Here is a 57,252-nt window from a genome sequence, read left to right on the forward strand (position 1 = left end):
ACCGCCTACCCCCGCCAGCTCTGGCCCCAGATCTGGTCGAACAACCCACAGGAACGCCTCAACAAAGAGATCCGCCGTCGCACCGACGTCGTCGGCATCTTCCCCGACCGCACCGCCGCCACCCGCCTCATCGGCGCCGTCCTGGCCGAACAGAACGACGAATGGACCGAAGCCCGCCGCTACATGAGCCGCGACCTCCTCACCAAGGCCCGCCTCAACCCGAACGACGGACAACACCACGAAACCGACCCGCCCACCAAACTCACCGCATAACCTCCACGAAGATCACGCCAGTGGCCATCGATACACCACCACAGCGGACGTGACCAAGGGCTCCGCCCCCAACCCCCGCGGGGGCTACACCCCCGGACCCCTGCCAGGCTCCGGCCCGAACTCATGAGGGCCCCGCCCCGACCCCCACAGGCGCTGCGACCCCGGACCCCCGCCGGGCTCCGGCCCGAACTCATGAGGGCCCCGCCCCGGCCCCCGCCGGGCTCCGCCCCGAGACCCGGGGGTGCTGTGCCCCCGGCCTCCGCCAGGCTCCGCCCAGGACCGGTCCGAGGGCCGCATCCCGCCGCCCTGCCGGGGCTCCGCCCCGGGCCCCGCGGGGGCTCCCTCCCCGAACCTCGCCCGGTCGGGGCCGAAGGCTGCGCCCCCGGGGCCTCGGCCCGCGGCCCCGCCCGAGACCTCGTCCGGTCGGGCTTGCGGGGCCGGCCGCCGCAGGCGCTTCCGTACAGGTCTCGGCCACACCGTCCCGGTTGCGTTTCGCCGGGGCCCGCTGTGGCTAGGCTCGGCGCATGGTCGAGTCCGGTGCATCCCTGCTCGTCGCGTCGAACCGCGGGCCCGTCTCGTACGCCGTCCGGGACGACGGCGAACTCGCCGCCAAGCGCGGCGGGGGCGGGCTCGTGTCCGGGCTCAGTGCCGTGGGGCCCGATGCCGGGGCGTTGTGGGTGTGTGCCGCCCTCGGGGACGGGGACCGGGAGGCCGTGCGGCGGGGGGTGGCCGAGCCCGGGGTGCGGATGCTCGGGATCGACCCGGACGTCTTCCACGAGGCGTACAACGGCGTCGCGAACTCCGTGCTGTGGTTCGTCCACCACATGCTCTACGACATCCCCGTCTCCCCCGTGTTCGATTCCGGTTTCCGCCGCAGGTGGGCCGCGTACGAGGCGTACAACCGCGCCTTCGCCGACTCCCTCGCCGACGGCGCCGCCGACGGCGCGGCGGTGCTCGTGCAGGACTACCACCTGTGCCTGGTGCCCGGCATGCTCCGCGAGCGCCGCCCCGACCTGAGGATCTCGCACTTCACGCACACGCCGTGGGCGCCGCCGGAGTACTACCGGCTTCTCCCCGACGACATCGCCGCCGCTCTGCTGCGCGGGCTGCTCGGCGCCGACCGCGTCGGGTTCCACACCCGCCGGTGGGCCGAGGCGTTCATCGACTGCTGCCGCGATGTGCTGGGCAGCGAGGCGGACGTCGCCTGGGCCGGCGGGGACGTGGGCGGGAAGCGGGCCACCCGGGTCGACGTGCACGCGCTCGGTGCCGACGCCGACTTCCTGCGTGAACGGTCGCGGCGGCCGGACGTGGAGGAGCGGATGGCGGCCCTGCGCGAGCAGATCGGCGGCGCGGACCGCGCGGTCGTCGTGCGGGTGGACCGCACCGAGTTGTCGAAGAACATCGTCCGCGGGCTCCTCGCGTACCGGCGGCTGCTGGAGCGGCGCCCGGAGTGGCGCGAGCGGGTGGTGAAGCTGGCGTTCGCGTACCCCTCGCGGCAGGACCTGGCGGTGTACCGGAACTACACCGACGAGGTGCGGCGCCTTGCCGACGAGATCAACCGGGAGTACGGGACGGACGGCTGGCAGCCGGTCGTGCTGCACGTCAAGGACGACTTCGCCCGCTCGCTCGCCGCGTACCGGATGGCGGACGTGGCGCTGGTCAACCCGCTGCGGGACGGGATGAACCTGGTCGCGAAGGAGATCCCGGTGGTCTCGGACGACGGCTGCGCGCTGGTGCTGTCGCGGGAGGCGGGCGCGTACGCGGACCTCGGCGGGGACTCGCTCGTGGTGCACCCGTACGACGTGGAGGCCACCGCGGAGGCACTGCACGGGGCGCTGTCGATGCCCCGCGACGAGCGCGCCCGGCGGACCAGGCGGCTGGCGGCGGCGGCCACGGCGCTGCCGCCGCAGGCGTGGTTCCTGGCGCAGTTGGACGCGCTGCGGGGGTAGGAGGACATCCGCGGCACGTGCCGCGCGTTCTCCACGCCCTCAGTGGCGGTGGCGCTCCTGGAAGCGGGCCGCCTTGGCGCGGTTGCCGCACCCCTCCATCGAGCACCAGCGGCGGCGGCCGTTCTTGCTGATGTCGTAGAACCACAGCACGCACTCGGGGTTCGCGCAGCGGCGAACCCGCTCGGGCTGCTCCTCGTACAGCCGGACCAGATCGGCCGCGGCGATCCAGGCGGGCAGCCACGCGGGGTCGTCCACGACGACCTCCGAAGTGGCCCGGCCGGCCCGCAGCAGGGGGCGGCGGGCGCCGTGGGCCAGGATCTCGTCGAGAGGTTGCTCGTCCCCGTCGAGGGCGGCGCGCAGGGCGTCGCGGGCGGCGGTCAGCGGCTCGCGCAGGGCGGCGAGGCCGGGGGCCTCGGCGGCGGCGCCGGACAGGGCGTGCTCACCGAGCCAGCGGCCTATGCCATCGGGCTCGTAGAAGAAGTCGACCGGGCTTCCCCGGTCTATCCACCAGGTGTTCACCAGGTCCAGGGCCAGTGGTTCGCCGGTCAGCGGTCGTTCCATACGACTGAGTGTAACCGTTCAAGGTGAGTTGACAGGTTGACGGGGGTGGGTTAGGTTCTCCCCATCGTAACCGTTCAAGTTCGTTTTGATGGTTGGAGATCCCCGTGCCTGTACGCCACCACACGGTCCGCATCGACGGTCTCGACGTCTTCTACCGGGAGGCCGGCCACTCCGGCGCGCCGACGCTCGTGCTGCTGCACGGCTTCCCGACCTCGTCCGTGTACTTCGCGCCGCTGATGGCCGAGCTGGCCGACGAGTTCCGGCTGATCGCCCCCGACTATCCCGGCTTCGGGCTCAGCTCCGCGCCGCCGGCCGGCGAGTGGGCGTACACCTTCGACCACCTCGCCGACGTCGTCGACAAGCTGCTCGACACGCTCGGCGTCTCGCGCTACGCGATCTACATCCACGACTACGGCGCCCCGGTCGGCTTCCGCCTCGCCCTGCGCCACCCCGAGCGCATCACCGGCATCGTGAGCCAGAACGGCAACGCCTACGAGGAGGGCTTCACCTCTTTCTGGGACCCGCTGCGCGCCTACTGGGCCGACCCCACCCCGGCGAACCGCGAGGAGATCCGCTCCGCCCTCACCCGGGACGCCACGCACTGGCAGTACACCCACGGTGTCCCGGACACCTCGCTGGTCGACCCGGCGCTGGAGGTGCACGACCAGGCCCTGCTGGACCGGCCGGGCAACCAGGAGATCCAGCTCGACCTCTTCCTCGACTACGGCACGAACCCCGGCCGCTATCCCGACTGGCAGGAGTACCTGCGTGTGCACCAGCCGCCGGTGCTCGCCGCCTGGGGGCGGCATGACGAGATCTTCGGGCCGGACGGGGCCCGCGCCTTCGCGCGGGACGCGAAGGACGCGCAGGTGCAGTTGCTGGACGCCGGCCACTTCCCGCTGACGACACGGTTCGCGCAGAGCGCCGGGCTGATGCGCGACTTCCTGCGCCGGCTGTCCGACTGAGGGGCGGCGGCAAGGCCGGGAGCGGCCCGCGCCGCCACGCCGGCAGCCCCGGCGAGGCGGCGCGGGGTTACGTGCCGAGTGCCGCGGCCAGGGCCGTCAGGAGGTCCACCACGCCCTGCGGGCCGTCGACCGTCAGGTCCGCGCGGTCCGCCAGCGCGTCCGCACCCTCGCCCGTCGTCGCGGCGCTGCACACCAGCAGGCCCGCGACGCCCTCGGGGCGCAGCGCGTCGACCGCGTCGTAGGCCGCGAGGTCGCCGAGGTCGTCGCCGGCGTAGAGGACGGTGCGGGCGCCCGTCTCGCGGGCCAGGGACGTCAGGGCGCGGCCCTTGTCCATGCCCGGGGGGCGGAGTTCGAGGACGAAGCGGCCCGGTTCGACCACGAGGCCGTGGGCCTCCGCCAGGTCTTCCAGCGGCTTGCGCAGCGCGTCGGCGGCCTCGGCGGGGTCGTCGGCGCGGCGGGTGTGGACGGCCACGGCGCGGCCCTTGTCCTCGATCCACGTACCCCGCCAGGCGCCCGCCGTCTCCAGCACCCCCGGCAGTTCGGCCTGCACCGCCGCCACGCCGGGGTGCGGGTCGGGGGTGCGCAGGGTGCCGGTGGCGGCGTCCCACTGCTCGTCGCCGTAGTGGCCGAGGACGCGCAGGTGCGCCAGGCCCGGTACGCCGGCGAAGCCGCCGAACCGTACGGCCACCGCGGCGGGCCGGCCGGTGATGACGGCCACGGTCCCGACGCGCGGCGCGATCCGGGCCAGTGCCGGTACGGCGCCGGGGTGGGCGCGCGCGGAGTCGGGATCGGGGACGATCGGGGCGAGGGTGCCGTCGAAGTCGAAGGCGACGAGGGACTGTTCCGGGTCGGCGAGGAGCGCCGCGAGGCCGGCGCGGCCCGCCTCGGTACGCGGAACGGGGAGCTGTGCTGCGGAGGTGCTGCCCATGTCCAGGACCTTACCGGGCCGCGGTAGCGTGCAGGGTATGTCTGAGGGTGACCCGGCGCTGACCGAGCGGGACTTGGCCGTCCTCGCGCTGGAGAGGCGCGCCTGGCCGGGTCCCGGCGCGAAGGAACGGGCGATCCGGGAGCGCCTGGGGCTCTCGCCGACGCGCTACTACCAGCTTCTCAACGCACTCCTGGACGACCCGCGCGCGCAGGAGCACGACCCGGTGACCGTCCATCGCCTGCGCCGCGTCCGGCAGGCCCGCCGCGACGCCCGGGAGGGCTGAGGACGACGGCCGGGGCGACGGCTGAGGGCCGGTAGGTGCCGGCCCACGGGCCCCGGTCACTCCGTCGAGGACGCCGACTCCGCGACGCTCTGCAGGTTCGTCAGCACCCGCTCCGGAGGCTCGCCGCCGGACTCGGCCGCCTTGCCGATCCGTTTCTTCAGCTCCGCGTTCACCCGCGCCCAGGACGTCTTGTTGTCCGGGTAGAAGACGGCGGTCTGGAGCTGGTCCAGGAACGGCTGCAGGTCCTTGCGGCCCCGGCTCAGCTCGTCCACCCCGGAGACCGTCGTCGGCAGCAGGTCGTAGCGCTGCGCGAACTTCAGCACGTTGGTGTCCTCGAAGAGGACGTCGAGGAACTTGCCGATCTCGGAGCGGTGGCCGTTGGCCTTGAACGCCATGATCCAGTCGGCGACACCCATCGTCGACTCCGAGGGCCCGTCGCGCCCCGGCAGCTTCAGGGCGATCCCGAAGTCGACCTTCTCCCGCCGCAGGTCCTGCATCAGCGTCGGGTGGCCGAAGATCATGCCGACGTCGCCCTTGACGAAGTCGGCGAAGGCGGCGCGCCTGTTGGTCTTGGACGGTGCGGCGTAGGTGAGGCCGGCGCCGACGAGGTTGTCGCGTATCCAGTTGAAGGTGTGGATGTTCTGCTCGGAGTCGATCGTGTAGCTGCCGACGTCGTCCGTGTACGCGCCGCCGCCGCCGATCATCCACATCAGCGTCTCGGCCTGGGCCTCCTCGGGGCCGAGCGGAAGCGCGTACGGGATCTTCACGCCGGTGTCCTTGAGCGCCTGCGCGGCGTCGAGCAGCTCGTCCCAGTCCTTGGGTGCGTCCTCGGGCCGGGTGCCCAGGCCCGCGGCCTCGAAGAGCGTCTTGTTGTAGAAGAGCAGCCGCGAGCTGGAGACGAACGGCATGCCGTACTGGACGCGGTTGACCTCGCCGGCGGCGGCGAGGCTGGGCACGAAGTTGGCCTGGGTGGGGATGGAGAGCAACTGGTCGGTGCTGTAGAGCAGGTCGCCGGAGCTGTACTCGGCGTACGGGCCCATCTGCGCGATGTCCGGAGGGTTGCCCTCCTCGACCATCTTGTCGACCCTGGCGTCGATGTCCTCCCACGGGATGATCTCGACCTCGACCGAGATGCCCGGGGTGTCGTTGGAGAACTTCGCCGCCAACTGCTCCCAGTAGCGCCGGGAGGTGTCCGACTCGCTCGTGCCGTACTCCGCGGCGACCACCTTCAGCGTGACGTCGCCGCCGCCGCTGCCGTCCCCGCACGCGCTCAGCGGGAGGGCCGCCGTTCCCGCGGCACCGGCTGCCGCCTTCAGAAATCCACGCCGCTGCACAGCTTTAGCCCACCTTCAGCATCATCTGAGAGGGCGAGTCTCACCGGAACGCCCCTCTCAGGTCTACACCAAGTGGATATCACTTCCGTAACCACCTCCCCTTTCTGCCATTGCCGCACGGGGTACCGGGCTGATAGGGAGGCGGCGAGCTGAACCGCACACCAACGGTCGCGGAACAGCACGGAAGGACACAGGATCACGACGACGCGCGTGGCGCACGTACGCACACGAGCACCCAGGGAGCCGCACCTCATGGCAGCCGCCGAACCGTCCCGTACCGCAGCCGAGATCGCCACCCAGCCGAGCTGCTGGCGCCGAGCCCGGCAGGAGGCGGAGACCGTCTCCGGGCTGCCGCGGCCCGGGGAGAGAGTCGCGGTGGTCGGCTGCGGCACGTCGTGGTTCATGGCGCAGGCGTACGCCGGGCTGCGGGAGGCCGCGGGGCAGGGGCACACCGACGCCTACGCCGCCTCGGAGTTCCCGGCCGGGCGGCGGTACGACCGGATGGTGGCGATCACCCGGTCCGGGACCACGACCGAGGTGCTGGATCTGCTGGCGGCGGTACGGAACGGGGACGCCGGAGCCGCGACCACCGCGCTCACCGCGGACGCCGCGACCCCGGTCGGCACGGCCGCGGACGAGCTGATCACGCTGGCGTACGCGGACGAGGAGTCGGTGGTGCAGACCAGGTTCGCGACGACGGCGCTGGCGCTGCTGCGCGCCGGTCTCGAACTGCACGGGGAGCCGGCCGCGGGTGTGAAGTCCGTCACCGACGCGGCGGTCGACGCGGAGCTGGCGGTGACGCAGCCGCTGCCGACGGAGCTGGCGGCGGCGGTGCAGTGGACGTTCCTGGGGCGGGGGTGGACCTGCGGGCTGGCGGCCGAGGCGGCGCTGAAGATGCGCGAGGCGGCCGGGGCGTGGACGGAGAGCTACCCGGCGATGGAGTACCGGCACGGGCCGATGGCGATCACGGGCCCCGGGAGGGCGGTCTGGCACTTCGGTGAGCTGCCGGAAGGGCTGGCGGCGGACGTGGGCCGGGTCGGCGGGCACCTGAGCGCGGAGTCGACGGCGCGGGGGCTCGACCCGATGGCGGACCTGGTACGGGCGCAGCGGCTGGCGGTGGCCGTGGCGGAGGCCAAGGGGTACGACCCGGACCGGCCCCGGAACCTGACGCGCAGCGTCGTCCTGCGCTAGGCCGTGCGGCCGGCGTGCGGGATCGCGCCCGGCGACGTGGGGCAGCCGGCATCGGGCTACGACTCCGCAGGCCGTCACGGCGACCGGTGGGTCGCGCCCGGCCGCGGACGGCGCCCTCCCACGCGGGCGGTGGCTTGCGCGCCGCACTGCGCGCGGTGCCGGCGGCCGGGCACGGGGCGGCCGCAGCGCTGAGGCGCGTCGCCCTGCACCATTGCCGTGGCACCCGGCCGCGTGCGGCGGGTGTCAGGCGGAAGGGCGCGCGTCGGAGCGACCGCGGAAAGCGTGCGGCGGGGCGTCACGCGGCCGGCGCCGGAGGGTTCCACGGGGCACTCGACCGGATACCGGTGGAAACCGGACCCGGCATCGCGACTGGACTAGACCTCTCGCCTCTTTACGGGCGAGACTGTCCCCGTGAGACACGTCATCGCCCTCGATGTGGGCGGCACCGGCATGAAAGCCGCCCTCGTCGGGGCGGACGGCGCGCTGCTCCACGAGACGCGCCGGGCGACCCCGCGCGAGGCGGGGGCGGAAGCGGTCGTCGCCGCCGTGCTGGACTTCGCCGCCGAGCTGCGGGAAACGGGGGCGGAGAAGTTCGGCGAGCCGGCCGTCGCCGCCGGCGTCGCGGTGCCCGGGATCGTGGACGACGCCGCGGGCGTCGCGGTCTTCTCGGCGAACCTCGGCTGGCGCGACGTCCCGTTCCGCCGCCTCCTCGGCGAGCGGCTGACCTGCCCCGTCGCCGTCGGCCATGACCTGCGCACCGGCGGGCTCGCCGAGGGCCGGCTCGGCGCGGCGCGCGACGTGGACCGGTTCCTCTTCCTCGCGCTGGGCACCGGCATCGCCGCCGCCATCGGCATCGACGGCCGCATCGAGCCCGGCGCGCACGGCGGCTCCGGCGAGATCGGGCACATCGTCGTACGCCCCGACGGGCCGCCCTGCGGCTGCGGGCAGCGCGGCTGCCTGGAGCGGCTGGCGTCCGCCTCCGCCGTCGGCGAGGCGTGGGCCACCGCCTGCGGCGACCCCGGCGCGACCGCCGCGGACTGCGCCAAGGCCGTCGAGTCCGGCGACCCGCTCGCCGAGGCCGTCTGGCAGGACGCCGTCGACGCCCTGGCCGGCGGTCTGATCACCGGGATCACCCTGCTCGACCCGCGCCGGATCGTCATCGGCGGCGGCCTCGCCGAGGCCGGCGACACCCTGTTCGTACCGCTGATGCGCGCCGTCCGGGCGCGTATCACGTTCCAGACATCCCCCCAGATCGTCCCGGCGGAGCTGGGAGACGCCGCCGCCTGCCTGGGCGCCGGGCAGCTCGCCTGGGACCTACTCGCCACGGAGGTAACCGCCTGATGCGGGATTCGATGCGGGAAGGCGGCACGGTGCTCACCGGCGCCCGTGTGGTCCAGCCGGCCGGCACCGTAGAGGACGCCAGGCTCACGGTCGCCGACGGCCGGATCGCCTCGGTGACGCCGGGGGCCGGTTCGGCGCCGCAGGCCCCCGGGGAACCGCGCGACGACGGCGGGCCCGCGGCCACCGACCTCACCGGGCACTGGATCGTCCCCGGCTTCGTCGACGTCCACGTGCACGGCGGCGGCGGCGCCTCCTTCTCCGGCGGCACCCACGAGCAGGCCCGCACCGTCATCGACACCCACCGCCGGCGCGGCACCACGACCATGCTCGCCTCCACCGTCACCGGCGACCTGGACGACCTCGCCCGGCAGGCCGGCGTCCTCGCCGAGCTGGCCGAGGACGGCGAGCTGGCCGGTATCCACTTCGAGGGCCCGTTCATCTCCCCGCACCGCTGCGGCGCGCACCAGCCCGCGCTGCTGCGCGACCCCGCCCCCGCCGACGTGCGCAAGCTCGTCGAGGCCGGCCGCGGGCAGACGCGGATGCTCACGCTGGCGCCCGAGCTGCCGGGCGGGCTCGACTCCGTCCGCCTCCTCGCCGACAGCGGCGTCATCGCCGCCGTGGGCCACACCGACTCCTCGTACGACGCCGTGCGGGAAGCCGTCACGGCCGGCGCCACCGTCGCCACCCACCTGTTCAACGCCATGCCCGCGCTCGGCCACCGCTCGCCGGGTCCCGTCGCCGCGCTGCTGGAGGACGAGCGGGTGACCGTCGAGCTGATCAACGACGGCGTGCATCTGCACCCGGCGGTGCTGCAGTTGGCGTTCCGGCGCGCCGGAAGCGGCCGGGTCGCGTTCATCACGGACGCGATGGGCGCCGCCGGCATGGGCGACGGCCGCTACCCGCTCGGCCCGATGGAGGTCGACGTGCTGGACGGCGTGGCCCGGCTGGTCGACGGCGGGTCGATCGCCGGCTCCACGCTGACGCTGGACACCGCGTTCCGCAGGGCGGTCACCGTCGACCGGCTGCCGGTCGCCGACGCCGTGGAGGCGCTGTCGGCGACGCCGGCCAGGCTGCTGGGCGCGTACGACCGGATCGGCTCCCTGGAGCCAGGAAAGGACGCGGACCTCGTCGTGCTCGACGCGCAGTTCGCGCGCGTCGGGGTCATGCGCAAGGGTGCGTGGATCGTCGAACCCGGTAGCTGAGGGCGCGCCGTCGGCGGCGCGCGCCGTCGACGGCACCCGAGCACCATGGCAGGATCTTTCGCGCATATGTTCCTCACCGTCACACTCAACCTCGCACTGGACATCACGTACCGGGTGCCGCGGCTGCGTGCCCACGCGTCGCACAGGATCACCGACGTCACCGAACGGCCCGGCGGCAAGGGCCTGAACGTGGCCCGCGTGCTCGCCGCCCTCGGCCACCCGGTGACCGTCACCGGCTTCGCCGGCGGTCCCACGGGTGCACACGTGCGCGCGCTGCTCGCCGCCGACGCGGGGCCGCCGGCCGGCGGGCCGGTGACCGACGCGCTCGTACGGACCGCAGGAAACACCCGGCGCACGGTCGCGGTCGTCGACGCCGGCACGGGCGACACCACCCAGCTCAACGAGGCCGGGCCCGAGATCACCGCCGGGGAGTGGGCGGCGTTCCTCGTCGTGTACGCGGCACTGCTCACCGGCGGCGAGGGCGCCGGTCCCCCGCGGGCCGTGGCGCTGTGCGGCAGCCTGCCGCCCGGCGTGCCGGTGGACGCGTACGCCGAGCTGGTACGCGCCGCACACGGCGCCGGCGTGCCCGTACTCCTCGATACCAGCGGCGAACCGCTGGGCCGCGGCGTCGCCGCCCGGCCCGACCTCGTCAAGCCCAACGCCGAGGAGCTGACCCGGCTCACCGGCGCGGCCGAGCCGCTGCGCGCCGCCGACGACGCCCGCCGCCGCGGCGCCCGCGCCGTCGTCGCCTCGCTCGGCGCCGCCGGGCTGCTCGCCGTCACCGCCGACGGCACCTGGCGCGCCGCACCGCCGCGGCACGTGCCCGGCAACCCCACCGGCGCCGGCGACTCCGCCGTCGCCGGGCTGCTGTCCGGGTTCGCCGAGGGGCTGGACTGGCCCGCCCGGCTGGCCCGCGCGGTGGCGCTGTCCGCGGCGACCGTCGCCGCGCCCGTGGCGGGTGAGTTCGACACCGCCGTCTACGCGGAGACCCTGCCGCGCATCGAGATCACGTCGGGCCGCGGTGCGGCCCGGGAGGGGGCCTGAACATGCCACTCACCACCACCGGAGAACTCGTCACCGCCGCCCGCGCCGCGGGCCACGGCGTCCCCGCCTTCAACGTCATCACCCTGGAGCACGCCGAGGCCGTCGCCGCCGGCGCGGAGGCCGCGGGCGCACCCGCCGTGCTCCAGATCTCGGAGAACGCCGTACGGTTCCACGGCGGCCGGCTCGCGCCGCTCGCCACCGCGACGGCGGCCGTGGCGCAGGCGTCGTCCGCGCAGTTGTCGCTGCACCTGGACCACGTCGTCTCCCCCGACCTGCTGCGCTCCGCGCACGGGATGGGCTTCAGTTCGGTGATGTTCGACGCCTCGAAGCTGCCGTACGCGGCCAACGTCAAGGCCACCGCGGAGGCGGTGCGCTGGGCACACGAGCACGCGATCTGGATCGAGGCGGAGCTGGGCCGGGTGGGCGGAAAAGAAGGGGACAAGGAGGGCGACGCGCCGCTCGACGCGCACGCGCCCGGGGTCCGCACGGACCCGGACGAGGCGGCGGCGTACGTCACCGACACCGGCGTGGACGCGCTGGCCGTCGCGGTGGGCAGTTCGCACGCGATGACCGAGCGCACGGCGGCGCTCGACCACGAGCTGATCGGCCGGCTGCGGACGGCGGTCCCGGTGCCGCTGGTGCTGCACGGTTCGTCCGGGGTGCCGGACACGGAGCTGCGGCAGGCGGTGGCCTCGGGAATGGTGAAGATCAACGTCGGTACGGCCCTGAACACCGCGTTCACCGGCACCGTCCGCGCGTATCTGGACGGGAACCCAGCCGTGGTGGACCCGCGCAAGTACCTGGCGCCGGGGCGGGAGGAGATGGCCGCGACGGTGCGGCGGTTTCTGGAGGTCGTCGGGGGCTGACGGCCGCCGGGTGGTCCGGACCTCCCGCGGAGACGGGTCACGGGCCCGCGCGGCGCCCCGCGCGTCCGCGGCGGGCCCGCGCCGGGCCGTCGGGCGCCGGGCCACGGCGCCCGGAGTTCTACGACGTGACCTGGCCCTTCTTCAGCTCCACCCTGCTGATCGCGCTCTGGCATTCCTTGTTGGCCGACTCGCAGGACAGCGTGATCTCGTTGGCGCCCTCGTCCAGGGAGATCCACGAGTAGGTGCGGGTCCAGCCCGCCAGCCAGTCGTTCTTCTTCGCCTTCGCGAAGTTCTTCAGGTTCACCGTCCGGCCGTCGGACGCGCCGTTGACGGTGAGGGTGAGTTCGGCGTCCTTGCCGGGCACGCTGTAGTCGACGAAGAGCGTGTAGTCCCCCGCCTCGGCGACCTCGGGCTTCCAGGTGGCGGAGGCGCCCTTGTTCTCCATCCCGTGGACGTACGAGCCGTCCTCGGAGACGTTCGTGTCGCTGCCGACGACCGCGCCGCCGGCCAGCTCCAGCTTCGTACCGTCCTCGGTGGGCGGGTCGATCGGGTCCTTCTCCGGCTTGTCGTCGCCGTTCTTGGGCCCGTCGTCGCCCTTGCCGTCGGGGGTGGGGGCGACCGACTCGGAGTCGCCGCCGCTGACGTCCCCCTTGTCGCCGTCGCCGCTGAAGAGCACCGCGGCGACGATGGCGATCACGACCGTGGCGACCACGGCGACCGCGCCGAGCATCAGCCCGTTCCGCCCGCCGCCGCGCCCGCGGCGCGGACCCTCGCCGGGGCCGCCGGGCGCGAAGGACGGCGGTGGCGGCGGCGGGCCGCCGTAGGTCTCGGGCGCCGCGTAGTGCGGGCTGGGGCTGGACTGCCCGTACGGATACGCCTGCTGGGGCGGCACCTGGTGTGCGGCCTGCTGACCGCCGTACGTCCGCTCGCCGACCGCTCTGACCTGGGTGTACGACGTGCGCGGGACACCCGGGGCGGGGGCCGTGCCCTCGCCCGGGCCGGGAGCCGGCGCGCCGCCGCCCTCGGGGCGGTACAGGTGGGCGAAGGGGTCGTCGTCCTCGGGCGGTGTGCCCGCACCGTGGTGGCCGGCCGTCATCTCCCTCTCACTCCCTGGTGGGCGTTGCGTCCCGGCCGGCGAACCGCCGGCCAGGGGGCGAGCCTACCCCGTCCGGAGCAGTACCCGAGCGTTCCTGCGGACGACTGTGGACGAAGCCACGACACCCGCCCGGGGACGGCCCGCGGCGACGGCACGGCGGCGCCCCCGGCCCGTACCCGCGTCACTAGCCGGCCCGGCGGTGCGAGCGGCCCTGCGAACGGGCCCGCTTCTCGCGGTACATGAGCTGGTCCGCCGAGCTGAGGATCTCCTCGGTGGACATCCCGCACATCGCCCAGCCGGTGCCGATGCTCGCGCCGACGCGCACCGCCCGGCCGTCGACCTGGATCGGCGGGATGATCGCGTTGCGCAGCCGCACGGCCAGGTCCTCGGCGCCGCCGGGCGTCAGGCCGTCGGCCAGCACCACGAACTCGTCGCCGCCGAGCCGCGCGACGGTGTCGCCGTCGCGGACCGCGTGGGTCAGCCGCTGCGCGACGGCGATGAGCACGGCGTCGCCGGTGTTGTGCCCGAACCGGTCGTTGATGGACTTGAAGCCGTCGAGGTCGCAGAAGAGCACCGCGAGCCCCTTGCCGGACTCCCCGCCGCCACCGTCGGGGACCATCGCGTGCACGTGGTGCTCGTACGGACCGGCGCCGGCCCACTGCTGCTCCTCGGCGCCGTCGGTCCCGAAGCCGTGCCCGTTGCTGTCGACCTCGCCGTGGACCGGCCCCGCGCCGATGATGGCGCGCCCGCGCGGCCCCGGCAGCCCGGCGCCGGAGTGGCTGACGGCGCCCGTGTACAGCTCCGGGGGCCGGTCGCAGAGCCGGGCGGTGAGCCGGGCGCGCAGCTCGGCCGCGTTGGGCAGGCCGGTGAGCGAGTCGTGGCTGGCGCGGTGCGCGAGCTGGGCCTCGTGGCGCTTGCGCTCCTCGATGTCCTCGACGTGGGTGAGGAGGTAGCGCGGCCCGTCGGCGGCGTCGGCCACCACCGAGTTGCGCAGGCTCACCCACACGTACGTGCTGTCGCGGCGGGCGAGGCGCAGCTCGGCCTTGCCGCCCTCGGCGAAGGTGCGCAGCAGGGTGCCGACGTCCTCCGGGTGGACGAGGTCGGAGAACGAGAGGCGGCGCAGGCTGGAGGGCTGGCGGCCCAGCAGCCGGCACAGCGCGTCGTTCGTACGGATCAGCCGCCCGTGGTCGTCGCCGCCCATCTCGGCGACGGCCATGCCGCTGGGCGCGTACTCGAACGCCTGGCGGAAGCTCTCCTCGCTGGCGCGCAGCGCCTGCTGCTCGCGCTCCAGCCGCACCAGCGCGCGCTGCATGTTGGCCCGCAGCCGGGCGTTGGTGATCGCTATGGCGGCCTGCGAGGCGTACATCTGCAGGGCCTCGCGCCCCCAGGGGGTCGGCACCCGGCCGTTGGCCGGCTTGTCGACGGACAGGACGCCGAGCAGCTCGCGGCCGGCGTCGTAGATCGGCGCGAAGAGCCGGTCGCCGGTGACCCAGTCACCGGGGGCGGAGGGCGGGGGGACGACGGGGTGGGTCTGCGGGACCTCGTCGTCGTCGAGCACCCAGCCCTCGCTGTGGGGTATGTACCGCAGCTCGCCCCACTGGACTCCCATGCGGAGCCGGCGCTCCCACGCCTCGCGCGGGCCGACCCGGCCGGCCATGATCGCTTCGGCGGTGGGATCGCCGCCGACCGCGGCGACGACGAGGTCGCCGTCGGGCCGTACCAGGTTCACCGCGGACACCTCGTACCCGAGGGCGACGAGTCCGTCCGCAACGCTCTGGAGTGTGTCGGCGAGGCTGCGCGTCTGATTGAGGTCCGCGAGGACCTGATGCAGCCGGCGCAGACTCACCAGCCTTACGTAAGGCTCGGCCTCCGTCTCCATACCTGCCCTCCCGTCTCGCCCCGACCTCGGCGGGAGACCCCCGCGTGGAATTTCACCAACGACACGGCCACTGAATCACAGCCAGCTCTTCGGCGGGTACACAGGGTCAACATTGAATGCCCTCTGTGACTCAAGTCACAGGATGGGGAGGTGTTAACCGGCGTGCGACCAGGAGCCGCGCGCCGGTCGGTGTGGCCTTCGCGCCGGGCGGGGCTGAGGCTCTCCGCGTCGGGTCCCGCGCCAGGTGGGACGGGGCGGGGACCTAGGACTCCGCTCCGCCCTCGGCCCGATGCCCGGGGCCGTCCGCCCGGTTACGGTTCGAGGCGTGCTGCATGAGACGCGAACGGTGGACCATCCTGTCGGTGTGAGCGAGGAGCAGTTCCGGGCGGCGATGAGCCGGCTGGCCGCGGGTGTGGTGCTGGTCACCGCGTACGACCCGGACCCCGGCCTGAACGGCGAGGACGTGGGCATGACCGCGACCGCGTTCCTGTCGGTGTCCCTGGACCCCCCGCTGGTCATGGTCAGCGTCCGCAACGGCTCCCGCATGGACGAGCTGCTGACCGACCGCGAGGAGTGGGCGGCGTCGGTGCTCTCCGAGAGCCAGCGGCACATCGCCGGGCGGTTCGCGATGAAGGGGCGGATCAGCGACCGGCTGCTGTTCGACGACATCCCGTACACGCGCGGCGAGGTCACGGGATGCGCGCTGGTGGGCGGGGCGCTGGCGACGGTGGAGTGCCGGACGGAGCAGCGGGTGGTGGCGGGAGACCACACGCTGGTGGTCGGCCGGGTGCTGAGCGCGACGCAGCCCAGCTCGGACGGGAACCCGCTGACGTACTTCCGGGGGCGCTACCGGACGCTGGACTGAGAGTTCGCCCCTTCGCGTTGGCGACGGGTGTACGGGCCGCAGGTCCGCGGACGGCGGGTGGACGGTGGGCGTAAGGGCAGCGGGTGCGCGGCGACGGGGGGCGGCGGTTACTGGCCCCAGCCGCGGCCGGTGCGCCCCCGCTTGACGTCGGACCGCTGCTTCTTCTCCCGCAGCCGGCGCTCGTTGACGCCCCGCGGGACCTTCCGCTTCCGCCGCGGCGGAGGCGGGGGCGCCGTGGCCTCCGCGAGCAGCGCCGCAAGCCGTACGGCGGCGGTCTCACGGTTGCGCCACTGCGAACGGTGCTCGCTCGCCCGCACCACGACGTGCCCGTCGACGAGCCGGTCCGCGAGCCGCTCCAGGGCCCGCTCCTTCCACACCGGCGGCAGCGACTGCGTGCGCGCGAGGTCGAACCGGACCTCGGCCTGGGTGTCGCTGGTGTTCACGTGCTGACCGCCCGGCCCCGAGGAACGGGAGAAACGCCACACCAGCTCGGCCTCCGGGAGGACGACCGAGCCGCGGATGCGGTAGGGACCGGACATGTCTCCCATGATCCCGCGCGGACGTTCGACCTGTCACGTCGTTTGTCCGCCGGACATCACCCGGAAGCGGGGGGCGTACGGTGCGTGGAACCGGGTAGGGCACACCGGCGTTGTGGTCCGTAGACGAGGCTCCGGCACGTGGAGCCAGAACCAGGAGGGGACTCCCCATGCCCGTAAGCCTGTCCAAGGGCGGCAACGTATCGCTCACCAAGGAAGCCCCCGGGCTGACCGCCGTCACGGTCGGACTCGGCTGGGACGTCCGCACCACGACGGGGGTGGACTTCGACCTCGACGCGAGCGCCATCGCGGTGAACGCGGAGGGCAAGGTCTTCTCCGACCAGCACTTCATCTTCTTCAACAACAGGCAGTCGCCGGATCAGACGATCGTGCACACCGGTGACAACGTCACCGGTGAGGGCGCGGGCGACGACGAGCAGATCAACGTCAACCTCGCCGGCCTGCCGGCGGAGATCGACAAGATCGTCTTCCCGGTCTCGATCTACGACGCCGAGACCCGCGGCCAGAACTTCGGCCAGGTGCGCAACGCGTTCATCCGCGTCGTGAACCAGGCCGGCGGCACGGAGATCGCCCGCTACGACCTCACCGAGGACGCGGCGACGGAGACCGCGATGGTCTTCGGGGAGCTGTACCGCAACGGCGCGGAGTGGAAGTTCCGCGCGGTGGGCCAGGGCTACGCCTCCGGCCTGTCGGGCATCGCCCAGGACTTCGGCGTCAACGTCTGAACCGGACCGGCGCAGCAGCACAGACGACGAGGGCCCGGCCGCGCACCCCCGCGCGCCGGGCCCTCGGGCACGGGGTCAGAACTCGGCGGTGTCCCGCTCGAAGTCGAACGGCTTGGGCAGCGTGATCTTCCTGCCGAGCGCCGCCTGCGCACTCCGGGTGTACTCCCCGCCCTGGGGACCGCATCGGCGACGCCTTCACCCGGCCGGGTGTTCAGGGACGCTTCCGCGGGTCGTCCGGGGGGCGGACCTCCACCCCCACCTGGGCGGCGAAGGCCGGGGCCAGGGCGAGGAGTTGTTCCGGGCTGATGACGGCGCCGGACAGGCGGTCCACGCCGCGTTCGAGGGTGAGGTCCGCCGCGCGGCGGAGGTCGACGTCCGTCAGGCGGGCGCCGGAGAGGTCCGCGCGGTGGATCGTGCAGCCCTCGAACGCCACCCGCTCCAGGCGGGCGTCGCCGAAGTCCGGTTCCACCAGGACGCAGTCCTCGAACAGGACGTCCGTCAGACGCGCCCCGCGCAGGTTCAGGAAGTCCGCCTTGCCGCCCCGCACCACCACCCGCTCCAGCGTCGCACCGTGCACCTGCACGCCGCCCAGCCGGGTGTCCGTCAGCTCCACGTCCCGCAGGGTCGCCCCCGCCAGGTCCGTGCCCGCGCCGCGCACCTCCTCCAGAACCGAGTCGATCAGCCGTGCGTTCGGCAGCCGGGCCGCGTCCAGCACGCAGCGGCGCAGCGCGCAGTCCATGAAGCGGGCCCCCGCGCCGTCCGCGCCGGTCAGGTCGAGCCCGGAGAACTCCAGCGTGTCGTAGTCCCCGTCGGGCTCCAGGTCCGCCACCCGGTACCCGCCCGCCTCGCCCCCGTCCACCGCCCCGTACCGCCTGAGGGCCGCCGGGAGCCGCACCTCCGGCCGTCGCGGCGCCTTGATCGTCTTCCGCCTCGTCATGCGGCCCATCGTGACGTACGGCACTGACAGCGCCTCCCGTCCCGCTTGACCTGAAGTTCTGTTCACGTTGTCTGCTGCTGTCATGCATGCCATACGACTTCACGCCTTCGGCCCCGCCGAGAACCTCGTCCACGAGAAGACCGACGACCCCGTGCCCGGCCCCGGCCAGGTCCGCATCGCCGTCGCCGCCGCCGGGGTGCATCTCCTCGACACCTTCCTCCGCGAGGGCCGGACCGGCGGCCCCATGCCGCCCGCCGACCTGCCCACGATCCCCGGCCGCGAGGTCGCCGGCACCGTCGAGTCGGTGGGCGACGGCGTCGATCCGGACTGGCTGGGCCGGCGCGTCGTCGCCCATATCGGGCTCGTTCCGGGCGGCTACGCCGAGCTGACCGTCACCGAGGCCGAGCGGCTGCACGCGCTGCCGGACTCCCTCGACGCCGCGGAGGCCGTCGCGATGATCGGCACGGGGCGGACGACGATGGCGTTCCTGCACTTCGCCGCGGTGACGCCCGACGACGTCGTGATCGTCACGGCCGCCGCGGGCGGCGTCGGCTCGCTGCTGGTCCAGCACGTCCGCAATCTCGGCGCGTACGTCGTGGGCCTCGCCGGCGGCCCCGAGAAGACCGTGCGTGTACGGGACCTCGGTGCGGACGCCGCCGCCGACTACACCGACCCGGCCTGGCCCGGCCGCGTACGCGCGGTCCTCGGCGACCGCCGGCCCACGGTGCTCCTCGACACCGTCGGCGGCACCGCCGCCCGTGCGGCGGCCGGCCTCCTCGCGCCCGGCGGGCGGCACCTGGTGCTGGGCTGGTCGTCGGGCACGCCGCTGGAGTTCACCGACGCGGAACTCGCGGAACGGGAGATCACGTCGGTCAACGTCCTCGGCCCCGACTGGCTCAGCCGCATCGGCGGCGAGAACCCGCTGCGGCGGATGGAGGAGGCCGCGCTGACGGAGGCGGCGACGGGGCGGTGGACGCCGCTGGTGCAGCGCTACCCGCTGGCGCGTGCGGCGGAGGCGCACCGGGCTCTGGAGACGCGGGGGACGGTGGGGAAGGTCGTCCTGGAGCCGTAGGGCGGGCCGTGGGGCGCGGCCTACGGCCGGGGCGTCAAGCGGTCCGGCGGTCGCGGCGGTCGGGCGGTCCCTCTGTCGGGCGGGCGGCCCCTCGGTCGGGCGGGCGGTCGGGGGGCAGTCGGGCGGGCGGCTGCGGTCACATGCGCGGGGAGGGCGGCGGCGGTGGCCGCGTTTCCGGCCCCGGCGGGCCCCTCCCGGGGCGGTACGGGCCCGTCGCCGCGGCCGGAACGCCACGTACCCGGCGTTACCTCCGCGCGGCAGGACGTACCGTTCAGATCGTGGGCGTAGATCGAGAGGGCGGGATACCGGATCCGGCGGAGCCGCGGCTGCGGCCACCGCAGCACCGGGTGGACCGCCGGGCCGTCGCCTGGTGGCGTACGCGACTGCTGCTGGCGGCCGCCGTGCCGGTCGCGGTGCCGGCGGTGCTGGGCGCGCTGGTCGGGCCGGCCCGGTTCTGGCTGCTGGCGGCGGGTGCCGGGGTGGCCGCGGCGGGACTGGCTGCGGGGTTCGGGCTGCCGGCGTGGTACTACCGCGTGCACCGCTGGGAGGTCACCGACGACGCGGTGTACGTGCGTACCGGCTACTTCTGGGTCGACTCCCGGATCGCGCCGATGTCGCGGATCCAGACGGTGGACACCGAACGCGGGCCGCTCCAGCGGCTGTTCGGACTGGCGGCGGTGACGGTGACGACCGCGTCGGCGAAGGGCGCGCTGCGGATCGAGGCGCTGGACCACGAGGAGGCGGCGGAGCTGGCGGAGCAGTTGGCCCTGGCGACGCAGAAGACGCCGGGGGACGCGACGTGACGGACGCGGGCACCGGCACGGGCGCGGGCGGGCCCGCGGAGCGCACCGCGGCACCCGCCGGAGCACCGGACCCGGCGCCCCCGGCTCCGCGCCCGCGGTCCCCCGGCGCCGCCCCGCCGGACCCCGCGGCCGGCTGGCGCCGCCTCGACCGCCGTTCCCTCCTCGTCACCGCCCAGCTCCTCCTCGGCGCCGCCTTCGGCGCCGGGGTCCCCGTCGGCGCCGGGCTCGCCGCGCACCTCGGCCTCCGTGCCGCGGTGGCCTGGGTGCTGGCCGGGAGCGCGCTGCTCGTCGCCGGCGGGCTCGCCGCGGACGTGCTGCGGCTGCGCCACACCCGCTACCGCGTCGGCGCCGACCGCGTCGAGCTGCGTACCGGGGTGCTGTTCACCACCCGCCGCTCCCTGCCCCGCGACCGGATCCGCACCGTCGACCTCACCGCGCATCCGCTTCTCCGCCTCCTCGGGCTGGTCAAGATCCGTATCGGCACCGGCGACCAGACCGCCGGCGGCGAGTCCGCGCTGCAACTGACGCCGGTGCGGCGCGCGGAGGGCGAGTCGCTGCGCCGCGCGCTTCTGCGCCGGGGCGCGACCCCCGGAGCGGCCGACGACGACCCCCGGCTCGCCGTCCTCTCCCCCGGCTGGATCCGCTACGCCCCTCTGTCCTTCCTCACCCCCCTCCTGGCCTTCACCGGCTGGGGCGCGGTGATGCAGGTCAGTCAGTGGTTCGGCGCCGAGGAGACGGTCGTCGACTGGGTACGGGAGACGGTCAGCCCGCTGCCGGCGCTGTGGACGGTGCTGGCCCTGGGGACCATCGCGCTGGTGGCGGGCGTCGTGGGGTCGCTCGGGCTGTGGGCCGAGATGTGGTGGGGCCACCGGCTGGAGCGCGAGCCGGACGGTACGCTGCGCGTCCGCCGCGGGCTGCTGACGACCCGCTCGATATCGCTGGAGGAGGCACGGCTGCGCGGCGTCGACGTCGTCGAGCCGCTGGGGGTGCGGCTGTCGGGCGCGGCCCGGGTGGAGGCGATCGCGACCGGCCTGTCCCGAAAGGACAGCGAGGAGAGCGACCTCAGCACCCTGCTGCCCGCCGCTCCGCGCGCCGTCGCGGACGGCGTGACGGCCCGGGTGCTGCGCACGCCCGTCGCCCTGACCCGGCCGGAGCTGGCCCCGCACCCGCGGGCCGCGCTGGCGCGCCGGCTGCGGTGGGCGCTGGGCGCGGCGCTGGGGGCGGCGGCGGTGCCGGCGGCGCTGGGGGCGGCGCTGTCGGTGCGGGGGCTGGTGTACGCGGGGGCGGTGACGGCGGCGGTGCTGCTGCCGGCGGCGGCGCTGCTCGCGCGGGACGCGTACCGGAGCCTGGGGCACGGGCTCGCGGGGCCGTATCTGGTCGTGCGCAGCGGCACCCTGCGGCGCTCCACGGTGGCGCTGCGGCGGGACGGCGTGGTCGGCTGGACGGTGCGGCAGTCGCTGTTCCAGCGGCGGGCGGGGCTGATGACGCTGCGGGCGACGACGGCGGCGGGCGCGCAGGCGTACGCGGCGTACGACGTGGGAGAGGCGCAGGGGCTGCGGTTCGCGGAGGAGGCGGTGCCGGACCTGCTCACGCCGTTCCTGGTCGCGGGCGGCGGCGCGCAACGTCCCGTACGGGACGGGGGAGATGCCCGGTGACGCGGCCTGTCCGACCGGTGGCCGCCGGGTCCACGCCCGCCCTTCCGGACGGGCTCGCGGCGCCGGCCCCCTCCCCGGGTCCCGGCCTGGACCGTCATGGCGGGAGTGCCTCCGGACCGAGGGCGGCCTGCCGCGGAGGGCGCCCGGGGGCCCGTACCGGCGGGCCGCCGGGCGGTCCGCCGCGATAACCCGGCGACGCCGGCGGCCGGCCCCCGGATACTGGTCGTCCATGGATGAGGTCGAAGTCGTCGTCGCCCACTCCGAGCGCACGACTCTGCGCGTCGGCGACGTGTTCTTGAAGGTGGACACCGATCAGGCGCGGAACGACGCCGAGGTCGAGGCGATGGCGCTGGCGCCCGTCCCGACTCCGGAAGTCCTGTGGCGCAAGCCGCCGGTGCTCGCCCTCGCCGCGCTCCCGGGGACGGCGCTCGGCCGCCTCGGTGAGCCGTCGACCGCGCCCCCGTCGGCGTGGGCCGCGGCGGGTGCCGCCCTCCGGAAGCTGCACGAGGCGCCGTTGCCGCCCTGGTCCGGCCGGCGCCGCCGGGACCCCGGGGAGTGGGCGGCGGAACTCGACGGCGAATGCCGGCTGCTCGTGACGAACGGGATCCTGCCCGCCGACCTGGTCACCCGCAACCGCGAGATCGCCGAGGCGGCGATCCGGCCGTGGACGCCGGCGTTCACGCACGGCGATCTGCAGATCGAGCACGTCTTCGTCGACGGCGACGAGGTCACCGGCATCCTCGACTGGTCCGAAGCGGGCCGGGGCGACGCCCTGTTCGACCTCGCCACCTTCACGCTCGGCCACGAGGAACACCTCGGGGACGTCCTCGCCGGTTACGGCGCGGACGTCGACGTCGACATGATCCGGGCGTGGTGGTCGCTGCGAAGCCTGCTGGGGGTCCGCTGGCTGGTCGAGCACGGCTTCGACGCGTTCGCGCCGGGCTGCGAGGTCGACGTACTGAAGTCCCGGATGTGAGTCACGCGGCCCGCACCGCCCCCGTGCCCTACGGGGAGTCCAGCGCGTAGACCGTCACTGTGTGCCCCATAAAGGTTTCTTCCCGCCGCGGCTCGAACCCCAGCCGCTCCGCCACCCGCACCGACGGCGTGTTCGCCGGGCGGATCAGCGAGACGAAGTAGTCCTCGTTCAGCGTCGCGAACCCCCAGTCCAGGCAGGCGCGGGCCGCTTCCGTCGCGTAGCCGTGGCCCCAGGACCGCGCCGCGAGGGTCCAGCCGAGCTCCACCTCGTCCAGTTCCGCCCAGTAGTTCAGCCCCACCCGGCCGATGAACTCCCCGCTGGACTTCAGCTCGACGGCGCACAGCCCGTGGCCCCGTTCCGCCCACTGCCGCTCGATCGAGACCAGCCGTTCCCGCGCCTGTTCGGGCGAGTACGCGCCGACGAACCTGTTCACCCGCTCGTCGGCGTGCAGCGCCACGAACGCGTCGACGTCCTCCGTCGTCAGCGGGCGGAGCAGGAGCCGTTCGGTCTCGATCATCCCGCTCGGCCTCCCGTGGCGGCGCCCGCCACGGCGGTCACCGCCAGCGCCGTGTACCCCATCACGAAGCTGCCTCCCAGGTCGTCGGCCGCCGCCGCCATGGCGTCGAGCAAGGCGGTCCGCTGGGCGGGGTTCAGGAGTGCCATGCCGCCGCCCGTGGGGACTTGGTCCAGCCATGCGTCGCGGGTGTACGTGCACTCCCACTCGTAGCGCCACTCCTCCGGTTCGCCGAAGGCGCCCGCGGCCCGGATGCCGTCCGCCGTCTTGTCGACGATCGCCGTGTAGCCGCCGAGGGCGGCGCCGCTCCAGGGGTTGAGGGGCGCGTCCGGGAGGGCGTCGCGGAAGGCGGACTCAAGGACCCGGGCCACCTCGGGGGCGGGCCGGGAGACGTTCCAGAACACGGCGAGCCTGCCTCCGGGGCGCAGCACCCCGGCCGCCTTGGCGGGGCCCGCGACGGGGTCGATCCAGTGCCAGGTCTGGCCCGCGACGACGGTGTCGAACCGGCGGCCCGCCGGGTCCCACTCCTCGAACGGGGCGACTTCGACGTCCAGTCCGGCTCCGCGCGCGTACGCGGCCATGCGCGCGTCGACGTCGAGTCCGAGCACGCGGCAGCCGGCCTCCGTGAGCTGGCGGGCGACGATGCCGGTGCCCGTGCCCACGTCGAGGACCTCACGGCCGCCGTCACCCGCGAGACGGGCGATCAGGCCGGCCGGGTAGCGGGGGCGCGTGCGGTCGTAGCGGGCCGGGTCCGTCCCGAAGGACTCCGCCATGACGCGGGCCCGGTGCGGCTCCTGCTCGAAGGTCCCGGGCGTGCTGCCGGCAGGCCGGCGGCCCGCGCCTTCCCTCGGCTGGGACGGGCCGCTGTCCTCGGCCCCGGACGGTGATATGGGCATACGCCCAGCTTAAGGGGGCGCCCGCCGTCGGCCTCGTCGTTTCCCGCGACGGCCTGCGCGCCCGCCTGCGCCGCGCCCGTCCGACCGGGGTTGCCGCTGCTGACCCCCCGGCGCCCGGGGCGAGTCCGCCGTGTAGGGTGGCGTCCGCCGTGTTCGTACGGGAGAAGACAGGGAGGTGAGGTTGATGACCGCGCTCAGGGCCACCGTGCGCAGCGTCCGGGTCTCCCTCACGTCCCGGGCCGTGGCCTGACCTCTCCCCCGTCTCCGCCCGCGCCGGGAGCGTGAGCCCGCGGGGCACCCACACGAACACGACCACGGAAACGGATACACCTCCCTCATGGGCAACACCTGGATCACGCGCGCCGAGACGCGCGCGGACATCCCCGTCATCCGCGAGATCACCCTCGCCGCCTTCGGCCGGGAGCACGAGGCCGACGTCGTCGACAAGCTGCGCGCCGACGAGTCCGCGTGGATCGAGGGCCTGTCCCTCGTCGTCGCGGACCCCGCGGCCGACGGCACCCCGGTCCTCGGGCACATCCTGCTCACCCGCGGACACATCGGCGACACCCCCGCGCTCTGCCTCGGCCCCGTCTCCGTACGGCCGGAGCGGCAGCGTGACGGGGTGGGTTCCGCGGCCGTCCGGGCGGCGCTCGCCGCCGCGGCGGCGCGGGGCGAGCGGTACGTCGTCCTGGTCGGGCACCCGGAGTACTACCCGCGGTTCGGCTTCACGCGGGCGTCCGCGTACGGCATCCGGCTCAGCGTCGAGGCGCCGGACGAGGCGGTGATGGCCCTTGCGCTCGACGAGGCCCGCCCGCTGCCCGGCGGCCTGATCCGCTGGCCGGCGGCGTTCGGTATCTGATTCCCACCGGTACGGGGCGCGCGGCCCCCGCGCGTCCCGTACCCCCCGGCGCTCAGGCCGGCTTGCGGGCCTCGAAGAGCGTCCGCGAGCTGTGCGCGACGAACGGGCCCCGGGCCGCGATCAGTTCGTGCATCTCCCGCAGCCGCGGCCGGTACGCCTCCACCGTGAAGCCCGGCACGATCCAGATCACCTTGCGCAGGAAGTACGCCACCGCTCCCACGTCGTGGAACTCCATCCGCAGCCGCTCCGTCCGCACCTGAGCGACCTGAAGCCCGGCCGCCTGGGCCGCCGCGCGCTCGCGCACCGGGTCGCGGCTCTGCCGCGCCTCCTCCGGCTGCGGACCCAGGAAGTACTCGACCAGCTCGAAGACGCTGGCGGGACCGACGTGTTGCGCGAAGTACGTCCCGCCGGGCCGCAGGACCCGGGCGATCTCATCGAAGTACGGCCTCACGGGGTGCCGGCTGACCACCAGGTCGAACGCACCGTCCGCGAACGGCAGCGGCGGCTCCTGCGGAGCGGCGACGACGACGGTGCCGAGGGGGTGCAGCAGGGCCGTGGCCTTCGCGACGTTCGGCGGCCACGCCTCGGTGGCCACGGAGAGCGCCGGGCGCACCGGCACCCCGGCGAGGACCTCGCCGCCGCCGGTCTGGATGTCCAGCGACGCTCGCGCGTCGGCCATGCGCGCGCCCATGGCCCGCTGGTATCCCCAGGAGGGTCGTGCCTCGGTGGCACGGCCGTCGAACCAGGAGAAGTCCCAGCCGTCGGTCGGGGTTGCGGCGGCCTCGTCGAGGAGGCGGTCGAAGCCGGAATCGGAGGCGGGGTCGGAGGTCATCGGGCGATCGTCGCAAACCGCGGGGAAGAGGGCGACCGGATAAGAGTGCCGCGGCCCGCGAGGCGTGCACGGCGATCCCGGCCCTCTCCCTCCGCACCGCCGGGGGCGGGGCCCGCGGTGGCACGGGTTCCGCTATTCCGCACCCGATGAATTCACCGAGGGCGCCCGCGAATTCGGAAGATCATGAACTCTGGCATCGCCCGCCACTCGCATTTCATGGTCTGCCTCGGGTATGCATGCCAAAGCGCGCTCCGACGTGACAAATTGTCGTTACGCCGAAGTTCACCCTGCCGTGGCGACGGCGCGGAAACATGGGGCCGACGACCGACGCGCTCGTCGCACAACGCTCAAAGCAGGAGGCTCGCCGTGCACAGCAATGAAATGGGAGTTTTCGGGGTCTCCCCCGCGGAGGAGCACCTCTACCGGCATTTCCTCCGGCACCCCGATTCCCCATCCGAAGACGTCCACGTGAAGCTCGGCATCCCTCTGCACGAAATGGAACAGGCCATGACCCGCCTGGTCCGGCTGCGGCTGCTCAGACCCGGGGATCGGCCGGGATGGTTTGTTCCCGTCGATCCGGAGCAGGTTGTGGCGCGGCTCACCGAGATGCGGCTGCGCGAGATGTACCAGGAGATCCAGCGGCTCACCCAGAGCCGGCACGTGCTGACGACGCTGCGCGCGGAGACCGCGGCGTCGGCCGACGGCAGCCCCGCGGGCGGCGCCTACGGCGGGGAGCACGGGGTGGAGGAGATCGTCGAGCGCGAGGACCTGATCAACCGGGTCGAGGAGCTGGTCTTCTTCGCCCGGGAGGAGATCGCCTCCGTCGAGCCCGACTTCCACCTGATCACCGACGAGATACTGAAGCGCCGCGCGGTGGAGTGGCGGGCGCTGAAGCGCGGGGTGCGGCGGCGGCTGGTGCTGCGCGCGGGATCGTTGCGGCATCCGCGGGTCTCCGGGTACGTGCGCGAGCTGCTGGGCCGGGGCGGCGAGGTACGGGTGGTCGAGGAGATCTCGGACCAGCTCGTCGTCTACGACGGGCAGGTGGCCCTCATGCCGAAGGACCCGAAGAACGTCGACCAGGGCGCGTTGATGGTACGGGGGCGAGGGCTGGTCAGCACGCTGTCCGGACTCTTCGAGAAGGTGTGGGAGCAGGCGGAGGACGTCTCCGTCGAGCTGCGCGAGCCCGCGGACCCCGAGCCCGGCCTGTCGGAGGCGGAGCTGAGGGTGCTGCGGACCATGTGCGAGGTGGGCAAGGACGAGACCGGGGCCCGGGATCTGGGTGTCTCCGTGCGTACGTACCGCAGGCACATCGCCGACGTGCTGCGCGTCCTGGGGGCCTCCACGCGGGCGCAGGCCGCTCTTCTCGCCCGTGAGCGCGGCTGGGTGTGACCGCGGTCAGCGCTCCACCGACCAGCCCGTGCACGCCGGATGCGTCAGGACCTCGCCCGCCACCGTCGTCGCCCCCGCCTCCGGCACCGCCAGCCGCAGCCTGATCCGCTCCGACTCCACCCGCAGCCCGTGCGGCAGGTGGGCCCGCAGCAGCCACAGCAGCCGGACCGCCGTCGTCTCGGCCGGCGGGGCGTCGAAGCCCTCGCGTACGAACGCCACTTCGACCGACCCGCCGCCGCTCATCGGCCCGCCTCGTCCGGTCCGACGGGTGCCGTGTCCGCGCCGTCCGGGCCGCCACGGTCCCCGGCCGCCCGGGCCGCCCGGGCTGTCCCGGCCGTCCGGGCCGCCCCGACCGCCCCCGCCGGCCGCGGCACCGGCGCCCCCGTCGACTCGGGGGGCTCGGGCGGCTCCGGCGCCCCCGGCGTTCCCAGCGCCCGCCGCGCCGCCGCCGTCAGCGCCGCGATTCCCGTCTCCAGCGACGTCCGCAGGTCCGGCGCGAACCGGGGTGAGTGGTTCCCCGGCACCGGCCGCCCCGTGCGCGCCGCTTCGCGGCGGGCCGACGCCGGGACGGTGCCCAGCATCCAGTAGCCGAGCCGGACGCCGGCGGCTCCGTGCACCTCCGCGCCCGCGGGGCCGTACCAGGCGAAGTCCTCCGCCGCGGTGGCCGGTTGCCAGCGCAGCACCCGGCCCGCGGACAGCGCCGCGACGTGGGCCGCCCGCAGCTCCGCCGTCAGCCCCGCGTCGGGCAGCAGGGTCCGCGAGCGGGCCCGTACGGTCACCTCCGGCGCCCGCGGCGCCCCCGCCGCCTCCGCCTCGCCGGCCAGCACCCGGCGTACGCCGGCCAGTAGCCGGTCGAGGGTGCCCTCGTCGAACGCCCGCAGGCTGATGCCGAGTTCGGCGCGGTCGGGGATGACGTTCGCCTCCGTGCCCGCCGCCAGCCGGCCCACGGTCAGCACCGCCTGCTCGGCCGGGGCCCGTTCGCGGGCGACGAGTGCCTGGAGGCGCAGCACGGCCGCCGCCGCCGAGACCACCGGGTCCACCGTCAGGTGCGGCGCCCCGGCGTGGCCGCCGGTGCCGTGCAGCACCGCGTCGACGGCGACCGTGCCGGCCAGCAGCGGGGCGCCGTCGGTGTGCGCGACGACGCCGGCGGGCAGCGGCGCGGTGTGCTGGGCGAGAACCGCGTCGGGCGGCCCGGTGAGGTCGTAGAGCCCGGCGCGCAGCATCGCCAGCGCGCCGTCGAGCGTCTCCTCGGCCGGCTGCCCGACGATCGCCACCGTGCCGCGCCAGCCCTGCGTGTCGCGTGCGAGCAGCCGGGCGGTGCCGGCGAGCGCGGCGAGGTGGACGTCGTGGCCGCAGGCGTGGGCGACGCCGGGGACGGTGCTGGCGTAGGACAGTCCGCTGTCCTCCGTCACGGGCAGCGCGTCGAGTTCCGCGCGCAGCAGCACCGTCGGGCCCTCGCCTCGGCGCAGCAGGCCGACGACGCCGTGGCCGCCGACGCCGCGGGTGACGGCGTAGCCGTCCTCGGCGAGCAGACCGGCGAGCACTCCGGCGGTGCGCTCCTCGGCGCCGGACAACTCGGGGCGGAGATGGACGTCGAGACAGCACTCGACGGCGGACCGCAGGACGTCCGCGGGTACGGCCATGCGCGCCACGCTCCTCATCCGGGCGGCTCCAGCCTGCCCCACGCCGTGATCAACGCGGACTCAGCCCCCTGTCGCCGGGTGTCAGCGAAGTGACAGTGAAACGCACGCGCCGGTGCCAGCGGCCGTCGTTTGAATGACTGTGACAACAACCGGATCCGCCGCTCTCGGGCGGCGGGCCCGGCCTCCGGACACGGAAGAAGGAGTACCCATGGCTGACAAGGCGCTCTCCACCCTCGCCGACGAGATCCTGGAGCTGGAGTCGGAGACCTTCGAGATCTCGGACTACTCGGACCAGGCCGAGGTCGTCCTCGCCGGCTCGACCTCCTGCTCGTCCACCTCGACCTGCTCCAGCACCACCAGCACCACCTCGTGCAGCGCCTGACGTCACGTCGGTAACGCCGCACCCCAGGCAGCCCTCGCGGGACGGAGACGATCCTCCCGCGAGGGCTGCGGTGCGCCGCGGTCCCGGCATCCGCTACGGGAACGGGTGCGGCACCGTCCGCAGCCCGTCCCTCCCGGCCGCCGCCAGCATCCGCGGCATCCGCAGCGCCCGCTGCCGGTGCCAGCCGAAGTCCAGCGGCAGCAGCCCCGGTGCCAGCGTCGCGACGGTCCGCAGGCCCACCGCCCGCTGCTCGGGCGTCGTCTGGTCCACGGCCACGGCATCGTGCCCGTGCGCCGCCAGCGCCTCCACCAGCAACCTCAGGTCGTCCCGGAGATCCAGCGTCGCCGGGCGGGTCCGCGCCCAGTCGGCGTAGACGGCGGCCGGCTCCAGTGCGGGGTCGCCGGTCAGGAAGTCCCCGGCGTGCGCGGCCATCCGCGGCAGCCCGTAGAGCTGGGCGTGGTCCTTCAGTTGCCGCACGCGCCCGAAGTCCTCGGCCATCGCCTCCAGTTCCGCGCGGCGCTCGGCCACCTGGTACGGCAGGTGCGGGATGTACGTCAGCACCTCGCTGAGCGCGCCGGTCAGCGCACCCGCCGGATCCAGGCCGGCGGCGGCGCCGAAGGACAGCAGCCCGGGGCCGCCGTCCTGGCGCACGGCCACCGCGGTGATCACCGGGATGCCCAGATCGCTGCGGGTGTCGAAGGCCCGTACCTCGTAGCCGAGGAGCGCCGCGCGGTCGAGCATGCCGCGCACCCGCGGGTCTCCGGTCGCGCGGGGGTCGACGCGGGTGAAGGGGGCGCGCGCGTACCAGGCGAGGAGGAAGGCGTCGCGCTCGATCAGCTCCAGCAGCCCGTAGAGCGCGGCCTCGGCGAGGGTGCCGCCGGTGGCGCAGCCGTTGGAGCACTCGAAGACGAAGTTGTCGGACGGCAGCCCGGCGCTGTAGTGCACCAGCCGGGCGGGGACGAGCACGGGGCTGTCGTCGCGCAGGCGGTGGCCCCAGATCCAGGGGATGGGACGGGCCGGGTCGAAGGGGTCGACCATGGGATCGTCGCGGTACGTCTCCGGGGCGTACAGGCCGGTGCCGCGGGGGTCGACGACGGTGTCCTCGCCCCACTCGGCGGCGAGTTCGTCCAGGGAGGCGGTGACGGGCCGCAGGCCGCGGCGGGCGTGGGTGCCGGCGTAGCGCTCCAGGCCCTCCAGGTAGGCGAGGGTGCGGCTGGTGGCGTACGCGTCGGCCTGGCCGGAGAAGGTGACGTCGTTGAGTCCCGCGTAGCCGCGGACGAACGCACTGCCGGAGATCGGCGCGGTGGTGGTGGAGGCGGGGTTGAGGTGGGTGGTGGAGCCCAGGGCGCCGCAGACGGGGTTCGCCAGGGCCGCCTCGGGCAGGTCGAGCGCGGCGAGCGGGGTGGAGCGGTAGACGTCGGGGGCCGGCTTCGGGGTGGGTGCGAGGTCCATCCGGCCGTGCTCGGGCGCGTCGTCGGCGGGCGTGACGCAGACGGGGCAGAGCGGCTCGGGGAGCAGCGGGAAGGTGGCCAGCGCGAGGGTGCCGAGGTCGACGCGGGTGACGCGGGCGAGCCCGTCGGGCGAGCGGCGGCCGGCGACCGCGCGGCACACGGCCCACACGGCGTCGGCGACGTGGTCGGTCAGCACCGGCCACGCCGTGCCGCCTTCGGGCACGAACCCGCCCTCCAGCGCCTCCCGTTCGGAGCGCGTGCGCAGCCGCTGCCAGCGCATGGCCAGGCACCGGCCGCAGGCGGGCCGCGGTGCGGGCGGTCCGCCTGCGGCCGGATTCCGGCCGGCGCCCCAGGGGCCGACGAGCACCGCACGCGAACTGAGGTGCACGGTGGCCACGGGACGCTCATCCGGCCACGGGTCGCGGCCGGGGTGCAGGGTGTCGGCTGCGCCGAGGGGCACGACGAGGGGGAGTGCGAGGCGGGGACCGTGGGCGGCGCGGAAGCCGCCCGCGCCCGCGGCACCGTGTGCGCCCTCCAGGGCGCCTGTGCCGTCGCCCGTGCCGTCGCCGTCCGAGCCGCCGGCGCCGCCGTCGCCGTCGCCGGCCGCCCAGCGGCTCCGCAACGCCTCCGCCAGCCAGGTCCTGGCCGCCTCGAACGGGGCCTGCGCCCCGTCCCGTACGGACTGCGGCCGCTCCGCCGCCGGCGCCGTCATGTGCGGTCGCTCCAGCGGAAGACCCGGAACGCCACGGCCCCGAACACCACCGCGAACGCCGCCAGCCCGCCGCACGCCACCGCGATGTCCGCGCCGCCGCCCGCGTCGGTCAGCGCCGCCGACACCCCGTCGTTGAGGTGGCGCAGCGGCAGCACCCAGCTCATCGCCTGCATCCACGACGGCATGGCGTCGAGGGGGTAGAACGAGCCGGACAGGAACGCCATCGGCACCATCAGGAAGTTCGCGACCGCCGCGACGGCCTCCGGGGTACGGGCGTAGGAGCCGACGATCGCGCCCAGCGCCAGGAACGCGGTGATCCCCAGCACCAGCACCGGTATCGCCAGCGGCCAGCCCGCGGCGAGTTCGAGGCCCAGCACCGGCAGCAGCGCCACGGCCACGAACAGCACCGCCTGCACCAGGCCGATGCCCACGGCCAGCACGTAGCGCGACCCGAGCACCGAGGCCAGCGGCGTCGGCGTCATCCGGATCACCCGCAGGATGTCGTCCCGGCGCCACTGCATCAGCACGAACCCGACGCCGAAGACGGCCGCGTTGCCCACGCCCCAGGACAGCACCCCGGGCGCGATGTACGCGATGTAGGGCCGGCCGCTCTCCTCCACCTCCTGGCCGTGGAAGATCAGCCCGAAGACGACGAGGAAGAGCAGCGGGAAGGCGAAGGTGAAGAAGAGCGTGGTCTTGTCCCGGGTGTACGCCCGGTAGCCGGCCTCCGCCAGCGCGGTATAGGCACTCATGGCATCTCTCTCCGATGGCTCCGAGGGCTTCGAAAGCGAAGGGCCGTGGCGGCGGTCACCTGTCAGTCCTGGCCGGTGAGCTGGAGGTAGACGTCCTCCAGACTGGCGGTGCGGGTCCGTACCCCCTGCAGCCCCGCGGCCTTCTCCACGGCGGCGAGCACCGGCCCGGCGTCCTCGGTGCGCAGCACCAGGGCGTCGGACTCGCGGGTGACCTCGGTGACGCCGGGCAGCACCCGCGCGTCCTCCTCGCTCAGCCGCTCGGCGGGCACCAGCAGCCACACCGACGTGCCGCCGCGGGCGACGAGCCGGCCCGGGGTGTCCAAGGCGGTGACTTGGCCGCGGTTGATGATGGCGACGCGGTCGCACAGCGCCTCGGCCTCGTCCAGGTGGTGGGTGGTGTAGACGATGGTGCGGCCGGCCCGCTTGAGGTCGCGCAGCACCTCCCACAGGGCGCGGCGGGCCTGCGGGTCGAGCGCGGCGGTCGGCTCGTCCAGGAAGATCAGCTCGGGTCCGTGCACCAGCGCGGAGGCGATCGCGAGACGCTGGCGCTGCCCGCCGGAGAGGTTCTCCACCCGCACGTCCGCCTGCCCGGTGAGGCCGACGAGGGCCAGGGTCCGGTCGGCGGCGGCGCGTTCCGCCCCGTAGAGCGCGGCCATCGTCTTCAGGTGCTCGTACGCGGTGAGCCGGACGAAGAACGCCGACATCTGCGTCTGCACGCCCAGTTGCGGCAGCAGCGCGGTGTCCCGGGGCCACGGCGCCCGGCCCAGCACCTCGACCACACCGCCGTCGGCCTCCCGCAGGCCCTCCATGATCTCGACGAGCGTGGTCTTGCCGGCGCCGTTGGGCCCGAGGATGCCGAAGAACTCGCCGCGGCGCACCGTGAACGACACCTCGTCCACCGCCCGCAGGTCGCCGTAGCTCTTGCGCACCGCCTCCAGGCGGACGGCCGGGGGCAGGCCGGCGGGGTCGTCGGTGTCGGTCGTCACGGCGTTCTCCTTCGGGGGTTCCGCGGCTGCGGGTACCGCGCGGGGTTCGGGGGTCATCGGTCTACGCCGCCTGCACCACGGCGCGCACCAGCAGCACCAGCACGGTCGCCAGCGCCCCGACCGTCAGCACCGTGCCGGCGGCGTAGCCGAGGTAGACGGCGCGGGCGCGGCGCGGGTAGGCGGCGGCGTCCGGGGAGCGGCGCACCGCCAGGGAGAGGTACGTACGGCTGGACTCGGCGAGCCGCAGGCCGCCGAGGAGGTGGCCGGCGATGGTGTAGCCGTCGAGCGGCGGGAGCGGCACCAGCATCGCCGCCGCCTGGAGCACGCCGAGGAAGAGCAGTCCCGCGAGGCCGTCGCGGGTGGGTCCTTCGGGGGCGAGCAGCCACCAGCAGAAGAAGGGCAGCAGGAAGAGCAGGTTGGCCACGGCTCCGGCGCCCGCGACGACGATGCGGGAGCGGCGGCCGGGCAGGTACAGGAAGTCGTCGACCCGGCAGTACATGATCACCACGGGCAGCCGCCAGCGCAGGCCGATCTCCCCGACCCGGCCGCCGTAGTGCCGCGCGGCGACCCCGTGCGCGAGTTCGTGCAGGGCGGTGGAGAGCCACAGCGCGGTGGCGACGGCCACGAGCAGCACGGGCCGGGTGAACACGGCGGCGGCGCCGTCGACCAGTTCGCGCGGGTGCAGGGCGAGCACCAGCAGCATCGCGCCGAGCGCCGCGAGCAGCACGGTTCCCCAGACGCGGCCCAGGAGGAAGCCGGTGGCGCGGTGGAGGCGGCCGGCGGTGGCGTGGGCGTCGGCGACGAGCCGTACGCTGCCGGCCAGCAGGTGACGGGCGGGCGGCCGGTCGGGCTCGGCCGGACGCTCAGGGCGCGGCGCCCCGTCGAGCAGGCCGCGTCCGCCGAGGAGCTGGAAGAGCCGGCTCCAGTGGGCGTCGCCGAGCCGCTTGCCGAAGGCCGCCGCGTACGCGCCGCCCAGCTCCTCGACCGTACGGGAGCCGTCCATCCGTACCATCAGGAACCGCTCGCGCGGCCCCACCTCGAAGGACTGCCCGGTGGCGGTGTCCTTGACGAGATGCACCGTCCGGGGCCCGTGCAGCAGCTCCTCGCTGACCAGCACCTCGGGGCGCAGCCGGGGCCGGTGGGCGGCGAGCGCCTGCGACGTGCCGGCGCCGCTCACCGCGCGCTCCCGGCGGCCGGCTCGGCGGCCCGTGCGTGCAGCGCCCGCGCCAGGACGTGGGAGAGGTACGCCTCGTCCTGGATGGTCACGTGCAGCCGGTTGTTGGTCATGTGCATGTACGGGGAGAGCAGCCGTTCCAGCGCCTCGTCCGGGTCGTCGACCGGCTCGTCCCGCGTGCCGTCCCAGGACCGGAAGACCAGCTCGCCCCGCCCGGCCAGCTCCGTCACCCGGTCCCGCAGCTCGCGGCAGTGCTCCGCCCAGCGGCCCAGCAGCGCGGGCAGCGTGCCCTCGCCCGCGGCGGCGGCGCGGATGCGGGCGTGCCAGGTGAGCAGCCCGGGGGCGACCTCGTCGGCCTTGCGCTCGTACTCGGCGCTGCCGATGAATCCGGTGTCGGGGAACGCGCGGTGCCAGAAGGTGTAGTAGCGGTCGAGGAAGTCCGCGAGGCGGTCGTCCTCGGGCAGGAACGCGGTGGACATGATCAGCATGAGCTGCGCGGAGGTGCCGAGCAGCACGGTGCGCAGGTGCAGGTTCTTGCCGCGCAGCGCGTCGCACACCAGCTCGCTGGAGCGGGCGAAGTGCCACTCGGCGAGCGCGACGCCGGCCGGGCCGCCGTACTTGCCGTACTCGGGCTCGTACGGCAGCCAGGCGCGGGAGTTGTTGGGGCGCAGGTTCATGCGGCCCTCGGCGTCGGTGTAGCCCGCACGGTCCTCGGGGCGGAACTCGATGTCGAAGAGCTGGTTGTAGAACTCGTTGAGGAAGCCGGAGTCGACCTGGTAGAGCGCGGGGCGCTCGGCGAGGAAGGCGTCGACGGCGCGCTCGGCACGGGCCCGTACCTCCGCCTCGCACCCGGGAGAGGAGGGGCGGAGGCGGAGGCGGACGTGAGGCCCCTCCAGCCAGTAGTTGATGAAGAACCAGCCGTCGAGGAGGCCGTCGTCGTGCAGCTCGCGGACGAGCGGGCGGACGCACTGGAGCAGCAGCGGGACCGGGTTGGCGGCGTAGTAGACGTGCAGGGCCTGCCAGTCGCCGGGGGACGTCGCCGGGCGGGGCGCGGGCTGGTCGGTCACGGGGTCTCCCCTTCTGCGGTGCCGGACGGCGCGGGCGCCGTCTCCACGGCCAGTTCCACCACGTGGCCGCCGTGTTCCGTCGTCAGGTACGGGCCGTCCTCGTCGGGCAGCGCCTCGCGGAACGTCACCCGGGCGGCGTCGCTGCGCAGCAGTCCCTCGAAGGCCAGCAGCGACAGCGGGCTGTCGAAGTCGACGTACTGCGGCTTTGCGCCGGTCGCGCCGCGCGCCGCGTCGTCCTTGACCATGGCGTACACCCGGGCGGGCAGGCCGTGGCGGCGGCGCCAGCGGTGCCACGCCAGCAGCCACCCGGCGTCGCCGGTGCCGGCGGCGCGCGGCGGGAGCGCGGTCGCGGGGGCGCGCCAGGAGCGGCGGGCGAGGACCAGGCGGCCGTGGCGTACGCGCGGCCGGTGGGTGACGCCGTCGTCGGGCTCGCCCTCGGGGACGCCGGCCCAGACGTCGACCGGGGACATCGAGGTCGGCGAGAGCAGGAGCAGGGTGCGCGGGATCTCGGGGAGCGCCAGCGGCACGAGGTAGCCGAGGTAGACCGGGATCACCTCGCGGCCCAGCCGCGCCGAGCGCAGCACCAGCCGGTCGGTCGCGGGGTCGTGCTCCAGGCTGAGGTCGTCCAGCGCGATGCGCTGCGGCTCGGGTACGGAGCTGGTCTCGCCGGGGCAGACGATCTCGTAGTCGGTCAGGCGGCCGTGCAGATTGAGGTTGCTGGTCACGGGGCCGCCGGTGACCTCGGCGAAGACGGCGCCGGACGGCTGGAGTTCGCGGGCCCGCGTGCGCAGTTCGGCGGAGAGGCCGCCGTGCGGGCCGGCGCCGTCCCCGAAGCAGTGGGTGAAGCGGCTGAACGGGAAGTGCAGCCCGCCGTACGAGCGGTTGAGCACGACCAGCGGCTCGGACCCGGCGAGCTGGACGTGGTGGCTGTGCAGGGCCGGCTCCGCGGGGAGCGCGGCCAGCTCCGCGGCGACGGCGTCGAAGAGGTCGGTGCCGAGGACGAGTTCGGCGCCGCCGTCCGTGCCCGCGTGGTCCTCCCAGCGGGCCCGTACCCCGGCGTGGAACGCGCGCCGCGCGGCGTCCAGCGCCCGGAGCTGCGGCAGCCCGAGCCAGTTCTCCTCCGGTACGTACTCCCCCTTCTCATCGAAGGGTGTGCGGCGCGAGGTGAACGACAGGTACTGGTCGAAGAAGTCCTCGTGGAAGTCGTGGATCAGCTTCAGCAGGTCGGTGCAGCGCCCGCCGGCACCGTAGCGGGCGAGGAAGAACCCGCGCAGCGTCAGCCGCTGCGGCAGCGTCAGGTCGAACGCGGGCAGCACCCGCTCCACCGCCGCCAGCGGCCCGGCCAGCGCGTCCACGAGCCCGGGGGCGGCGGCACCGGCGCCCCCGGCCGCGGGCCCCGTGCCGCCGGCCCGTCCGGCGCCGGGGGCCGTCACCTCCGGCGCCGTCGTGTCCTCGTACAGCACCGTGCGCGGCACCCGGGGCTCCGCCACGCCCAGCTCCCGCTGCACCCCGGCCAGCCGCCGCCGCAACTCGCCCAGCAGCTCGCGCCGCTCGGCGGGCGCGGCGGCCGGGTACCGGGCCAGCAGCTCCGCCGGGCCGTCCAGCGCGGCGGCGACGTCGTCGGCCCAGGGCCGGTCGAGCGCGCGCAGGGCGCGCTGGAAGGCGCCCAGCGGGTCGGTGTCGTGGGCGCGGAGGTCGAGGCAGGGCACGCGGACCATGCCGACGTCGAGCAGGGCGGCCAGATACGTGTCGACGGCGTCGCGGTCCGCGTCCAGATCGGCGCCGAGCCAGTCGGCCAGCTCCCCGTAGCGGACGGTCTCCCGCTTCTCCAGCAGCCCGAGCATGCGCTCCAGCACGCCGCTGCGGCGCAGGAAGAAGAGCTGGTCCTTGACGGTGTCGAAGGTGACGGCGGTGTCGTCGTCCCCGGCGGTCACGAAGCGGCGCACGTAGCGCACGCGGTCCTCGTCGCGGCCCCAGCCGGGCGCGGGCGCGACCGGGAGGTCGGCGCGGCGGCGGGGGTCGGCGAGCACGGCGTCGGCGAGCCGGCCGACGGCGAGGACGTTGAGGCGGGGATGGCTTCGGGGGGTGTAGGGGCCGGTGAGGCGGAGGGAGGCGGGGGTGCCGTCCGCCGGAGCGGCGGTGTCCGTGAGGCGGCCCAGGGCGACCGAGGTGAAGGCGGCGAACGGGCTCGTCTTGCACGCCGTGCGGTACAGGTAGGCGAGCAGCGAACGCTCCACCTTCCGCGTCCGCTTGTCCGCGCGCGCCGGGTCCGAGGCGGCGAAGGCGTCGAGCTGCGCGTCGAGGACGGGCGAGGCCAGCAGCACGCCGCCGCGCAGCCGGTCCTCGTCCAGGACCGCGCGCAGCGCCTCCCGGGTACGCAGCAGTTCGCCGCTGAGCAGCTCCTCGCCCGCCGCCAGCTCGTCGTCGAGCCGGGTCCGCAGCTCCAGCCAGCCGCGCAGCGGCTCCGCGACCTGCGGCGCGAGCCCGGTGACGAGCGCCACCGCGGCCCCGGGGTCGGCGGGGCGGCGTCCGTTGAAGACCTCCCGGCGCAGCCGCAGCAGGTCGCGCCGTGTCCCCTCGTCGTCGCGCCCGGTGACGAGCTCGTACAGCCGGTCGCCCAGGGGCCCGGCGCTCTTGGCCAGCCGCGCCTCGGCGGCGAGCACGCCGTCGGCCCAGTCGCGTACGGCGGGCGAGCGCAGGGCCCGTACCGTCTCGGCGGGCAGGCCGGCGATCCGGGCGAGGAACCGCGGCCCGAGGCCGGGTGCGCCCGCGGACCGCGCCGCGTCCGCGCCGGCCGGTGCCGTCTCCGTCGTCATTCCCGCCCCCTCAGGCGATCTCGAAGCGGAAGTCGCTGGCGCCGGGGCGCTCGTGCCCCAGCATCATGATCAGCAGCGGCATCTCGTCCGTCTCCAGCAGCTCGAACCGCTCGCGGTACGCGATGTTGTCGAAGCCCAGCGCCACCCCGCAGCCGACGTCCAGCGCCGCCGCCGCCGTGTACGTGGCCTGGGCGACGCCGCCGATCAGCGCGTTGACCAGGCGGTAGCCGCGGTCGCCGACCGCGTCCAGCACGCTGTGCGTGCGGACGGTGGGGACGAGGACCGCGCCGGCCTGCTCCAGGTTGTAGTTGGCGAGGAAGTAGTTCTCCTGGAGGAACGCGCCGGGCGGCTCGTCCGAGACGCGGCGCAGGGCGCCGGGACCGCTCTCCGGTACGTACTCGTACGTGCCGGGCGCTACCCCGTCCACGTGGTTGACCAGCGCGTACAGCTTGACGAGAGCGTCCGCGCCCGCCACCGTCGCGTCTCCGCCGAGCCGGGAGCCGCCCGCGGCGGCGGCCAGGCATGCCGTCAGATGGGCGCCGTCCAGCGGCCGTTCGGCCGCGAACCGGCCGAAGCTGCTGCGCCGCGCGCGCAGCGCCGCCCGGACGTCCCGGGCCAGCGGTGCCCGTTCCGGCAGCGCCGTCGCGGGCCGCTCCGGGGCGGGCGCGAGGGCGGCGGCGCCGGCGAGCGCGCCGGGGGCGGGACGGGCGGTGGCGCCGGCGGCGGTCGCGCGGTGCATGGAGGTGAGGGCGTCGAAGGTGAGGACGGTGCGGGAGCGTTCGACGTCGCGGTGGCGGACGGAGACCTCGGGCGGCGCGGCGGGCGTGGCGGCGGCGCCGTGCCCGGACCCTGCCCCGTACCCGGGCCGCGAACCCGTCTCGTCCGCCGCCCACGGCAGCGGTACGACCGCGAAGAGGCCCTCCTCCTCGCCGGTCACCCCCAGCAGCCGCGCCAGCCGCTCCTCGTCGAACCACAGCGCCGGCTCCAGCGCCGTCCCCCGCGCGCCCGCCCACATCCGCCACGTGCCCAGCAGCGCGCCCACGTCCATGCTCACGGCGTGGAAGGAGAAGCTGTTGTACTTGAAGGCGTTCTGCCAGTACTTCACGCCCAGCACCAGGTACTGGTCCGTCTCCGGCCCCGGCGCCCCCTCCCCCAGCGCCTCCCGTACGACGCCCGTGACATCGCCGGTCAGCAGCCGGCGCAGCGCGTGGTGGCGGGCCGAGTAGTAGTGCACGCCCGGCGGTACGGGGGCGGAGGGCCCGCTGATCCAGTAGACGGAGACGGGGTAGAGGCCGCCGCCGGAGGCGGTGCCGCGGGACCAGTTGGCGAGGGGGTAGAAGGGCAGGGCGTTCAGGTCGGTGTTGGCCTGCACCCCCAGGCGCCGGCCCACCAGCCCGTACGAGTCCCGCAGCAGCCCGCCGAGCAGCCCGAGGCCGAACGCGGGCCCGCCGCCGCCCACCGGGTCCAGCAGCCCCCGCTCGACGGTGGCGTACGCCGGATAGGCGGGACCGGCCGGCAGCGGCAGCCGGTCCGTACCGGGGTAGTGCTTGGTCTTGCGGGGACCGTCCGCCCAGTCGGGCACGAAGTCCACCGGCTCCATCGGCACCCGGCCGCGATGCATGATCGCGGTCGCGTATCCGTGGGCGTATCCCATCGTCTGCTCCTTCTCCGGGGGTGGCTCTTCGGCGGGGTCGTCGGGTCGGTCAGGGGAACGGGTGCGGTGCGGGGTTCAGCTCGGCGTCGGTGAGATCGTGGTCGCGCAGGCCGGCCTCGCGCAGCCCGGTACGCAGCCGGGGCATCCGCAGCGCGCGCTGCCGGGACCAGCCGAAGTCGATGGGCAGCAGCCCCGGGACGAGCACACTGACCGTCCACAGCCCCCGCTCCCGCTGCTCGGGCAGGGTCTGGTCGACGACGATCACCTCGAACCCGGCCTCGGCGACCGCCGCCACGCACGCCGCGGCGTCCTCGGCGAGGTCGTCGGAGACGGGCAGGGTGCGCCCGGCGCCGTACCGCTCGTGCAGCGGGACGGGGTGCCGCGCCGGCTTGAGGAGGAAGTCGGCGTGGCGGGCCATCTCCGGAAGCCCGTAGACGAGCGGGTGGTCGTGGAGGGCGGCGACCTTGCCGAAGTCCGCCGCCATCGCCCGCAGCCGGGCCTCCTCGCGCTCCGTACGGCCGGCGAGGTTGACGGCGTCGGTGGCGATCTCGTCCAGCGCGGAGGCGAGCGCCGCCTCGGGGTCGAGCCCGGCACCCGCGCCGAAGCACATCCGGCCGGGCCCGCCGTCGTGGCGCTCGGCGACGCCGGTGACGACGGGGACCGGGAAGGTCAGCGCGGCGTCGAAGAACCGGGCGCGGTAGCCGTACATCTCCAGCCGCGCCACCATCTGCCGGGTCTCGGGACGGGTGGCCGAGGCGGGGTCCAGTTCGGTCAGGGGCTGCTGCCCGTACCAGGCGAGGAGGAAGGCATCGCGCTCGACGACCTCCATGAGGCCGTAGTAGACGGCCTCGGCGGCGGAACCGCCGGTGGCGCAGCCGTTGGAGCTCTCCTGCACGAATCGGTCGGCGAGACCGGGGGTGTGGTAGTACGTCAGCACCTCGGGCACGAGCAGGGGCTCGCGGCCGGTGAGGGAGTGCCCCCAGACCCACGAGATCTCGCGCTCGGGGGTGAACGGGGCGATGCCCGTCGCCGCGTGGAACTCCGGCCCGTACAGGCCGCACCGGCGGGGATCGAGGGCCGGACGGCCCTCGGCGGCGAGCTGGTCCAGGCTGGCGCGCACGGTGGTGGCGCGGGAGCGGGGGCGCATGCCGGCGTACCGCTCCAGACCCTCCAGGACCCCGATGCGCAGGCTGTCGCGGAAGGTGTCGGCGTGGCCGCCCCAGAAGGTCTCGCGGAGGTAGTCGCCGGAACGGAGGGAGAAGCAGCCGATGGTGGCGGAGGTGGAGGTGGAGGAGACGTCCAGCACGACGGTGGGCCCGAGGGCGCCGCAGACGGGGTTGGCGAACGCCTCGGTGGGCAGGTCGTAGTCCGCCAGCGACCGGGTCCGGAAGGCGCCGGGACGGTACTTGGGAGACGGGTCGAGCGCGAGGACGGCGGCGTCGGCGGAGTCCCGCTCCCGCGGGCCGCAGAGGGGGCATTCCGGGTCGGGGACGAGGGGGTAGCGGCGGACGGTGAGGTCGCCGAGGTCGAGCTGAAGGACATCGGGAAAGGCGGCGGGGGTGTCGGCGTTGCCGTGGGTGCCACGAGCCCCGGCGGACTCACGAACGATGCCGGACTCACCTGGACCGCCGGTCTCACGTCGGCCGGCGGAGACGGCTCCGGCCACGACACCGGCGAGCGCCTCGGCGGCGAAGGGCCCCCATTGCGGCGGCATCCCGGCGGCGCCGGTGTCACCCCCCAGCTCGACGGCCTCCCGCAGTTGCCGCGACCGTGCAGCCTGCCACCGCCGCTCCAGACACCGCACGCACCCCCGCCGCCCGGCGCCGGGAAGAGGCCCGACGACGGCGTGCCGCCCGTAGAGCCGAACGGGAACCACCCCCGCAGCAACCGCCTCCGGCGACCCGGAACGCTCCCCGCCCGCACCACCCGGCTCCGCCGCGACGACGGCCGTTCGCGCCGCAGGCGCGGCTGCCGCCTCCGGCGGACCGGAGCGCTCGCGGAGCGCACCGCCCACACCGGACGGCTCCGCCGGCTCGGCGGCCGTACGCGCCGCAGGCGCGACGGCGCCCGCCGCCCCGGCCCCCTGCTCGCCGACGGCGTCGGCGGCAGCACCCGGCCGGGCACCGGAGACGACCGCGTCGGCCATACCACCCGGCCGCCCACCGCCGTCGGTGTCGCGGGCCGGTTCGGCGAAGGCGTTCGTCAGGCCCAGCGGGGCCACCTCCACCCGGGGCGGTGCGGCCAGCAGCGTCGCCAGGTGCGCGCTCAACTCCTCCGCCAGCGCCTCGCACCCGGTGGTCCACGGGTCAGTGGTCGGCACCGACGCCCTCCTTGGTGAGCAGCACCCGTGCCGTGTACAGGCCCGCCGACCGCAGGTCGGCCGGTGTCGTGTCGCACCACAACACGTCCCGGTCCGCGGCGCGCAGCCGCTCCAGGACCGCCGGGAACGTCACCGCTGCGCCGTCAGCGCCCTCCGGGCGGTCCCCGCCCTCCGAGCCGGACGGCTGTATCGCCCCGGGGGCCAGTTCCGGCAGCAGTGCGTCCCCCGTATCCGGCACCTCACCCGTCTCCGCGGCGAGCTGCACCTGCCCCAGCAGATCCCGCAGCGCCGCCACCGCCGCCCCCGTCGCGGTCAGGGACGCCCCCACCGCCCAGCGCGCGGACGCACCCGGCTCCCGGGCCAGCGCCACCGACACCCCGCTGCGTTCCCGTTCGCCGAGGTCCAGCAGCTCCACCGACACCCCCAGCGTCTCCGCCGAGCGCGCCAGGAAGACCCACTCCGCGTCCTCGGACGTCTGCTGCGCGCGGAGCGGGGTAGCCCCGTGACCACCCCGAGCCGCGCGCAGCAACGCCTCATGCGCCAGCGCCGACAGCAGGGCGTGCCCCACCGCCTCGCCGGTGGTCTCCCCCGCGCCCGTGCCCCACGCCCCGCGGAGCACGAGACCGTCGCGGTTGGCCGCCCCCGAGGGGCACAACGCCGCCGCGGGCACGGCGGCTTCGTCCTTCGTCAGCAGCGACGTGACCCGCGCCCACGCCGTCACCTCGTCCGCCGTGACCCCCGAGCCGCCGGAGGCGACCAGTGCCTCCGGGCCCAGCCGCCGCATCCGCGCCGGGAGTTCCGGCAGCGGCCGGACGGGCACGGCGTGCTCGGCGTACAGCGTCGCCGCCGCGCGCAGCCCGCGCCCGCGGGCGCCCGCCAGATGGTGCACGTCGAACGCCGAGACCAGCCGACGGCCCGCCGCGCCCAGCGGCACCTCGATCCGGCTGACCTTCAGCGGGGTCTGGGTCAGCTCCTCGTCGCGGTAGCGGGTGAAGACGCCGACGTGCGGGCGGATGAGCGCGTCGCCGAGGCGGTTGAGCCCCGCGACGAGTTCCTCCGCGTCGCGCGCCGTCTCCACCGTCACCGTCGGCGCGACCGTCAGCTCCTCGGGCCGCAGGCCGGACCCGTCCGACCCGGGCGACAGGGCCGGGGCGGCACACCGCGGGCAGCGCGGGTGCGGGCGCAGCGGCTCGGCGACGACGTCGAGGGAGTCCAGGTCCTGGATGAGCACCTGGCCCTCGGTCTCGGCGGGCAGCGCGCCGGTGACGGTGCGGAAGATCTCGTACGCGAGCAGGTTGCCGACCATCGCCGCGACGGGTCCGGCCAGTGCCCCGCCCGCCGGGACGGCGGCCGGTTCCGCCACGCCCGCCAGCTCGGCGAGCAGCGCCGCCGCGCCCGCCGGGTCGGTGGTGTCGCCGAGGCGCAGCAGGGCGCAGCCGAGGCAGCCGGCGGCCGGCCCGCCGGAGCGGGGGCCGACGACGACGCGGTCGCCGAACGTCCAGGCGGGGATGAGGAGCTGGCCCTCGGCGAGGCCGGCACGCAGCAGGGCGTGGGTGCGGGCCGGGGCGTCGGCGCCGGTCACGACGAGCACCTGGTACGAGGCGAGCGTGCCGGTGTCCACGGCGCTGAGCGCGGCCGGGGAGCCGCCGGCGGTCAGCTTGTCGGCCTCCGCGAGTGCGGCCTCCGGCCGCTCTTCGGCGGCGACTTCGGCGAGGCCGTTGCGCAGCAGGCCCAGGACGCACCAGCGTGCCGCCTCGCCCGTGCCGAGGACGGCCACCCGGGTGTCGCGGAAGCGCGCGAAGCGGGACTCGGGCTCGTCCACGTAGTGGTCGATGTAGGCGATCTGCGCGGCGAACTGCTCCGCCACCGCCGCCGGCGGACCCGGCTCCACGGCCGGGGCGGCGTCGCGGGCGAAGTCCCGCTCCACCAGGGAGCCGACCAGCTCCGCGACCATCACCCGCTGCGCCTCGCCGAGTCCGGCGCAGATGTCGGTGAGCGGGCGGCTGCCGTCGAGGTGCGGCACGATCAGGGAGGCGAAGCGGTACGCCGTGCGGCCGGCGAGGTGGAAGCCGCCGTCCGCGTTGTGGAACAGCACGCCCTGGGGGGTCCGGGTGAACAGTACGTCCCGGCGCAGCCTGGGCCGCATCCCGGCGAGGTCGTCGAACGCTCGTGGCATCCCTCTCACACCTTCTGTCTCGGCTGACTGGTCCGGTTCGACTGGGTCGGCCGACTGGGCTGACCGGGCGGACCGGGCGGATCGGGCCGGCCGGACCGGGCGGCGGGACCCGACGCACCGGCCTGGGCGGCCGGAGCGGAAGAACCGGAAGAACCGGCAGGGCCGGAGGGGCCCGCAGGACTGGTGGAACGGGCACGGCCGCCCGGACCGGAAGGGCCCGGCGGGTCCGGCCGGACCGGCCCGCCCTCCCGCTCCGCCACCAGCCGCGCGTGCAGCCGCAGCAGCAGATGCGGGTGGTACGGGCCCGGCGGTCCGTCCTCCAGCAGCCCCGCGTCCGCCAGCCGTTCGAGCACCGCCTCGCACTCCGCGACCGTCACCCCCAGCACCGTCGCGGCGTCCGCCGCGTCCCAGCCGGACTCGTCGAGGGCGCCGAGCGCGACGTACGCCGACGCGAGGTCGGGGCCGAGCCGCTCCAGGGCCGCGTCGAACAGGTCCACCACCGACATCCGCGGGGGGCCGGTGAGCGACAGCCGGCCCAGCGGGTCGGCGGCCAGCCAGCGGGCGCAGTCGCCGAGCCGCAGCGCCGGGCGGGTGCCCAGCCGGGCCGCGGCGATGACCAGCGCCAGCGGGTGGTGGCCGCACACCTCGGCCAGTTCCTCCGCCCCGCCCGGCTCGTCGGCCACCCGCTCCGCGCCCAGCACCGCCGTCAGTAACTCCCGTGCCTCCGCGCCGGGGAGCGGGCCGAGGCGGTGGACCCGTACGCCGTGGGTGGCGACCAGCCCGGCGAGTCCCAGCCGGCTGGTGACCAGCACGCCGTGTCCGGGGACCGCGGCCAGCACCTCGCGTGCCTGGGCCGCGTCGACCACGTCGTCCAGGATGAGCAGCGCCCGCTCGCCCGCACCGTCCCCGGGCGTCCCGAGCCGCCCGGCGACGTCGTCGACGACCTCCTCGGCGCTCCGCGGCGAGCCGCCCGGTGCCGCCATGGGCACCAGCGTCTGCCCGCCGGGGAAGTGGTCGCGCACGAGGTGCGCCACCTGCTGGGCGAGGGCGGTCTTCCCGATCCCGGGCCCGCCGCAGACGAGTTCGGCCACCGGTGTCCCCGCGCCGTCGGGCTCCGCGGTCAGCCGTCGCCGCAGCGTCGCGACCGCCTCCGCCCGCCCGGTGAACCACGGCACCGGCGGCAGCCCCGGCGGGTCCGGGACCGGCGCGGGCGCGGCCGGTGCCGCGGCCGTCAGCTCCGCGCGCACGGGCGGCTCCGTCGCCGGGCCCAGGTCCTCGCCGCGCAGGATCGACATCTCCAGCCGCTGCAGCGCGGCCGAGGGACCGACGCCGAGACCGTCGGCGAGGTACGCCTTGAACCCGCGGTACTCCGCCAGCGCCTCCGTCTGCCGCCCGGTGCGGTACAGCGCCTCGATCAACTGCTCCCGGAACCGGCCGTGGTCGGGGTGCGCACGGGTGACGCTCCACAGGTCCACCAGCGCCTGCCCGCACTGCCCCAGCTCCAGCCGCAGGTCGCAGAGCCGCTCCACGACCCGCAGCCGCTCCTCCAGCAGCCGCGGCACCTCGTCGCGGTGGATCGCCTCCGACCGCACGTTGGCCAGCACCCCCGTCTGCCAGAGCGCCAGCGCCCCCTGCAGCGCCCCCATCGCCGCCTCCGCCGACAGCCCCGGATCCTGCGTGCGGCGTACCCGCTCACGGAACTCGACGAGGTCGAGGGAGCGCGCGTCCGCGGTGATCCGGTATCCGCCGGGCACCGCCTCGATGGGGGTGTCGACCACGTCGTGCTTGGCGAAGAGCCGCCGCAGCCGCAGCACGCACGTCTGCAGCGCGGCCCGCGCGGTGGCCGGCTGCTCGTCACCCCAGACCATGCGCTGGAGGTAGTCGACGGACACGATGGCGCCCGCGTTGAGCAGCAGGGCGGCGAGCAGGTTGGCCGGCTTGGAGGGGTGCAGGACGACGGTCTCGCCGCCGTCGGTGATGCTCAGCGGCCCGAGCAGTTGGAACCGCACCGCGCTCACCGGCGCCCCCGGGGGTCGGCGGAGCCGTGACCGCGCGGTGCCGGCGGGGGCGGGAGCGAGATCCGGATCGTCATGCCAGCCACCTGTGTCCCGTACGTCGAGGGGGGAAGGACGCCCGCGACGCTACCCGCGTATATCGGCTCCGGGCAGGCGCGAAGCTGTCATGAAGCTGCACACGTGCGCGCAGCAAGCGGCCAGATCCCCCCGAAGCGGGATCACCGCCAAGCCGCCGCCAACTCCCGTTCCACCGCGGGTCCACCGCACGCCCAGCGCACGTCCACCACCGCCGCCCCCTCCGCCTCACCCGTCGCCCCCGCCCCGGCCGCGGGAGGGGTCCCGGGACCCCGGCGGTAGAACGGTCCCGACGGCCCGCCGCGAGGCCACACCTCCACCGGGCCCGCGGCCGCAGGCACCGGGAGGGGGAGCGCGCCGATGGCGGCATACCGGACGACGGACGGCGCGACCGGCGCGCGGGACCCGCTGCTACCCCCCGGGCAGCGGATCCACGACGGCCTGGTGGTGGACCGCAGGCTGGGCGAGGGGGCGTTCGCCGAGGTGTACCGCGTACGCCACCACGTGCTCGGCTGGCAGGCGCTCAAGCTCTTCAAGCACGGCGCCTCCCTCGGCGCCAACTTCAGCAGGCTCGACGAGGCGCGCATCCTCTCCACCCTCGGCCACCCCAGCATCATCCGGGTGTTCGACGCCGGCACGGTGGACACGGCGGAGGGCGTACGCGGCTACTTCACCATGGAGTACGTGGCCGGGGGCAGCCTGGAGGGGCTGGTCAGGAGCCACGGCGGCATCGTCCCCGTCCCCGACGTCACCGCCGTGCTGCGGCAGGCGGCCGACGGCCTGGCCGTCGCCCACGGGCGGCGGCAGCCGGTCGTGCACCGCGACCTGACACTGGCCAACGTGCTCGTCACGTACGACGAGTCGGGGCTGCTGGTCAAGGTGAGCGACTTCGGGCTGGCACGGGAGACCGACCCGGTGACGCGGGCGGCGAGCGCGCAGGGGACGGTCGCGTACATGCCTCCGGAGGTCCTCATCCGCGGGCACGGCTACGCGTCCGCGGGGGACGTGTGGGCCCTGGGCACGATCGTGTACTACCTGCTCACGAACCACTTCCCGTACGACGCGGACGACCCGGCGCGGGCGTACTCACCGCAGCGGTTCGAGCGCCCCCTGCGTCCGCCGGGCGACTTCAACGACGACACCGGCGCCGGGCTGGACTGGCTGGTCACGGAGATGCTGCGGGTCGACCCGGCGGAGCGGCCGGCGATGCGCGAGGTGGCCGAACGCGCCCGGGCCCCGGGCCGGCCGGCGGCAGCCCCCGCGGATCCGCCGCGCACGGACCCGCACGCGCAGCCGCCCCCGGCACCGGCCCCCGAGGAGCTGGTACGCACGGCCCTCGCGCTCTCCCGCGTCCCCGGCCGCCTGGCCGACGCGGCCGACCGTCTCGAAGAAGCCCTCACCCGCGACCCCGGACTGCGGAAGCGGCATCTGACCCGGCTTTCGACCTGGCGTAGAGGAGTGATCCAGTGAAGGAGTCCCCGGCCCGCTTCGAGGACCTGGCGGGTCTGCGGCTGTACCGCAGGAACAGCTTCGCCGTCACCGGGCTGTCCGTCGACGCCCGGGGCCCCGCGGTGCGGCGGCACAGACAGCGCCTCGACGCCCGGCTGGCGTTCGAGGAGACCTGGGCGGGCGACGCCCACTCGCCGGTACGGGAGGGCTACCGCAGGGACGAGGTCCGGCTCGCGTTCGAGGAGTTCCAGGACCCCAGGCGCCGGCTCGTGGACGAGCTGACGTGGTACTGGCGGGACGCCGGCCTCGGCTGCGGCTGCGCCCCCGCGACGCACGAGCGGCACGACGAGGCGGTCCGCGCGCACCTCACGGCGATCGAGGCGGAGACCGGCCACCTCGACGTACCGACGGCGGGGCGCACCCGGTACTGGAAGAACGCCGCCGACGGCTGGGCCGAGCTGCTGGACTCCCCCGACCTGCGCGGGCACATCGCCCACCGCATGACCGCCCTGGCCGACCCGCGGCTCGACGACCACGCGCCGGACGACTTCCTGGCCGGACTCCCCGGGCTGCTCCTCTCCCCGTTCGCCGAACTCGCCGGCGACCGGGCCGCACGCCCGCGGCTGGCGGAGGTCTGCGCCCGCTGGGCGGAGTACCCGGTCTTCGCCACGCCGCTCCCCGAGGTCTTCGAGGACGCGGTCGAGGAGTCCGTCGACCGGCTCAAGGACGCGCTGCGGACCGCCGGTGAGCGGCACGAGGCGGGCCAGCACGCGGACGCCCTCGCGACGCTGGAGGAGCGGGTGCTGCCCGCGTACGGGGAGTTCGAGTCGCTGAAGCGGTTCGTCCCGGAGTCGCGGTCGGAGGAGATGGCGCACACGGTCACCGTGGCGCTCAACAACGTCGCGCTGGGGATCTGCGAGGCGGGCCTGCACAGGCCGTTCCGGACCAGGCTGATCGAGACGATGGAGGCCGCGAGCAGGATCGCCCCGCAGCGCGACCAGGTGCAGATCGACCAGAACCTGACGGCCGTACGGCAGGGCCGCGCGGGGACGGGGGCGCAGGCGGCCGAGCAGCTCAAGCCCAGCGAATGCGCGGGGTGCGTCTTCCTGCTGCTGACGATCGCCGGCGGGATCGTCGCCGGTCTGACGGCCGGAGCCGCCTGGGCGACCGGCATCATCATCGGCGGCTTCGTCCTCGTCGGAATGCTCACCTCATGACGTCGTACGCCACCCAGGAAAGGGCTCCGATGACCTCACACGCCCGCCACCGGGCGGGCCGGGCCGGGAGACGGCTCGGCGCCGCGCTCGGACAGTGGCGCCAGCCGCCCGAGTTCCGTGTTCCGCCGCCGCTGCTCGACCCCGGACAGACGGCGTGGATCGCGGATGTGCTGGCGGAGATCGACGCGGCCGGGGCGTCCGCGGCGGCCGCCGCTCGAACGGCACCGGCCGATGCCGCGGGCCCCGGCGAAGCCGGGGCCGCCGGCGCCGGTTCCGGCGCCCTGGTGGGCGCGGCCACCGGCATCTGGCGCGCGCTGCGCAAGCTCGACCAGGGCGCCGGCTCGCTGTCGGCGGCCGACCTGCGGCAGATCCGGCTCCAGGTCCGTGCCGGCCGCCAGGCGCTCCTCGACGACGGCCTGGAGATCCAGGACCACGACGGCGAACCGTTCGACTCCGGCCTCTCCCTGGAGGCGCTGGTCTTCCAGGACCGGCCCGATCTGACCCGCGAGGTCGTGCTGGAGACCGTACGGCCCTCCGTCTACTTCCGCGGACGGCGCATCCAGATGGGCCAGGTCATCGTCGGCCGGCCCCCGCAGGACCCCGGTGCAGAGACGACCAAGGAGACCCCGGAGTGAGCGAGACCATCGACTACGGCATCGACCTCGGCACCACCAACAGCGCGATCGCGGTGGCGGAGGACGGCGGCGTGCGCATCGTGAAGAACAACGACGGCTGGGACACCACCCCGTCGGCGGTGTGGATCCCCCGGAGGGATCTCGTCCACGTGGGCAGGCGCGCCAGGGAGCGCGCGGAATCCGACCCGGCCGACGCGCACGCCGAGTTCAAGCTGGAGATGGGGGTGGCGGGGGCGTCGCGCCGGTTCGAGCGCGCCGGGCTGTCGCTCACCCCGGAGCAGTTGTCCGCCGAGGTGCTGAAGTCGCTGCGGCAGGACGCCGCGCACGACTCCGGGTTCCAGCCGGAGGCCGCGGTGATCACCGTGCCCGCGGCCTTCGCCCTCAACCAGAACAACGCCACCTCGGAGGCCGCCGCCCTGGCCGGGCTCAGCGAGCACTGCCCGCTGGTGCAGGAGCCGACCGCCGCGGCCATCGCGTACGGCGTGCAGGACACCTCGGACTCCGCCCACTGGATGGTGTTCGACCTCGGCGGCGGCACCTTCGACGCCGCGGTGATGAGCAAGCGCGACGGCGAGCTGCAACTGATCCAGCATGCGGGCGACCCGTACCTGGGCGGGAAGCTCATCGACTGGGCGATCGTCGACGACCTGCTCGCGCCCGCGGTCCGGCGCGACATGGGGCTGGCCGACTTCACCCGCAGCAACCCCACCTGGGCGCACAACTTCGCCAAGCTCAAGCTGGAGGCCGAGAACGCGAAGATCGCACTGTCCCGCGCGCAGAAGGCCGAGCTCAACTTCGACCTGCTGGACGCCGGCGGTGACAGGCAGCCCTTCGAGTACACGCTGACCCGGGACGCGCTCGACGACCTCGCGCTGCCCTTCTACACCCGCGCGATCACGCTCTGCCGGGACGCGCTGGCCGAGAGCGCCCTGCGCCCCGACCACATCGACCGGCTGCTGCTCGCCGGCGGCTCGACGCTCAGCCCCGGGCTGCGCGCGCTGCTCGCCGACCCCGACACCGGACTCGGCATCGCCGTGGACCACAGCCAGGACCCCACCACCGTGGTGGCGCGCGGCGCCGCGGCATTCGCCCGTACCGTACGGCGCCCGCGGAAGGCGCGGGCCGCCGCCCCGGGCGAGTTCGCCGTCGAGCTGAACCACCCCACCCAGACCGTCGACACCACCGGCATCCCGGTGTCCGGCAAGGTGACCAGCGGCAGCGCCGTGGACTTCACCCGGTACGCCGTCGTGCTCGACAACCCGGACGGACGGCCCCCGTTCCGCGGACCGCACACCGCACTCACCCCCGACGGCACCTTCTACACCGAGGTCACCCTCACGGCCGGCGTCACCTCCCGCTTCACCGTCGAGCTGACCGACACCTCCGGCACGCGGCAGAAGCTCGCCGGCGACACCCTGTCGATCACCCACGCCAAGGTCGTCCCCGGCGAGGCCGTGCTGACGGGCACCCTCGGCATCGGCCGCGCCGACGGCTCGTTCGACCCCCTGCTCCGCAAGGGCACGACACTGCCGGCCGAGGTGACGAAGATCTACCGCACCACCATCCCGCTGCACCGCTCGGAGCCGAACGCGGTGATCCGTATCCCGCTGCTGGAGGGCGAACGCCCGCGCGCCGAACGCAACACCCGGGTGGGGCTGCTGGAGATCCGCCCGCGCGACGTGCGTATCGACCTGCCGGCGGACAGCGAGGTCGAGGTGACCTTCGAGATCGAGGCGAGCAGCAGGGAGGCCCTGGTGACCGCCCATATCCCGCTGGTCCAGCAGCAGTTCGAAGCCACGATCAACCGCACCGAACTCGTCGCCCCCGACCGGGAGGAACTGGCCGGCCGGCTGCGCCGCCTGGAGCAGCGCGTCCGCAGCCTGAAGGACGACGCGGAGTCCCAGCACGCCGAACAGGCCAGAGCCCGGCTGGAGAAGCTGGAAGAACACCGGCCCCTGGCCCAGCTCGCCCGGGAAGTGGACGCCGCGGGCGTCGACACCGGCGCAGCGGTGACCAGCGACCGCCGGATGCGCGACCTGGAGGCCGAGCTGGACGACATCGAGGCCGCCATCGAGATCCCCGGCCTCGAACGCCGGCTGTGGGACGTACTCGGCGCCTGCGAGGACATCATCACGCAGGTCAGCGGCACCCCGTCCGACCGGCGGGAGCTGGAGAACCTGCGCCTGCGCGCCAGCGCGCTGGGCGGGGACGGGACCCCGGCGGACCTGCGGAAGCTGGTGAAGCGGGCGGAGGAGTTCCAGGTCGAGCTGCTGCGGCGGACGAACGAATGGGACTTCGTGGTCTTCAACGCCCTCGTGGAGATGCGCGACATGATGCATCCGCGCAGCCAGGCGGACGCGGCCATCCGCGACGGCAGGAACGCGATGGCCGCCGGCGACCGCGACGCGCTCGCGGGCGTGAACCAGCGGCTGCGGCGGCTGCTGCCGCCGGAGATCGGCAACGGCATCGGGAAGAAGGAGGGCGGAGTCAGGTGAGCACGGACACGGCACCGGACCGTACGGCCACCGAACCCCCCGGCCCGCACTCCGCGGCGGCGGCGACCCGCACCCTGCGGGCGTCCCTGCTGGTGGCACGGGTCCGCACCGCGGTACGAGCCGGCGACCTGGACGAAGCGCTGCGCCTCCTGCGCGAAGCGGAAGCCGGCGACACCCGCGAAGTGGTCGAACACCGGGACGTCCTGGACCTGTTCGCCCGCGTCCACGCCCAGCGCGGCGAACTGGACGCGGCGGCCACCTACTGGCGCCGCCTCCAGACCCACCACCCCGACGACCCCGCCGCCACCGCCGGCCTCGCCCGCATCACCCGCCTCACCGCAGACGGCCCCCGGGCGTCCCTGGCCCGCCACCGGACCCGTACCGCGGTGGTGGCGGCGGCGTGCGCCCTCGCGGTGGCCGCAACGGGGGCGGTGGCACTGACCGGGGACGGGGACGCGGACCGTACCCGGACGGAGACGGCGGCGCCGACGGAGAAACAGATCGAGGACCGCGTACGCAGGGAACTGGCACAAGCACAGGAGACAGACCGCACGAGGGAGGCGACGCGCCGCGAGGAGACGGCCCGCGCCCTGGCCGAATCACTCCGCTCCCCGGGCATCCGCCCACAGGTACGGGGCGCTTCGGTGGAGGTGGCCTTCACGGAGGGCGTCTTCTCCGAGGGCGCGGAGCTGACCGAAGAAGGCGCCGCCCGCCTGGCAGCCCTGGGCCGGGACCTCCGCGGAACCCAGGCCCGCCTCGACATCCACGGCCACGCCGCCACGGTCCCCGACGCCCCCCGCAGCGGCGGCTCGGTGGTCGCCCTGTGGCGCGCCCTGATCGCGGCCCGCGAACTGAGCACGGCCAGCGGCAGACCGCTGACGGCGTTCACCACATCGAGCGCGGACCAGCGGAACGCCCCGTACGAGGAACCCGCCCGCAACCGCACGGTAACGGTGGTGATCACCCCGGAGTAGCAACGCCCCCCCGGCCCCCGTACCCGTCGGAGCCGCCGCGGCGGTTCCGGCGTGGCGGCAACCGTTCAGCGGTTCCGTGTGACTTCCTGCGGCAGAACTCCCGCGTCCCACAACTCGTCGAGCCTCGTGAAGAGCGCGTCCATTCCCCCGCCGCGAAGCGCCTCGCGGTCTACCGCGGAAAGCGGTTCCGAGACCTCGAAGCGACCAAGGTCGGGCCCCGTCCAGCCCTTGTAACGCCGGCAGGAGGCGCACCACATGTAGCTGATGAACGAGGGCGTGGCCCGCTGAAAACTCCGATAGGCGTAGGTGCGAACCGCGACATTCCCGCACGCGGGACAGCGCCGCTCCGACTGGTCCTCGAGGAAGTTGGGGCCCTGCAGCAGTTCCCGCTCCTGTTGGTGATCGAAAGGTCGCATCGTTACCTCACTGCCGACCCCGACGGTGGAACTGGTCGAGCATCTGCCTGCCGAAGGCTTCCGCCGCGTCCTCGTCTCCGGGCGTCGCGATGTATCCGGTGCCTCGCCGCGTCTCGAAGAGGCGGTGGTGGTGAATCTCGTGGAAGATTGTACTCACCGCTTCGTCCATGCTCCGAAGGCCTATGTCGGATATTTCGATCAATGGTCGGCCGTTCGGGCCGAGCATCGGGAATCCGTCCGCCGTGTGCGGGCTGTTGCCGAAGGCCGGGCCCAGCGGGCCGTTGATCTCCGGTATGTGGACGATGTCGTAGTCGCTGACGGACATGCCCCGCCGACCGAGCGCCATCCGCACCTGATTGATGCTCACCGGCGGTCCGAGCTGCCCGCCCGGGAGCCCTTGGGAAGGGCCGCGGAAGATGTTCATGACGTCGGGGCGGCAGGGCGCCAGGCCCAGCGGGTCGCAGCGCTGCTCGGGGTTCGCCACGTATGCGGAGGGGTTGGGTCCCGGCAGGAGCCCGAGCGGGTCCACGGAGAGATATCGGGCGGTCTCCGGGTCGTAGTAGCGGTGCACGTTGTAGTGCAGGCCCGTCTCGTGATCGTGGTACTGCCCGGGAAAGCGCAGGGGTGTGTAGGCGTCGCCGCCGACCTGCCAGCTCGTGAGACCCCACAGCGTCCTGCGGGCGCGCCACGCGACGTTCCCCTCCTCGTCGACCAGTTCGGTCGGGGCGCCGATCAGCCCGGTCACGATGGAATAGAAGCGGGCGTCGATCACCTCGTGCGTGGCCTCGTCCGTCAGCAACTCCGTCTGGGAGACCGGACGTACACCGTCGTGCTCCCAGCTCAGCGTGACCGCGGCGGACATTCCGGCGGTGGTGGTCGTCTGCTCGGCGAGGTTGAACCCGTCCCAGGTGAACCGGATCTCCTCCAGCACGGTGGTGCCGTCGGCGGCGTAGCGCAGCTTCGCGATCCGGCGGCCGAACGGGTCGTAGCGGTATCCCCACCTCGTGCCGTCCGGAGTGGTCACAGAGGTCAGCCGGTCTTCGGCGTCCCACTCGTACCGCCAGATGTCGGCCTTGCGCGAGAGGCGGCTGCGGCGTCGCAGCACGACACGGCCGGCCGCGTCGTACTCGTAGTGGCCACCGCCCGCACCCACGAGAGTATTGCCCGCGTAGGTGCGCTCGCCCTGCGCCGCATCCTCCGGCCCGAACGCGGGCCAGGATGCCCGCGCCTGGTTGCCCGCGTCGTCGTAGGCGTACGTCTCGGACCAGTCCTGCGCGCGCACGGCCGTCACGCGACCGGCGGTGTCGAGTTCGTAGCCGACCTCGCCGAGCAGCGGATCGGTCATGCCCGTCAGTTGGTTGTCGGCACCGTAGGCGTAGGACCGGCTGCTCTGCACGGTGCCGTCCGCGGCGGCGATGTGCTGCTCGACGAGACGGCCGGAGGTGTCCCACCGCTGTTCCAGGGAGGCCGCACCGCGCAGGCCGCGTGAGGTCTCCCGGCCCACTGCGTCATGGGAGTACGTCACCGTGTGCCCGGCGGTGCGTACGGCCGCCGGGCGGCCGGCCGCGTCCCACTCATAGGCGGTGACGACCCCCGCGGGGGTGGACCGTTTCACCCGCCGCCCGGCGAGGTCGTACCCGTAGTACATGGTGTGGCCGTCGACGGCCTCCGTGACCACCCTGCCCACGTCATCCCACTGCCAGCGGAGGTCGTACTCCGGGCTCTCGGCGCGGGTCATCCGCCCGAGCGCGTCCCACTCGTACGAGGTCACCTCACCGTCGGCGTTCTTGGCGACGAGGCGCCCCAGCGCGTCGTACGCGTAGGTCACCCGCTGGCCGAGCGGGTTCTCCCGCGCCAGGACGCGGCCGACCGCGTCGTGCTCGTAGGTGACGCGGCGGCCGTCGAAATCGCTCTCGGCGATCAGCCGCCCGGCCACGTCGTACGTGTAGTCCCAGGTGAGGCCCCTCGGATCGACGACACCGACAAGCCTCAACGACGGGTCGTGCACGAATTCGTGGCGCACTCCGTCCGGTCCGCGGCGGGCCGCCAGCAGATCGAAGGGCCCGTAACTGCTCTCGGTGACCCGCCCGCCGCCGTCGACCTGCCGGATGCAGTTGCCCTCCCCGTCGTACGTCCAGCTCTGCTCCGTGCCGTCAGGACGACACACGTGCGCGATCCGCCCCTCGGTGGTCCAGCGCATCCGCGTCGTGGCCGCCTCGGGATCGGTGACCTCGACGACCCGGCCGAAGGCGTCGTAGCTCCGGGCGTGCCGGTTGCCCAGCGGATCGATCAGTTCCTCGACCAGCCCAGCGGCGTTGCAGCGGATCCGGGTGGTGGCGCCGAGCGGGTCGGTGATGGAGGTGAGCCTGCCGTCGCCGTCATGGGTGTAGCGGGTGGTGACACCGGCGGCGTCGGTGGCCGCGACGCAGTTGCCGCGGGCGTCGTACTCCCGGGACCATCCGCTGCCGTCGGGGAAGACGAAGGTCTCGGGCAGCCCTGTTTCACCGTAGGAGAAGCGGGAGACGGCGTGGTCCGGGTAGGTGACCGCGACCGGGCGCCCGGCGTCGTCGTTGGCGAACCGGGTGGTGTGGCCGAGGGCGTCGGTCACCGAGATCACGTGGTGGTGTTCGTCGTATTCGGTGCGGGTGGTGTGGCCGAGGGCATCGATCTCGGCCGTGATCTGGCAGTTGTCGTTGACGACGAAGCGGGAGACGGCCCCGTCGGCGGCGGTGAGGGTGGTGACGGTGGCGTCGGACCAGGCGGGGTCGGTGCCGTCGTAGTCGATCGTGAAGACGAGGTGCCCGGCTTCACCGCCTTCGGCGATGCACCGGTCCCGGGTGTCGTAGGTGTAGTCGTAGCGGTGGCCGTTGCGGTCGGTCCAGGAGGTCACGCGCAGCCGGTGGTCGTAGGTGAAGACCAGCGGCAGGCCGGAGGAGTTGATGTCCTCCGCCAGGTTGCCGTCGGGGTCGTAGGCGAACCGTTTGACGACGGTGTCGGTGCCGTCATCGGCGGCGCTCGCGAGGGCGAGACCGGTGATGCGGCCGAGTTCGGCGTCGGTGGTGAGTTTGAGGTGGTAGCCGCCTGAGTGGCGGATGTCGGTGGGGGCACCGTCGTCGTCGTACGCGAAGTCGATGGTGTGGCCGTTACGGTCCGAGATGCACTCGATCAGACACAGGCCGTCCCGGTCCGGTGCGCTAAACCGGCGGGTGTGGCCGGTGAGCGGATCGGCGACGGTGTATCCGCCGGATTCCAGACGGGTCATGGGCCAGCGCGGCCCATGCTCGGGCAGCACCCCGGCGCCGGGACCGACGGGGTGGGGATAGGCGATGACGCGACCGTCCTCGGTGACGAAGACCACCCCCCGCTCGTCGGTCTCCAGCCGCTGGTCGACGGTCGAGGCCCAGGTGGGGCCGAACCACCAGCCCGCCCGGTAGGCCGACCCCAGCCGCCGGGAGAAGACCAGAGGCAAGATCCCCGGCAGTTCGATGTCGGTCTGCGGCAGATACATCTGCCCGGTGGCCAGGTCCACGGGGTCGGTGAACTTCGAGACCACACTCTTGAGCCGGTTCAACGCCCCCTGGGCGGCGTCGTCGAGCATGCCCCGGCCGCTCTTGGCGAGACCGAGAACAGCGGCCTTCATGCCCTTCAGGCTCTTCATCGCCTTCAGCCCGCCCTTGAGGCCCTTGGCGAGCCCGCCGAGGGTGGTCAGGCCCTTCATGCCGGGGATGCAGTCGAGCGCGGCGAAGGCCACGTCCCAGAGGGAGGCTTCGCCGTTCATGTACTTCATCAGGGTGTCGGCCAGCACCACCAGGGCGGCGGCCAGCACGACCCAGGCCAGCGGTCCGCCGATG

At 74.6% G+C, this 57,252-nt stretch carries 47 protein-coding genes (1 of these 47 only partly in view); 23 read left to right on the forward strand and 24 right to left on the reverse strand.

Annotated elements, in window-relative coordinates; genetic code table 11:
• A partial coding sequence (locus I003_RS32720; protein ID WP_027773170.1) for an IS256 family transposase occupies positions 1-273 on the forward strand: 273 nt, incomplete at its 5' end.
• 524 nt (positions 274-797) lie between these two features.
• On the forward strand, positions 798-2,222 hold the full coding sequence (locus I003_RS0120220; RefSeq protein ID WP_027773171.1) for a trehalose-6-phosphate synthase: 1,425 nt from the start codon (positions 798-800) through the stop codon (positions 2,220-2,222).
• 39 nt (positions 2,223-2,261) lie between these two features.
• On the opposite strand, the gene I003_RS0120225 is transcribed toward I003_RS0120220, so the two are convergent.
• Positions 2,262-2,783, reverse strand: coding sequence for a CGNR zinc finger domain-containing protein (locus I003_RS0120225; RefSeq protein WP_027773172.1), 522 nt, complete (start codon positions 2,781-2,783; stop codon positions 2,262-2,264).
• Between the two features lie 104 nt (positions 2,784-2,887).
• On the opposite strand from I003_RS0120225, the gene I003_RS0120230 reads away from it, so the two are divergent.
• Complete coding sequence (locus I003_RS0120230; protein ID WP_027773173.1) at positions 2,888-3,748, forward strand: alpha/beta hydrolase; 861 nt, start codon at positions 2,888-2,890, stop codon at positions 3,746-3,748.
• 67 nt (positions 3,749-3,815) lie between these two features.
• Here the strand turns inward: I003_RS0120230 and otsB are convergent, their stop codons facing one another.
• Positions 3,816-4,676: a trehalose-phosphatase gene (otsB, locus tag I003_RS0120235; protein WP_027773174.1), complete on the reverse strand. Its 861-nt coding sequence runs from the start codon at positions 4,674-4,676 to the stop codon at positions 3,816-3,818.
• A gap of 37 nt (positions 4,677-4,713) precedes the next feature.
• Between otsB and I003_RS0120240 the strand changes: the two genes are divergently transcribed.
• A complete protein-coding gene (locus tag I003_RS0120240; RefSeq protein WP_027773175.1) occupies positions 4,714-4,959 on the forward strand; it encodes a DUF3263 domain-containing protein in 246 nt (81 codons plus the stop codon).
• A gap of 56 nt (positions 4,960-5,015) precedes the next feature.
• Here I003_RS0120240 and I003_RS0120245 read toward each other — a convergent pair whose 3' ends face one another.
• Positions 5,016-6,293 (reverse strand): extracellular solute-binding protein, encoded by a 1,278-nt coding sequence (locus I003_RS0120245; protein ID WP_027773176.1) that lies wholly within the window; start codon positions 6,291-6,293, stop codon positions 5,016-5,018.
• Between the two features lie 252 nt (positions 6,294-6,545).
• On the opposite strand from I003_RS0120245, the gene I003_RS0120250 reads away from it, so the two are divergent.
• The 5 genes from I003_RS0120250 to I003_RS0120270 all read left to right on the forward strand — a co-directional run bounded on the left by I003_RS0120250 (position 6,546) and on the right by I003_RS0120270 (position 11,937).
• Positions 6,546-7,484 (forward strand): SIS domain-containing protein, encoded by a 939-nt coding sequence (locus I003_RS0120250; protein WP_027773177.1) that lies wholly within the window; start codon positions 6,546-6,548, stop codon positions 7,482-7,484.
• Between the two features lie 411 nt (positions 7,485-7,895).
• Positions 7,896-8,825, forward strand: a complete 930-nt coding sequence (locus I003_RS0120255) for an ROK family protein (RefSeq protein WP_078564213.1) — start codon at positions 7,896-7,898, stop codon at positions 8,823-8,825.
• The gene (gene nagA, locus I003_RS0120260) at positions 8,825-10,027 is read left to right on the forward strand and encodes an N-acetylglucosamine-6-phosphate deacetylase (RefSeq protein ID WP_027773179.1); all 1,203 of its coding nucleotides are present in this window, start codon (positions 8,825-8,827) and stop codon (positions 10,025-10,027) included. Before I003_RS0120255 ends, nagA begins: the two co-directional genes overlap by 1 nt.
• 66 nt (positions 10,028-10,093) lie before the next feature.
• Positions 10,094-11,071: a 1-phosphofructokinase gene (locus I003_RS0120265; protein WP_027773180.1), complete on the forward strand. Its 978-nt coding sequence runs from the start codon at positions 10,094-10,096 to the stop codon at positions 11,069-11,071.
• 2 nt (positions 11,072-11,073) lie between these two features.
• Positions 11,074-11,937, forward strand: a complete 864-nt coding sequence (locus I003_RS0120270) for a class II fructose-bisphosphate aldolase (protein ID WP_027773181.1) — start codon at positions 11,074-11,076, stop codon at positions 11,935-11,937.
• 118 nt (positions 11,938-12,055) lie between these two features.
• Here I003_RS0120270 and I003_RS0120275 read toward each other — a convergent pair whose 3' ends face one another.
• Entirely contained in the window at positions 12,056-13,033 is a 978-nt protein-coding gene (locus I003_RS0120275; protein WP_027773182.1) for a hypothetical protein, read from the reverse strand.
• A 184-nt stretch (positions 13,034-13,217) separates the two neighbouring features.
• On the reverse strand, positions 13,218-14,912 hold the full coding sequence (gene cdgB, locus I003_RS0120280) for a diguanylate cyclase CdgB (protein ID WP_027773183.1): 1,695 nt from the start codon (positions 14,910-14,912) through the stop codon (positions 13,218-13,220).
• A 391-nt stretch (positions 14,913-15,303) separates the two neighbouring features.
• Here cdgB and I003_RS0120285 point away from each other — a divergent pair, with 391 nt between their 5' ends.
• Positions 15,304-15,777: a flavin reductase family protein gene (locus I003_RS0120285; RefSeq protein ID WP_037721272.1), complete on the forward strand. Its 474-nt coding sequence runs from the start codon at positions 15,304-15,306 to the stop codon at positions 15,775-15,777.
• A 107-nt stretch (positions 15,778-15,884) separates the two neighbouring features.
• Here the strand turns inward: I003_RS0120285 and arfB are convergent, their stop codons facing one another.
• Positions 15,885-16,316, reverse strand: a complete 432-nt coding sequence (gene arfB / locus I003_RS0120290) for an alternative ribosome rescue aminoacyl-tRNA hydrolase ArfB (RefSeq protein ID WP_027773185.1) — start codon at positions 16,314-16,316, stop codon at positions 15,885-15,887.
• A 167-nt stretch (positions 16,317-16,483) separates the two neighbouring features.
• Between arfB and I003_RS0120295 the strand changes: the two genes are divergently transcribed.
• A complete protein-coding gene (locus tag I003_RS0120295; RefSeq protein WP_027773186.1) occupies positions 16,484-17,059 on the forward strand; it encodes a TerD family protein in 576 nt (191 codons plus the stop codon).
• Between the two features lie 211 nt (positions 17,060-17,270).
• Here I003_RS0120295 and I003_RS0120300 read toward each other — a convergent pair whose 3' ends face one another.
• On the reverse strand, positions 17,271-18,005 hold the full coding sequence (locus I003_RS0120300) for a pentapeptide repeat-containing protein (protein ID WP_199784329.1): 735 nt from the start codon (positions 18,003-18,005) through the stop codon (positions 17,271-17,273).
• Positions 18,006-18,078: 73 nt separating this feature from the next.
• Between I003_RS0120300 and I003_RS0120305 the strand changes: the two genes are divergently transcribed.
• The 4 genes from I003_RS0120305 to I003_RS0120320 all read left to right on the forward strand — a co-directional run bounded on the left by I003_RS0120305 (position 18,079) and on the right by I003_RS0120320 (position 22,502).
• Positions 18,079-19,068: a zinc-binding dehydrogenase gene (locus tag I003_RS0120305; RefSeq protein ID WP_027773188.1), complete on the forward strand. Its 990-nt coding sequence runs from the start codon at positions 18,079-18,081 to the stop codon at positions 19,066-19,068.
• 278 nt (positions 19,069-19,346) lie between these two features.
• Positions 19,347-19,871, forward strand: coding sequence for a PH domain-containing protein (locus I003_RS0120310; protein WP_051368352.1), 525 nt, complete (start codon positions 19,347-19,349; stop codon positions 19,869-19,871).
• A complete protein-coding gene (locus I003_RS0120315) occupies positions 19,868-21,526 on the forward strand; it encodes a PH domain-containing protein (protein WP_027773190.1) in 1,659 nt (552 codons plus the stop codon). Before I003_RS0120310 ends, I003_RS0120315 begins: the two co-directional genes overlap by 4 nt.
• A gap of 229 nt (positions 21,527-21,755) precedes the next feature.
• Positions 21,756-22,502 carry a phosphotransferase gene (locus I003_RS0120320; protein WP_027773191.1) on the forward strand — a complete coding sequence of 249 codons (747 nt, stop codon included), beginning with the start codon at positions 21,756-21,758 and terminating at the stop codon, positions 22,500-22,502.
• A 28-nt stretch (positions 22,503-22,530) separates the two neighbouring features.
• Here the strand turns inward: I003_RS0120320 and I003_RS0120325 are convergent, their stop codons facing one another.
• Together I003_RS0120325 and I003_RS0120330 are read right to left on the reverse strand one after the other, a co-directional pair.
• Positions 22,531-23,019 (reverse strand): GNAT family N-acetyltransferase, encoded by a 489-nt coding sequence (locus tag I003_RS0120325; RefSeq protein ID WP_037721261.1) that lies wholly within the window; start codon positions 23,017-23,019, stop codon positions 22,531-22,533.
• The gene (locus I003_RS0120330) at positions 23,016-23,789 is read right to left on the reverse strand and encodes a class I SAM-dependent methyltransferase (RefSeq protein WP_027773193.1); all 774 of its coding nucleotides are present in this window, start codon (positions 23,787-23,789) and stop codon (positions 23,016-23,018) included. Before I003_RS0120330 ends, I003_RS0120325 begins: the two co-directional genes overlap by 4 nt.
• A gap of 460 nt (positions 23,790-24,249) precedes the next feature.
• Here I003_RS0120330 and I003_RS0120335 point away from each other — a divergent pair, with 460 nt between their 5' ends.
• A complete protein-coding gene (locus I003_RS0120335) occupies positions 24,250-24,771 on the forward strand; it encodes a GNAT family N-acetyltransferase (RefSeq protein WP_027773194.1) in 522 nt (173 codons plus the stop codon).
• A 52-nt stretch (positions 24,772-24,823) separates the two neighbouring features.
• On the opposite strand, the gene I003_RS0120340 is transcribed toward I003_RS0120335, so the two are convergent.
• Positions 24,824-25,603, reverse strand: coding sequence for a class I SAM-dependent methyltransferase (locus tag I003_RS0120340; RefSeq protein WP_027773195.1), 780 nt, complete (start codon positions 25,601-25,603; stop codon positions 24,824-24,826).
• Between the two features lie 366 nt (positions 25,604-25,969).
• Between I003_RS0120340 and I003_RS0120345 the strand changes: the two genes are divergently transcribed.
• Positions 25,970-26,992, forward strand: coding sequence for a hypothetical protein (locus I003_RS0120345; RefSeq protein ID WP_486584305.1), 1,023 nt, complete (start codon positions 25,970-25,972; stop codon positions 26,990-26,992).
• A 6-nt stretch (positions 26,993-26,998) separates the two neighbouring features.
• On the opposite strand, the gene I003_RS0120350 is transcribed toward I003_RS0120345, so the two are convergent.
• Positions 26,999-27,235: a hypothetical protein gene (locus tag I003_RS0120350; protein WP_027773197.1), complete on the reverse strand. Its 237-nt coding sequence runs from the start codon at positions 27,233-27,235 to the stop codon at positions 26,999-27,001.
• Positions 27,232-28,635: an amidohydrolase gene (locus tag I003_RS32725; RefSeq protein ID WP_486584306.1), complete on the reverse strand. Its 1,404-nt coding sequence runs from the start codon at positions 28,633-28,635 to the stop codon at positions 27,232-27,234. The genes I003_RS0120350 and I003_RS32725 overlap by 4 nt, the downstream gene beginning before the upstream one ends.
• A 208-nt stretch (positions 28,636-28,843) precedes the next feature.
• Here I003_RS32725 and I003_RS0120360 point away from each other — a divergent pair, with 208 nt between their 5' ends.
• Positions 28,844-29,017: a thiazolylpeptide-type bacteriocin gene (locus tag I003_RS0120360; protein WP_018840305.1), complete on the forward strand. Its 174-nt coding sequence runs from the start codon at positions 28,844-28,846 to the stop codon at positions 29,015-29,017.
• 93 nt (positions 29,018-29,110) lie between these two features.
• Here I003_RS0120360 and I003_RS0120365 read toward each other — a convergent pair whose 3' ends face one another.
• The 10 genes from I003_RS0120365 to I003_RS0120410 all read right to left on the reverse strand — a co-directional run bounded on the left by I003_RS0120365 (position 29,111) and on the right by I003_RS0120410 (position 46,134).
• The gene (locus I003_RS0120365) at positions 29,111-31,180 is read right to left on the reverse strand and encodes a TOMM precursor leader peptide-binding protein (RefSeq protein WP_027773198.1); all 2,070 of its coding nucleotides are present in this window, start codon (positions 31,178-31,180) and stop codon (positions 29,111-29,113) included.
• Positions 31,177-31,932, reverse strand: coding sequence for an ABC transporter permease (locus tag I003_RS0120370; RefSeq protein WP_027773199.1), 756 nt, complete (start codon positions 31,930-31,932; stop codon positions 31,177-31,179). Before I003_RS0120370 ends, I003_RS0120365 begins: the two co-directional genes overlap by 4 nt.
• A 62-nt stretch (positions 31,933-31,994) precedes the next feature.
• On the reverse strand, positions 31,995-32,918 hold the full coding sequence (locus I003_RS0120375) for an ABC transporter ATP-binding protein (RefSeq protein WP_027773200.1): 924 nt from the start codon (positions 32,916-32,918) through the stop codon (positions 31,995-31,997).
• Between the two features lie 61 nt (positions 32,919-32,979).
• Positions 32,980-34,095: a M50 family metallopeptidase gene (locus tag I003_RS0120380; RefSeq protein ID WP_027773201.1), complete on the reverse strand. Its 1,116-nt coding sequence runs from the start codon at positions 34,093-34,095 to the stop codon at positions 32,980-32,982.
• Positions 34,092-35,159, reverse strand: coding sequence for a lantibiotic dehydratase C-terminal domain-containing protein (locus tag I003_RS0120385; protein ID WP_027773202.1), 1,068 nt, complete (start codon positions 35,157-35,159; stop codon positions 34,092-34,094). Before I003_RS0120385 ends, I003_RS0120380 begins: the two co-directional genes overlap by 4 nt.
• Positions 35,156-37,975, reverse strand: coding sequence for a lantibiotic dehydratase (locus I003_RS0120390; protein WP_027773203.1), 2,820 nt, complete (start codon positions 37,973-37,975; stop codon positions 35,156-35,158). Before I003_RS0120390 ends, I003_RS0120385 begins: the two co-directional genes overlap by 4 nt.
• Before the next feature lie 10 nt (positions 37,976-37,985).
• Positions 37,986-39,629: a nitroreductase family protein gene (locus tag I003_RS0120395; RefSeq protein WP_027773204.1), complete on the reverse strand. Its 1,644-nt coding sequence runs from the start codon at positions 39,627-39,629 to the stop codon at positions 37,986-37,988.
• 49 nt (positions 39,630-39,678) lie between these two features.
• Positions 39,679-41,775 carry a TOMM precursor leader peptide-binding protein gene (locus tag I003_RS0120400; protein WP_051368357.1) on the reverse strand — a complete coding sequence of 699 codons (2,097 nt, stop codon included), beginning with the start codon at positions 41,773-41,775 and terminating at the stop codon, positions 39,679-39,681.
• A 160-nt stretch (positions 41,776-41,935) separates the two neighbouring features.
• Positions 41,936-44,125: a TOMM precursor leader peptide-binding protein gene (locus I003_RS0120405; protein ID WP_027773206.1), complete on the reverse strand. Its 2,190-nt coding sequence runs from the start codon at positions 44,123-44,125 to the stop codon at positions 41,936-41,938.
• Between the two features lie 5 nt (positions 44,126-44,130).
• Positions 44,131-46,134, reverse strand: a complete 2,004-nt coding sequence (locus tag I003_RS0120410) for an AfsR/SARP family transcriptional regulator (RefSeq protein WP_027773207.1) — start codon at positions 46,132-46,134, stop codon at positions 44,131-44,133.
• Positions 46,135-46,575: 441 nt separating this feature from the next.
• Here I003_RS0120410 and I003_RS0120415 point away from each other — a divergent pair, with 441 nt between their 5' ends.
• From I003_RS0120415 to I003_RS32730, 5 genes are read left to right on the forward strand one after another with little or no spacing between them, the layout of a single operon-like run.
• Positions 46,576-47,685: a serine/threonine-protein kinase gene (locus I003_RS0120415; RefSeq protein ID WP_051368353.1), complete on the forward strand. Its 1,110-nt coding sequence runs from the start codon at positions 46,576-46,578 to the stop codon at positions 47,683-47,685.
• Positions 47,682-48,881 (forward strand): hypothetical protein, encoded by a 1,200-nt coding sequence (locus I003_RS0120420; RefSeq protein ID WP_027773209.1) that lies wholly within the window; start codon positions 47,682-47,684, stop codon positions 48,879-48,881. The genes I003_RS0120415 and I003_RS0120420 overlap by 4 nt, the downstream gene beginning before the upstream one ends.
• 29 nt (positions 48,882-48,910) lie before the next feature.
• Complete coding sequence (locus I003_RS0120425; protein WP_027773210.1) at positions 48,911-49,516, forward strand: hypothetical protein; 606 nt, start codon at positions 48,911-48,913, stop codon at positions 49,514-49,516.
• A complete protein-coding gene (locus I003_RS0120430; protein WP_027773211.1) occupies positions 49,513-52,011 on the forward strand; it encodes an Hsp70 family protein in 2,499 nt (832 codons plus the stop codon). The genes I003_RS0120425 and I003_RS0120430 overlap by 4 nt, the downstream gene beginning before the upstream one ends.
• Complete coding sequence (locus I003_RS32730; RefSeq protein WP_051368354.1) at positions 52,008-52,985, forward strand: tetratricopeptide repeat protein; 978 nt, start codon at positions 52,008-52,010, stop codon at positions 52,983-52,985. The genes I003_RS0120430 and I003_RS32730 overlap by 4 nt, the downstream gene beginning before the upstream one ends.
• A 65-nt stretch (positions 52,986-53,050) precedes the next feature.
• Here the strand turns inward: I003_RS32730 and I003_RS36985 are convergent, their stop codons facing one another.
• On the reverse strand, positions 53,051-53,401 hold the full coding sequence (locus I003_RS36985) for a hypothetical protein (RefSeq protein ID WP_486584307.1): 351 nt from the start codon (positions 53,399-53,401) through the stop codon (positions 53,051-53,053).
• Between the two features lie 7 nt (positions 53,402-53,408).
• Positions 53,409-57,252, reverse strand: partial view of a DUF6531 domain-containing protein gene (locus I003_RS32745; protein WP_051368355.1) — the 3' portion only. The gene runs 764 nt beyond the window's last position; the window shows 3,844 of its 4,608 coding nt (coding positions 765-4,608); the start codon falls outside the window, past its right edge; it ends in the stop codon at positions 53,409-53,411.

Source organism: Streptomyces sp. CNQ329, assembly GCF_000482585.1.

What these genes read in the sequence shown, in the direction of transcription:
- I003_RS0120220 (WP_027773171.1), top strand. Translation starts at nt 798, where the DNA reads ATGGTCGAGTCCGGTGCATCCCTGCTCGTCGCGTCGAACCGCGGGCCC.
- I003_RS0120225 (WP_027773172.1), bottom strand. Translation starts at nt 2,783, where the DNA reads ATGGAACGACCGCTGACCGGCGAACCACTGGCCCTGGACCTGGTGAAC.
- otsB (WP_027773174.1), bottom strand. Translation starts at nt 4,676, where the DNA reads ATGGGCAGCACCTCCGCAGCACAGCTCCCCGTTCCGCGTACCGAGGCG.
- I003_RS0120240 (WP_027773175.1), top strand. Translation starts at nt 4,714, where the DNA reads ATGTCTGAGGGTGACCCGGCGCTGACCGAGCGGGACTTGGCCGTCCTC.
- I003_RS0120250 (WP_027773177.1), top strand. Translation starts at nt 6,546, where the DNA reads ATGGCAGCCGCCGAACCGTCCCGTACCGCAGCCGAGATCGCCACCCAG.
- nagA (WP_027773179.1), top strand. Translation starts at nt 8,825, where the DNA reads ATGCGGGATTCGATGCGGGAAGGCGGCACGGTGCTCACCGGCGCCCGT.
- I003_RS0120265 (WP_027773180.1), top strand. Translation starts at nt 10,094, where the DNA reads ATGTTCCTCACCGTCACACTCAACCTCGCACTGGACATCACGTACCGG.
- I003_RS0120270 (WP_027773181.1), top strand. Translation starts at nt 11,074, where the DNA reads ATGCCACTCACCACCACCGGAGAACTCGTCACCGCCGCCCGCGCCGCG.
- I003_RS0120275 (WP_027773182.1), bottom strand. Translation starts at nt 13,033, where the DNA reads ATGACGGCCGGCCACCACGGTGCGGGCACACCGCCCGAGGACGACGAC.
- cdgB (WP_027773183.1), bottom strand. Translation starts at nt 14,912, where the DNA reads ATGGAGACGGAGGCCGAGCCTTACGTAAGGCTGGTGAGTCTGCGCCGG.
- I003_RS0120285 (WP_037721272.1), top strand. Translation starts at nt 15,304, where the DNA reads ATGAGCCGGCTGGCCGCGGGTGTGGTGCTGGTCACCGCGTACGACCCG.
- arfB (WP_027773185.1), bottom strand. Translation starts at nt 16,316, where the DNA reads ATGTCCGGTCCCTACCGCATCCGCGGCTCGGTCGTCCTCCCGGAGGCC.
- I003_RS0120295 (WP_027773186.1), top strand. Translation starts at nt 16,484, where the DNA reads ATGCCCGTAAGCCTGTCCAAGGGCGGCAACGTATCGCTCACCAAGGAA.
- I003_RS0120300 (WP_199784329.1), bottom strand. Translation starts at nt 18,005, where the DNA reads ATGGGCCGCATGACGAGGCGGAAGACGATCAAGGCGCCGCGACGGCCG.
- I003_RS0120305 (WP_027773188.1), top strand. Translation starts at nt 18,079, where the DNA reads ATGCATGCCATACGACTTCACGCCTTCGGCCCCGCCGAGAACCTCGTC.
- I003_RS0120320 (WP_027773191.1), top strand. Translation starts at nt 21,756, where the DNA reads ATGGATGAGGTCGAAGTCGTCGTCGCCCACTCCGAGCGCACGACTCTG.
- I003_RS0120325 (WP_037721261.1), bottom strand. Translation starts at nt 23,019, where the DNA reads ATGATCGAGACCGAACGGCTCCTGCTCCGCCCGCTGACGACGGAGGAC.
- I003_RS0120330 (WP_027773193.1), bottom strand. Translation starts at nt 23,789, where the DNA reads ATGGCGGAGTCCTTCGGGACGGACCCGGCCCGCTACGACCGCACGCGC.
- I003_RS0120335 (WP_027773194.1), top strand. Translation starts at nt 24,250, where the DNA reads ATGGGCAACACCTGGATCACGCGCGCCGAGACGCGCGCGGACATCCCC.
- I003_RS0120340 (WP_027773195.1), bottom strand. Translation starts at nt 25,603, where the DNA reads ATGACCTCCGACCCCGCCTCCGATTCCGGCTTCGACCGCCTCCTCGAC.
- I003_RS0120350 (WP_027773197.1), bottom strand. Translation starts at nt 27,235, where the DNA reads ATGAGCGGCGGCGGGTCGGTCGAAGTGGCGTTCGTACGCGAGGGCTTC.
- I003_RS32725 (WP_486584306.1), bottom strand. Translation starts at nt 28,635, where the DNA reads ATGGCCGTACCCGCGGACGTCCTGCGGTCCGCCGTCGAGTGCTGTCTC.
- I003_RS0120360 (WP_018840305.1), top strand. Translation starts at nt 28,844, where the DNA reads ATGGCTGACAAGGCGCTCTCCACCCTCGCCGACGAGATCCTGGAGCTG.
- I003_RS0120365 (WP_027773198.1), bottom strand. Translation starts at nt 31,180, where the DNA reads ATGACGGCGCCGGCGGCGGAGCGGCCGCAGTCCGTACGGGACGGGGCG.
- I003_RS0120370 (WP_027773199.1), bottom strand. Translation starts at nt 31,932, where the DNA reads ATGAGTGCCTATACCGCGCTGGCGGAGGCCGGCTACCGGGCGTACACC.
- I003_RS0120390 (WP_027773203.1), bottom strand. Translation starts at nt 37,975, where the DNA reads ATGACGACGGAGACGGCACCGGCCGGCGCGGACGCGGCGCGGTCCGCG.
- I003_RS0120395 (WP_027773204.1), bottom strand. Translation starts at nt 39,629, where the DNA reads ATGGGATACGCCCACGGATACGCGACCGCGATCATGCATCGCGGCCGG.
- I003_RS0120400 (WP_051368357.1), bottom strand. Translation starts at nt 41,775, where the DNA reads ATGGCCGACGCGGTCGTCTCCGGTGCCCGGCCGGGTGCTGCCGCCGAC.
- I003_RS0120405 (WP_027773206.1), bottom strand. Translation starts at nt 44,125, where the DNA reads ATGCCACGAGCGTTCGACGACCTCGCCGGGATGCGGCCCAGGCTGCGC.
- I003_RS0120415 (WP_051368353.1), top strand. Translation starts at nt 46,576, where the DNA reads ATGGCGGCATACCGGACGACGGACGGCGCGACCGGCGCGCGGGACCCG.
- I003_RS0120425 (WP_027773210.1), top strand. Translation starts at nt 48,911, where the DNA reads ATGACCTCACACGCCCGCCACCGGGCGGGCCGGGCCGGGAGACGGCTC.
- I003_RS36985 (WP_486584307.1), bottom strand. Translation starts at nt 53,401, where the DNA reads ATGCGACCTTTCGATCACCAACAGGAGCGGGAACTGCTGCAGGGCCCC.